Below are 55,897 nucleotides of genomic sequence, written 5' to 3'. Positions count from 1 at the left end.
CTTTCTCGACGGTGCGGTCGCTGCCGGCGGGGTGCCGGAGGCCGGAGTGCCGGACGCATGGCAGCGTCGTGACACCGCCGCTGGAGGGGGAGCGGACTCGGGGGCGGCTGTCGTAGGGCGGCTGCGGGCCGGCGGGGGCTGGTCGCGCAGTTCCCCGCGCCCCCAGACAGGTGGGTGCAGTCAGGGCCTGCTCAGCTGTGCCCACCCGTTTTCAGGGGCGCGGGGAACTGCGCGACCAGCCACGACGGACCCGCGGACAACGACGGACCCCAAGGCGAGGGAAACTGGACCCATGTCGATTCACGAAAACCTTCTCGGGGGTCCGCCCCCGACCCACCTTCCCGACGACCCGGAGCCCCGCGAGCTCCTGGCGAACGGCACCGCCCCCGCGGACGTCGCCGCGAAGTACCCCACCTCCTCCCTCGCCTGGGCCCAGCTCGCCGACGAGGCGTTCGAGCGGGGCAGTGTCGTGGAGTCGTACGCCTACGCCCGCACCGGCTACCACCGCGGCCTGGACTCGTTGCGCCGCAACGGCTGGAAGGGCCACGGCCCGGTCCCCTGGGAGCACGAGCCGAACCGCGGCTTCCTGCGCGCCCTGCATGCCCTGGCCCGCGCCGCGGGATCCATCGGCGAGCAGGAGGAGTACGAGCGCTGCTCGCAGTTCCTGAAGGACTCCTCGCCGACGGCGGCCCAGACGCTGGGCTGATCCGCCGTACGTTCTCCGGGCCCGCCTGTGTGATCAGGCGGGCCTTGCCTTTTGCGCGGACCATGGAAGAGGATGCCCGGCGGGGACCGGGGCCCCGTGTCGGTAACGGCAGGGCGGACCGCTACCCGGAGTAATAACAGGAGACAGCGATGTCGTCCCATGAGGCTCAGGAATCGCAGGAGCCCGAGACCCCGCATCTCGACTTCCAAGGCACGACGCCGTACGAGGACTACGTCAAGGCGGACGTGCTCACCCACCTCCAGCACACCCTCTCCGACGATCCCGGAGAGATGGTCTTCCTGGTCACGACCCAGGTCATGGAGCTGTGGTTCACCGTCATCGTGCACGAGTGGGAGACCGCGGCCGCCGCGCTGCGCTCCGACGACGTGCCCACGGCCGTCGCCGCGCTGAAGCGGTCCGTGCGTGAGCTGGAGGCGCTGACCGCCTCCTGGAAGCCGCTCGGCCAGCTGACCCCCGCGCAGTTCAACTCCTACCGCTCGGCCCTCGGCGAGGGCTCCGGCTTCCAGTCGGCGATGTACCGGCGCATGGAGTTCCTGCTCGGCGACAAGTCCGCGTCCATGCTGGTCCCGCACCGGGGCGCGCCCCGCGTCCACGCCGAGCTGGAGAAGGCGCTGCACGAGCCGAGCCTGTACGACGAGGTGCTGCGGCTGCTCGCGCGGCGCGGGCACGCGGTCCCGGCGGCGGTGCTCGACCGTGACGTCTCGCTCCGGTACGAGCCGTCGGACGAGGTGGAGGCCGTCTGGACGGCTCTCTACTCCGGCCCCGAGAACGACGAACTCGCGCGTCTCGGTGAGGCGTTGACCGATGTCGCCGAGCTGGTGTGGCGCTGGCGCAACGACCATCTCGTCGCCACCCGCCGCGCGATGGGCTCCAAGGCCGGCACGGGCGGCTCCGCCGGGGTGGCCTGGCTGGAGAAGCGTGCGCGCAAGAACGTCTTCCCCGAGCTGTGGACGGCGCGGTCCCATGTCTGAACTCGCTTTCAAGGCACAGGAGTTGGACGCCGGTGACGAACTGGCGGGCGTGCGCTCCCGGTTCGTCCTCGACGACGTGGTGTACCTGGACGGCAACTCGCTGGGCGCCCTCCCGGCGGCCGTCCCGGGACGCGTCGAGGACGTCGTGCGGCGTCAGTGGGGGTCCTTGCGGATCCGGTCCTGGGACGAGAGCGGCTGGTGGACCGCGCCCGAGCGGATCGGCGACCGGATCGCTCCCCTGGTCGGCGCCGAGGCCGGGCAGATCGTGGTCGGCGACTCGACAAGTGTCAACGTCTTCAAGGCACTTGTGGGCGCGGTACGGCTCTCGGGCGGTCCGGACTCCGGTCGGGACGAGGTCGTCGTGGATGCGACCACCTTTCCCACGGACGGGTACATAGCCGAGTCCGCGGCCCGGATGACCGGCTGCACGCTGCGCGCGGTGACCCCGGCGGAGGTGCCGGGCGTGCTGGGCGACCGTACGGCGGCCGTCCTGCTCAACCACGTCGACTACCGCAGCGGGCGTCTGCACGACCTGCCGGGGCTGACCGCCGCCGTGCACGGGGTGGGCGCGATCTCCGTCTGGGACCTGTGCCACAGCGCGGGCGCCCTGCCGGTCGGGCTCGACGCGCACGGGGTCGACCTCGCGGTCGGCTGCACCTACAAGTACCTGAACGGCGGCCCCGGTTCACCGGCGTACCTCTACGTCCGCCGCGAGCACCAGGACCGCTTCGACTCCCCGCTGCCGGGCTGGACCTCGCACGCCGAGCCCTTCGGCATGAGCCCGTCCTACGTCCCGGCCCAGGGCGCGGTGCGCGGCCGCGTCGGCACGCCCGACATCCTCTCCATGCTCGCCCTGGAGGCGGCCCTCGAGGTGTGGGACGGGGTGACGGTCGAGGCGGTGCGCGCCAAGTCCCTCGCCCTGACGGACTTCTTCCTGGAGTGCGTCACGTCGTACGTCGGTGAGGGGCGCGTCGAGTGCGTGACCCCCGTGGCCCACGCGGAGCGCGGCAGCCAGATCGCGTTGCGCTGCGACGACGCCGGTGCGGTGATGAAACGGCTGGTGGAGCGGGGTGTGGTGGGCGACTTCCGGCACCCTGACGTGCTGCGGTTCGGTTTCACGCCGCTGTACGTCGGGTTCGCGGACGTGGAGCGGGCGGCGGGCGTGCTGGCGGAGGTGCTGACGGAGGTACAGGCGGAGGTGTCGGCGGAGACCGCCGATCCTCACCCAGCGTGACATCCCCATGTCCGCGCACGTCACCGGCCTGATACCGTCCCGGCCAACGGCCGAATTTCCTTCCAGGAAGCTTCACGGTCCGTCAGAACCGTTCCGTTGCTGAGAGGTTGGAGCATGCCCGACGACGCCGTAGGCCGTGCCGCCGCGGAAGCCCGTGCCGCGGCCGAGGAGGAGTCGGCCTTCTCGCACCCGGTGGTCGACCCCGACGTCACCCTGGCGTACGGGGACGACCCCGACCAGGTGATCGACTTCTACGCCCCGCGCGAGCCCGCGGCGCCCGGGGGCGCTCTGGTGCCCCTGGTCGTCGTCCTGCACGGCGGGGCGTGGCGGGCGCCGTACGACCGGCGGCATGTGACGCCGTTCGCGGACTTCCTGGCCCGGCGGGGGTTCGCGGTGGCCAACGTGGAGTACCGGCGGGGCGGGGCCGCCCTGCCGGCACAGCGCGGCGCGGGGGAGGCCGGCCCCGTCGCCGGGCGGTGGCCCGAGACCTTCGACGACGTGGCCGCCGCGATGGACGCGCTTCCGGCGCTGGTACGGGAGGCGCTCCCGCAGGCGGACCCGCGCCGGATGGTCGTCACCGGGCACTCCGCGGGCGGTCACCTCGCGCTGTGGGCTGCGGCGAGGCACGTCCTGCCGGCCGACGCCGTCTGGCGCACCGACCGCCCGGCGCCGCTGCGCGGGGTCGTCGCGCTGGCCCCGATCGCCGACTTCACGATCGCCGACAAGCTGGACGTGTGCGGTGGGGCGTGTCGTCAACTCCTGGGCGGGCAGGAGGAGTTCACCGAGCGGGTGCCGTACGCCGACCCGGCACTCCTGCTGCCCACCGGCATCGCTACCACCCTCGTCCAGGGGCGGGCCGACCTGGTCGTCCCGCAGGCGGTCGCCGAGGCTTACGCGGACGCGGCGGCCAAGGCGGGCGAGGTGGTCGGGCTGACACTGCTGGAGGAGGCCGGCCACTTCCCCCTGATCGACCCGGCGGCGGACGCCTGCGCGGTGGTCGCGGAGGAGATCGCCCAGCTGGCGTGGTGACGGCGGCGCAGCGGGGCGCTGTGCGTCCTCCCGGTGATACCCGTCATACCTGAGAGCTACGGCTCGGAAGAGCTCCCTGGCGGGACGCGGACGACGACCCGCGCTCCGTAACTTCCCCTCCATACAAGCCCGATGGCCGGGCGGAGGGGAGACGACCATGGGGCGGATCCGGCGCGGTCTGCGCAGCGGGTACGGGCAGTCGCGTCGCACGGACGACGATCACGGAACCGGCGGTCAGGAGACCGACGCCGCCGGTACCCGCCGTACTCACAGATGGCGTCGAGCCTTCCTCGCCGCCCTCCTCGTCACCGCCGTGGTCGGCCCGCTCTCCGCCGCCGCCCGCCCGGAGATCCCCGCCCCGCCCCCGGCCGCGCTCCCGACGCTCACCGCGGCGACCCTCGACCGTGCCTACGCGGCCAACCGCGCCAACGCCGAGGCGGCCGCCCGCATGGCCGCGGCCCACGGCGACACCCATCGTGCCAAGGCCGACCGGGAGTTGGCCGACCCCGCCCGCCACCTGCTCGCCTTCGACGGCCGGGGCACCGGAGAGGCGACGGAAGTCCTCGGCGACCTCGCCCACGCCGACCATGTGGCGGTCCTGGTGCCCGGCTCCGACACCTCCCTCGACACCTACTCCCGCTTCCGGGCCACCGCCCGGGCTCTGCACCGGCAACTGACCAGGACCGCCCCCCGGGGCACCCGCACCGCGGTGGTCGCCTGGCTCGGCTACCGCACCCCGGACACGGTGAGCACCACGGTCCTGACCACGGACAGGGCGGACGAAGCGGCCCCCGGGCTCAGCGAGTTCATCCGGCAGCTGCACGGCATCGTCGGCACCGGAGCGACCGTCTCCCTCGTCTGCCATTCCTACGGCGCCGTCGTCTGCGCGAGAGCCGCCGCCCACCTGGACGTCGACGACCTGGCCCTGATCGGCAGCCCCGGCGCGGGCGCGGACACCGCGGCCGGTCTGCGCACCCCCGCGAGGATCTGGGCGGCCCGCGGCAAGGACGACTGGGTCGGCGAGGTCCCCCATGTGAGGACCGACCTCTTCGGCGTCACCGTCGGCTTCGGCACCGACCCGGTCTCCCCGGCCTTCGGCGCCCGTGTCTTCGCCGCGGGCGAGGGCGGTCACAGCGGCTACTTCACCCCGGGCTCGGTCTCCCTGGCCAACCTCGCCCGGATCGTCCTCGGGGACACCGCGGAGGTGACCCGTGGCTGACCGCACCCGCCACCCCCGCAACTGCACCGACCACCCCCGCAACCGCACCGACCACCCCCGCAGCGGCGTACGCGAGGGCATACGACAGGCCGCCGAGCGGATCGACGCGGCGACACCTCCCGAGCGGGACCGTGCCGTGGACGCCCTGCGCGCCCTCGCGATCCTCGGTGTGGTCCTCGGCCACTGGCTGGTGACGGCCCTCGTCGCCGACGGCGGCACCCTGCACACCGCGAGCCCGTTGCAGCACATGCCCTGGCTGGCCCCGATCTCCTGGGTCTTCCAGACGCTGGCCGTGTTCTTCCTGGTCGGCGGCCATGTGGCGACCCTCGGCTACACCTCGGCACGTGCCCGCGGGACGACGTACCCGCAGTGGCTGAGAAGCCGGCTGGCCCGGCTGTTCAAGCCGGTCGCCGCCGTCCTCGCGCTGTGGACGGTGGCGGCGACCGCCCTGCTGCTGACGGGTGCGCCGTTCGGCACGGTCCGCACCCTGGTCAAGCTCGCCCTGTCCCCGCTGTGGTTCCTCCTGGTCTTCGGTGTGCTCACGGCCGCGACCCCGCTGCTGCGGAGGCTCAACCCGCTGTGGCCGCTGGCCGTCGTCCTCCATGTGGATCTGGTGCGCTTCGGACTCGGCGGCCCGGACTGGCTCGGCTGGGTCAATCTGGCGGCCGGCTGGCTCGTGCCGTACACCCTCGGTGCTGCCTGGACACGGGGCGAGCTGGAGGGGCGGCGCGCGGGGTGGCTCCTGCTCGGCGGCGGTGCGGTGGTGACGGCGGTGCTGGTCGGGTGGGCGGGGTATCCGGCCTCGATGGTCGGCGTGCCGGGCGCCGCCGTCTCCAACCTGAACCCGCCGACGCTGGCAGCCGTCACCTTCGGCCTGGCCCAGTGCGGAGGCGCCCTCCTGCTGCGCGACCGACTGCGCCGCGGCATGCGCCGCCCTACGGCCTGGGCGGCGGTGGCGCTGGTCAACCTCTCCGCGATGACGATCTTCCTCTGGCACCAGACCGCGCTGATGGCCACCACGGCCACCAGCCTCGCCGCGGGCCGGCTCCCCGGTCTGCACACCGTCCCCGACGGCCTGGGCTGGGTGGCGGCCCGGCCGGTCTGGCTGCCGGTGTTCGCCCTCGTCCTGGCGGTCTGCCTGGTGGCCTTCCGGTCCCTGGAGCAGGGGCCGCGCAGGGCCGGGGACCAGGGCTCGCGGGTGATCCATGTCCACCGCCGTACGGAACCGGCGGCAACGAAGGAGGTGCGTCGTGCCTAGGGTGGTCGGCGTGACGGAGACGGGGATCCGGCGGAGAGTCGTGGGCCGACTGCTGCGCCGGCTGGGGGTGTTGAGGGATGACCTGTGGACGACGCGGCCCGATCCGCTGCCCCCGTCGGTCTGGTTGCGCTGGCTGCCGCACGGCGTGATGTGGCTTGTCGCCTTCGGGGTGACGGTCGGCGTCGTGGCGCCCCTGATGGACGGCGGCGGGGTGGGAGGCAGTGCCGCCTTCGCGATCGGTCTCGCGCAGGGTGCGGCCGTCGTGTTCGCGTTGTGGCGGCCCGTCCCCGCGTGGTGGCTGTCGACCGCGGCCATGGTGGTCGGCGCTCTCGAAGTGCGCCGGCAGCTGCTGGCCGGCGGCTCGCACGGCTTCACCTGGCCCTGGACGGCCGGTGGACTCATCGGGCACCTGGCCGTACTGCTGCTGCTCGCCCTCCGGGTGCCCACCCGGGTGGCTGTCGAGGCACTGGCGGTGACCCTGCTGCTCACCTACCTCGTCGAGGGCGTGCTGGGCGCACCCGACTTCCAGCCCACCGGGGTGCTCGCGGCGATCCTGTTCACCGTCGTGGTGGTGCTCGGCACCGCCCTGCGGGGCCGCCGTGAGGCCAGCAGGGCACTGGTCGAGCAGACCACGCTCACCGCCGAGGAACGCGCCCGCCGCACCGTGCTGGAGGAGCGCAGCCGTATCGCCCGCGAACTGCACGACGTGGTCGCCCACCACATGTCCGTCATCTCGATCCAGGCCCAGGTCGCCCCCCACCTCGTGGCGGACCCGTCCGAGGAGCTGAAGGAGAACCTCGCCGGCATCCGGCAGAACGCGCTGGAGGCCCTGACCGAGCTGCGTCGCGTCCTGGGCGTGCTGCGGTCCGAGCACCCGGAGCCACCGGAACCGTCCGCCGACCCCGCCACCGGCACTGCCCCGCACGCGCCGCAGCCCACCCTGGACCGGATCGAGGCGCTCGTGGAGAACACCCGGGCCGCGGGGCTGACGGTGGTGCTCCGGTGCAGCGGCGAGCGGTGGTCGTTGCCGTCGGGCGTGGAGCTGTCGGCGTACCGGATCGTGCAGGAGGCGCTCAGCAACGTCCTGCGGCACGCGCCGGGCGCGGAGGTCCACGTCCATGTCGAGTACCTGCCGATCGGCGTGGTCGTCGAGGTCGCCAACACCCGCCCGACGAAACATGCGGCGCCCTCCGAGGGCGCCGGACACGGGCTGCTCGGCATGCGGGAGCGGGCGGCGATGCTCAGCGGCGTCCTGCTGGCGGGCCCCCAGCAGGAGGGCGGCTACAAGGTGTACGCCTACCTCCCGGCGTCCCCGGCCGACAGTGACCCGCTCCCCGGGTCCCCGAGCACCACCGGCGGGACCCGCCCGGCCACGACTCCCACCGACCCCGACCCGGCCTCCGCCCGGCACCTGGCCGGCAACCCGAAGGAAGACACCGCATGACGAGCGGCACGACCGGCCCGACCGGCAGCATCCGCGTACTGATCGCCGACGACCAGCAGATGGTCCGGCAGGGCTTCAGCGTGCTGCTGGGCGCCCAGCCCGGTATCGAGGTGATCGGGCAGGCCGTCGACGGCCTGGACGCCGTCGCCAAGGTCGCCGAACTCGTCCCGGACGTGGTCCTGATGGACATCCGCATGCCCGAGCTGGGCGGTATCGAGGCCACCCGCCGCATCACGGACGAGCGGCCGGAGATCCGGGTTCTGGTGCTGACCACCTTCGACCTCGACGAGTACGTCTACGAGGCGCTGCGGGCCGGAGCCTCCGGGTTCCTGTTGAAGGACGCCTCCGCGGAGCAGCTCGCCGAGGCCGTGCGGGTGGTGGCGGCCGGGGACGCGCTGCTCGCCCCTGGCATCACCCGGCGGCTGATCGCCGAGTTCTCCCGCCTCGACAAGCGGCCCCGCGCCCCGCTCAGGCGCCGGGTCGGCGAGCTGACCGAGCGGGAGACGGAGGTCCTCGCGCTGATCGCGCAGGGCCTGTCGAACGCGGAGATCGCCGAACGGCTCGTGGTGGCCGAGCAGACCGTGAAGACGCATGTGGGCCGCATCCTGGTGAAGCTGGGGCTCAGGGACCGTACGCAGGCGGCGGTGTTCGCCTACGAGTCGGGGCTGGTGCGGCCCTCGGGGTACCGGTGACCGGCCCCTCCCAGACCCGTAGTACCTGAGAGGGACCCCCAAGGACCCGTCTCACTGGTGACGACGGTGACCCCCGCCCCCGCCTACCGTTTCGATCGTGACCCATACGACCGAGACGCACACGACCCTTCCGCAGGGCGGCAGCGGCGGATACGACGCGTACAAGCCCCGCAGTCCGGAGTTCAGGGCCGCCATGGACGCCCTGCGCGGCCTGCGGCACGACCTGATCAGCGACGCCCTCGCCTATCGCCCGCTGCCTCCCCGGAGTGCCGGCAAGGGGCTCTCCCGCCTTCTGAGCGGGCGGCTGCGGGAAAGCGCGGTCTGGACACCCCACGCGCTGATCACCGCGGCCGGCCTGATCGCGATGCTCATCGGCTCGGACAACAGCGGCCGCGGCGCTACCACCAACCTCTTCGTCGGCCTGCTCGCCCTGGTCCCGATCCTGCTGACCATGGTGCGGCCGATCATGGCCTTCTGGCTGTCGCTGGCCGCGACCGCGATCGCCTATCCGATGGCTTTCGTCAACTCCTGGCAGCAGGACTGGCCATGGCTGCCGGGCAGCTTCGCCTGCCATCTCGTCGTGCTCACCGTGGTGGCCCTGCGCACCCGGCCGCGCACCGCCGCGTGGATGTGGCTGCTCACCGGGGCCTACGGCCTGATATGGCAGGCAGCCCTCGGCGGCGGGCACTACTTCCGCTCCAACACCGTGGAGATGCTGTTCGTCTCCGCGCTGTCCCTGCTCGTCGTGAGCCTCTGGCACATACGCCGGAGCGCCGAGCAGACGGTGACCGCCCAGCAGACGGTGACCGAGCACGAACGCTCCCGCCGCACGCTGCTCGAGGAGCGCACGACCATCGCCCGCGAACTGCACGACGTGGTGGCCCACCACATGTCGGTCGTCGCCATCCAGGCGGAGGCGGCGCCCTACCGGGTGGAGAACCCGCCGCCCGAGCTGGAGAAGGCGTTCGCCACCATCCGGGAGAACGCGGTGGCGGCCCTCACCGAGCTGCGCCGGGTCCTGGGCGTGGTCCGCGCCGAGGACTACGAGGCGCCGGACGCCCCGCAGCCCACCCTCGCCGACCTCGACGCCCTCCTCGACAATGTGCGCGGAGCGGGCCTGAGCGTCGACAAGGCGGTCACCGGGGCGGTCCGCGAACTCCCGCAGGGCGTCGAGCTGTCGGCGTACCGGATCGTCCAGGAGGCACTGAGCAACACCCTGCGCCATGCTCCCGGGGCGAGCGCACGGGTCGAGATCGGATACGTCCTGGGCGGCCTGGGCCTGCGCATAGTCAACGGCCCGCGGCCCGAGCTGTCGCTGCTGAAGCCCTCGCCCGGCGCGGGCCACGGCATCACCGGCATGCGGGAGCGGGTCTCCATGCTGAACGGCGAGATGAAGGCGGGCGCCACGGACGAGGGCGGGTACGAGGTGGCGGTGTTCCTGCCGGTGCCGCTCAGGGACGAGGGTGAGGCATGACGATCCGTGTCCTGGTCGCGGACGACCAGATGATGGTCCGCGAGGGCTTCTCGGTGCTGCTGAACGCGATGCCGGACATCGAGGTGGTCGGCGAGGCCGTCAACGGCCGCGAGGCGGTGGACCGGGTCCGCGAACTCGCCCCCGACGTGGTCCTGATGGACATCCGCATGCCGGAGCTGAACGGCATCGAGGCGACCAGGGAGATCGTCGCGGCCGACGGCACGGCGAAGGTCCTGGTCCTGACGACCTTCGACCTCGACGAGTACGTGTACCAGGCGTTGCGCGCGGGAGCCTCCGGCTTCCTCCTCAAGGACGCCTCGGCCCGCCAACTCGCCGACGGGGTCAGGGTGGTGGCCGCCGGCGAGGCACTGCTAGCCCCCTCGGTCACCAGGCGCCTGATCACGGAGTTCTCCAAACTCTCCGAGTCCCCCCGCCTCATGGTCTCCGCCCACACGGCCTACGGCGACCTCACCGACCGGGAGACCGAGGTCCTGGTCCTCATCGCCCAGGGCCTGTCGAACCTGGAGATCGCCGGGCGGCTGGTGGTGGCCGAGTCGACGATCAAGACGCATGTGAGCCGGATCCTGGTGAAGCTGGGCCTCAGGGACCGTACGCAGGCGGCGGTGTTCGCGTACGAGGCACGACTGGTGACACCGGGGTAGGGGAGCGTCCCCCTGGTAGTCCCCCCTGGTCAGCGGCGGGGTTCCCGGGCTAGCGTCCCCGCATGGCAGCCTTCGATCCCTGGGACCCGGCGTTCCTCGCCGACCCCTACCCCGCCTACGCCGAGCTGCGTGCCAAGGGGCGTGTGCAGTACTTCGAGCCGACGAACCAGTGGCTCGTCCCGCACCACGCGGACGTCTCCGCGCTGCTGCGGGACCGCAGGCTCGGGCGGACCTACCAGCACCGGTTCACGCACGAGGAGTTCGGGCGCACGGCACCGCCGGCGGAGCACGAGCCGTTCCACACCCTCAACGACCACGGGATGCTGGATCTGGAGCCGCCGGACCACACCCGGATCCGGCGACTGGTGTCGAAGGCGTTCACCCCGCGTACGGTCGAGCGGCTGGTGCCGTACGTGACCGGGCTGGCCGGGCAGCTGGTGGACCGGCTCGTCGAGGCGGGGGGCGGGGATCTGCTCCGGGATGTCGCCGAGCCGCTCCCGGTCGCCGTGATCGCCGAGATGCTGGGGATCCCCGAGTCGGACCGGGCGCCGCTGCGGCCCTGGTCGGCGGACATCTGCGGGATGTACGAGCTGAACCCGTCCCAGGACACCGCGGCCCGTGCGGTGCGGGCCTCCGTGGAGTTCACGGAGTACCTGCGGGAGCTGATCGCCGAGCGGCGGGGCAGGCCCGGGGACGATCTGATCTCGGGGCTGATCGCCACGTACGACGAGGGCGACCGGCTCACCGAGCAGGAGATGATCTCCACCTGTGTGCTGCTGCTCAACGCGGGCCACGAGGCCACCGTGAACGCCACGGTCAACGGCTGGTATGCCCTCTTCCGCAACCCCGAGCAGCTGGCGGCCCTGCGCGCGGACCACTCGCTCGTGCCGAGGGCCGTCGAGGAGCTGATGCGCTACGACACCCCGCTCCAGCTGTTCGAGCGGTGGGTCCTGGACGAGATCGAGATCGACGGGACGACCGTCCCGAGGGGCGCCGAGATCGCCCTGCTCTTCGGCTCCGCCAACCACGACCCGGCCGTCTTCGACCACCCCGAACGCCTCGACCTCACCCGCGCCGACAACCCCCACATCTCCTTCAGCGCCGGCATCCACTACTGCATCGGCGCCCCCCTGGCCCGCATCGAACTGACCGCCTCCATGAGGGCCCTGCTGGAGAAGACCCCCGCCCTGACTCTGGCGAAGCCCCCGGAACGCAAGCCGAACTTCGTGATCCGGGGGCTGGAGGGACTGAGCGTCGAGGTGAGGTGATCGCTCGTTCGGCTGATCACCAGGCGAACAGGCGCGCGCTTCGCTCGGTGCTCGCCACACTGGCCACAGCCTGAGAGGGGGTGCACCATGACCGTTATGGCAGAGCGCGCAGTGCAGTCGTCCCAGATGTCGGTGGAGGAGTTCGAGAGGATCGCCGCCTTCGCGGCCAAGGAGACCGACGACGCCGTCAGGTTCGAGTTCATCAACGGACGGATCGGGGTCAAGAAGGTGGCCGACGGGGACCACGACACGATTGTCGTGTGGCTGAGCAAGCGCTGTATGCAGGTCCGACCCGATCTCGACCTGTATCAGGGTCGGGGGCTGCGAGTGGAGAAGTACCGGGACGGCAGAGCACGCCCCGACGCCGTCCTCGTGCCTGAGGAGCACTTCGCGGGGCATGGTGAGTGGGCCGATCCGACTGGTGTGCTCATGGTTGTCGAGGTCACCTCCTACGACTCCGACACCGACCTGCGAGATCGCCAGGAGAAGCCCGTCGCGTACGGGGCGGCGGGCATTCCCCTCTACCTGTTGATCGACCGCGACGCCTGCACGGTCGCTCTCTACGCCGATCCGGACCCTGGGGTCGGATACCGCAGCATCCGCAAGGAGCCCTTCGGGGCCACACTGCTGCTCCCCGACCCCCTCGGCATCGAACTCGACACCGAGAAACTCAAGCAGTACGTCGACTAGCTCCGGAAGACCCGGACGATCAGGGTGAGGATCAGTACGGGCAGGAAGGCTCCCGCCAGGATCACCAGGGGCAGCTCCGTCAGCAGGACCGTGAGGTTCATGCCCTCGTTCTCGAAGCCGCCGCCCAGGTGGCGTTCGGTGCGGGCCATCGACAGCCACAGCAGGGGGGCCGCCGTCGCCCCCGCCGCCGACAGCGCACAGCCCCCGCAGGTCACTCCGTCGACACGCCATTTCATGTCGGGAGGGACGTCCGGGGCGCTGTCCGCGGTTCAGGTCGTCAGGTCACGGCGGCGCAGGCCCGCGAGGCCTCCCGTGACCAGGGCCGCCGCCAGCGCGAGCAGGACTAGCACCGGGCCCCACTCCATCGCCCCGCCCGGCAGCTTCGGCAGGTGCCCGAAGGGGGACAGGTCGAGGACCGCGCGCGGGGCGTCCAGCGCGGGGCCGACCCAGCCGATCAGGAGGACCGCCCCGGCGACTCCCCAGGCCAGAGGAGCGACCCGGGGGGCCACCCCGTACAGCAGAACCGTCACACCGCCGATCACCCACACCCCCGCCACCTGCACCAGGCACGCGCCCAGGATCGGGCCGACCTGCTTGCCGTAGCCCACGGCGAAGCCGAGACCCGCGATCAGCATGATGAGCACCGCGCCGCCGAAGGCGATCACCAGATGGCCCGAGGCCCACCGCAGCCGGCCCACCGCGTTCGCCAGCAGCGGTTCCGCCCGCATCGAGGTCTCCTCGCCGTGCAGCCGCAGCACCGACGCGACCATGTACAGCGCGGCCACCAGTCCCAGCATCCCGGTCATCGAGGCGAGGAAGGCGTCCGTGATCCCGGACTGTCCGCCCATCCGCTCGAAGATCTCCCGGGCCTTCTCGTTGTCGCCGACCAGGTCGGCCGCGCCGTCGGTGAGACCGCCGTAGACCACCCCGGCCAGGAAGAAGCCGATCGACCAGCCGAGCACACCGCCCCGATGCAGCCGCCAGGCCAGCGCGCCCGCCGTGCCCAGGCGGCCGACGGCAGGTCCCGGACGGGTCGGCACGAAGCTCATGCCGACGTCCCTGCGGCCCGCCAGTACGTAGGCCAGCGCGCCCTGGCCCGCCACCGCCGCCGCGAAGAGCAGCAGCACCCACCAGCGTTCACCGGCGAAGGGGCGCAGCTGCGACAGCCAGCCCAGCGGCGACAGCCAGGTCAGCACCGAGGACGAGTCGGTCGACACCGAGTCCCCCGCCGCCCGCAGCGCGAAGGCCACGCCCAGCACCCCCGCCGTCAGACCTCGCGCCAGCCGCGCGCTCTCCGTCAGCTGGGCGACGATCGCGGCCATCGTGGCGAAGAGCATGCCCACGGCGGCGAGCCCCAGCCCGAACGCCAGCGCGCCCACCACTCCCTGGCCCGCCAGACCCGCCGTCACCAGCAGGGCCAGCACCCCGCTCGCCACGGCCGCCGCCAGCAGCGCCGCCGTCAGGGAGGCCCGTCGTCCCATCACGCCCGAGGCGAGCAGTTCCTGTCGTCCGCTCTCCTCTTCGTCCCGGGTGTGGCGTACGACGACCAGGAGGCCGGTGACGGCGGCGAGCGCCCCCGCGTAGACGCCGACGCGCCAGGCGGTGAGGGCGCCGAGGGAGTCGTCGAAGGCGGGCCCGATCAGCGCGCGGAAGGAGGAGTTGGCGGCGACCTGGTGCAGCAGGTCGGCGCGTTCGGCCTCGGTGCCGTACAGGCCCTTGAGGGTGTTCGGCATGGAGAGGACCATCAGGGCGTTCACCGCCACCCACACCGGGATCATCAGCCGGTCGCGGCGCAGGTTGAAGCGCAGCAGTACGCCGGTGCCGACGAGCGAGGTCATGACGTCGCCTCCTCGTCCTGGTAGTGGCGCAGGAACAGTTCCTCCAGCGTCGGCGGGGTCGACGTCAGCGAGCGCACCCCGGACTCGCTCAACTGCCGCAGCACCGCGTCGAGTTTGTCCGTGTCCACCTGAAGCCGGACCCGGTGGCCCTGGACGTCGAGGTCGTGGACGCCGGGCAGGTGCGCCAACCCGTTGGGCGTGCCCGCGAGTTCGGCCGTGACGCTGGTGCGGGTGAGGTGGCGCAGGTCGGCGAGCGAGCCCGTCTCGACGGTGCGGCCGCGCCGGATGATGCTCACCCGGTCGCACAACTCCTCGACCTCGCTGAGGATGTGGGACGACAGCAGCACCGTACGGCCGCGCTCGCGCTCCTCCTCGACACAGCGCTGGAAGACCTCCTCCATCAGCGGGTCCAGGCCCGACGTCGGTTCGTCCAGGATCAGCAGGTCCACGTCCGAGGCGAACGCGGCGACCAGGGCGACCTTCTGGCGGTTGCCCTTGGAATAGGTGCGGCCCTTCTTGGTGGGGTCCAGCTCGAAGCGGTCGATCAGTTCGGCGCGCCGCGTCGCCGAGAGGCCGCCGCGCAGCCGGCCGTAGAGGTCGATGACCTCGCCACCGGAGAGGTTGCGCCACAGGGTCACGTCGCCGGGGACGTAGGCGATCCGGCGGTGCACCTCGACCGCGTCCGTCCACGGGTCGCGGCCGAGAACCTGTGCGGCTCCGGAGTCGGCGCGCAGCAGGCCGAGCAGGACGCGGAGGGTGGTGGACTTCCCGGCGCCGTTGGGCCCGAGGAAGCCGTGCACCTCGCCGGTCTCGACGTCCAGGTCGAGTCCGTCGAGGGCCTGGGTCCGCCCGAACGACTTGCGCAGTCCGGAGACGGTGATGGCCTTCGTCATGCTTCAGAACGTACGCTTCTTTCAGAAATTTGTGAAGTTAAGGAAGCATGTGAAGCCCGGTTAGGGTGGTGACCATGACGGATGCGGTGCAGCGGGACCCGGAGGCGGTCTCCAAGTTCGTGGAGGGCTTCGCAGCCCAGCTCGTCGAGGCGGGGATGCAGCGCATGCCGGCCCGCGTCTTCGCCGCCCTCCTGTCCTGCGACAACGGCTCGATGACCTCGGTCGAACTGGGCGAGCAGCTGCGGATCAGCCCCGCCGCCGTCTCCGGCGCGGTGCGTTACCTCGCCCAGACGCACATGGTCTCGCGGGAGCGCGAGCCCGGTTCGCGCCGGGAGCGGTACCGCGTGCACGGCGACCAGTGGTACGAGGCCCTCACCAACCGCGAGGCCGTCCTCAAGCGCTGGGAGGTCGCCCTGCGCGAGGGTGTCGCCAGCCTCGGCGCCGACACCCCCGCGGGACGCCGCATGGCCGAGACGCTCGCCTTCTTCGAGTTCGTCGAAGTCGAGGTCGCGGCCATGATGGAACGCTGGCGGGTGCACCGCGAGAAGCTGTTCGGAACCCCCTAGAGCCTGTCCGGCGAGCAGGTGCTCACCCCTGGAGCCCGTCCGGCGAGCAGGTGCTCACCGCTCCTTCGTCTCCTCCAGCACCGTCCGCCCCAGCAGCAGATAGCGCTCCGGCGACCGCCGCTTCAGGTACTGCGCGTACCCGATGCCCAGTGCCGCGACCGCCGCCACCAGCCACGGTGTGGCCTTCAGGACCAGGGAACCCGACTCCGAGCCGGCCGCCGCGCCCATGTTGGAGATCAGCAGGGCGACCACCGCGAGCATCGCCACACCGCCGATCAGCGGGGCCGCGAGGGTCTTGAACCAGTGGCGGCTCTCGGGGTGGTGCGAGCGGAAGTACACCAGCACCGCGAACGAGCACACCGCCTGCACGACCAGGATCGCCATGGTGCCGAGGATGGCGAGCAGGACGTAGGTCCCCGTGTACGGGTCCTTCCCCGCCGCCCAGAACGCCAGCAGGAGTACGGCCGTCACCCCCGTCTGCACCAGGCCCGCGACGTGCGGCGAGCCGTGCCGGGGGTGGGTGCGGCCGACCGTGTGCTTCAGCGAGGGCAGCACGCCCTCGCGGCCCAGCGCGTACATGTAGCGGGCGGCGCAGTTGTGGAAGGCCATGCCGCAGGCCAGCGAGCCGGTGATCATCAGCCACTGCATGACGTCGACCGCCCAGTGGCCGACGTAGCGCTCGGTGGGTCCGAAGAAGAGCTCGAGGGGGTTGGCGGTGGCGACCTTGACGGCGCTGCCCTCGCCGGTGCCCGAGATCGCCATCCAGGAGACGAAGACGTAGAAGACGCCGACGCCGAGGACGGAGATCATCGTCGCCTTGGGGATGATCTTCTTCGGGTTGCGCGACTCCTCGCCGTACATCGCCGTCGACTCGAAGCCGACCCACGACCAGAAGGCGAAGAAGAGTCCGAGGCCGGCGGAGGTGCCCTGGAAGGCGTGCACCGGGTTCACCGGGGCGAGACTGAAGCCGTCCGGGCCGCCGCCGTGCAGGGCGACCGAGATGGCCATGGCGGCGAGGATCGTCACCTCGGTGCCGAGCAGCACGACCAGCAGCTTCTCGGCGACCGAGACACCGAACCAGGTGCCGGTCGCGTTGACCGCGAGCATCAGCGCCGCGAACGCCCACCAGGGGATGTGCACCCCGGTCTGGTCCTTGAGCGTCCCGGTCGCGAAGGTCGAGAAGATGCCGATCAGCGCCGGCTCGAAGACGACGTACGCGAAGGTGGCCAGCAGGCCCGACGCGAGGCCCGCGGTGCGGCCGAGGCCGTAGGAGATGAAGCCGTAGAAGGCGCCCGTGGAGGTGATGTGCTTCGCCATCGAGGTGAAGCCAACGGAAAAGATTGCCAGGACGACCATTGCGACGAGATAGCTCGCCGGGGCACCGATGCCGTTGCCCGCGGACACCATGAAGGGCACGTTGCCCGTCATCGCGGTGATCGGCGCGGCGGTCGCCACGGCCATGAACACCACGCCCAGCAGGCCGATGGCGTTGGGCTTGAGCCGGTGAACCGTGCCGCCCTCGTCCGTCCTCGCCGCTGGGGCGACTCCCTCGTCCACTGCCATCGGGCTGGCCCCTCTCCTTGCGTGTGCACTGTCTGCTGGACCGGAACTCTGGAGACCGAATGAGTCGAGCAAGGGTCTCGGCATGTTAAAAGTTTGTCAACCAGACCTTTAGAAATCTGGCGGCAACATGCGGCTCGTAGCGTCGCCGCATGAGCTATTCGTCCGTCCTGGGCGGCGAGCGGTACCGCTTCGAGACCCTCGCCCGTCTCCTCGCCGCCGCGAGCCCCGAACGCTCCGGAGACCGGCTGGCCGGGCTCGCGGCCGCCTCCGAACGCGAGCGGGTGGCGGCGCGCCGGGCCCTCGCGGAGGTGCCGCTCGCCCGGTTCCTGACCGAGCCGGTGATCCCGTACGACAGCGACGACGTGACCCGGCTGATCCTCGACACGCACGACACGGCCGCGTTCGCGCCGGTGGCAGGGCTCAGCGTCGGCGAGTTCCGGGAGTGGCTGCTGTCCGAGCGGGCGGACGCGGCGGCGCTGGCCGCGCTGGCGCCGGGAGTCACGCCCGAGATGGCCGCCGCGGTCTCCAAGCTCATGGGCAACGCGGACCTGGTGGCCGTGGCCCGCAAGGTCCGCGTGGTCACCGCGTTCCGCTCGACGATCGGGCTGCCGGGACGGCTGGCGACCCGGCTCCAGCCCAACCACCCCACCGACGACCCGGCGGGCGTGGCCGCGGCCCTCCTCGACGGACTGCTCCTCGGCTCCGGGGACGCGGTCATCGGCATCAACCCGGCGACCGACAGCCCGAAGGCCGTACGGGACCTGCTGGAACTGCTGGACGGGGTGATCCAGCGGTACGCCATCCCCACCCAGTCGTGCGTGCTGAGCCATGTGACGACGAGCGTGGACCTCATGGCCCGGGGCGCTCCGGTGGACCTGGTCTTCCAGTCCATCGCCGGGACACAGGCGGCCAACGCGTCCTTCGGCGTGACCCTGGGACTGCTCGACGAGGCGTACGGGGCGGCGCTCGCGCTGGAGCGGGGGACCGTCGGGCAGAACGTCATGTACTTCGAGACCGGGCAGGGCAGCGCCCTGTCGGCGGACGCGCATCACGGGGTGGACCAGCAGACGGTGGAGGCCCGGGCGTACGCGGTGGCGCGCAGGTACCGGCCCCTGCTGGTGAACACCGTCGTCGGCTTCATCGGCCCGGAGTACCTCTACGACGGCCGGCAGATCCTGCGCGCCGCCCTGGAGGACCACTTCTGCGGGAAGCTGCTGGGTCTGCCGATGGGCCTGGACATCTGCTACACCAACCACGCGGACGCAGACGACGACGACATCGCCACCATGCTGACCATGCTGGCGGTGGCCGGGGCGTCCTTCGTGATCTGCACGCCGGGCGGCGACGACATCATGCTCAACTACCAGTCCGCCTCGTACCACGACGCGTTGTACCTGCGCGAGGTCCTCGGGCTGCGCCCGGCACCGGAGTTCGAGGCGTGGCTCGACGCGATCGGGCTGCTGGACGAACGGGGCGGGATCCGCGAGGTCTCCGAGGACGGCCATCCGCTGACCGCGATCGGGAAGGAGCTGGCGGCATGAGCGACGTTGCCGTGCAGGAGGGCGGGTTGGTGGGCGAAGCCGCCGGGACGGAGGGCGAGTTCGTGGGCGAAGTCGCCGGGACGGAGGGCGAGTTCGTGGGCGAAGTCGCCGGGACGGAGGGCGAGTTCGTGGGCGAAGCCGCCGGGCAGAAGGGCGAGTTCGTGGGCCAAGCCGCCGGGCAGAAGGGCGAGTTCGTGGGCGAAGTCGCCGTAGAGCCGGGTGAGTTCGTGGGGGAGACGGCCGTACCGGTGGCCGCGTCCGATCTGTGGTCCGCGCTGCGGCGGCGCACCCAGGCCCGGATCGGCCTCGGCCGGGCCGGCTCCGCCCTGCCCACCCGGCACCGCCTCGAACTCCAGGCGGCGCACGCGGCGGCGCGGGACGCGGTGCACTCGCCGTTCGCCCCGGACGTGATCGCGGCGGCGCTGCCCGGGACGCCGACGGTACGGGTCCGCAGTACGGCCTCCGACCGGCTCACCTACCTCCAGCGTCCTGACCTGGGCCGCCGTCTCGACCCGGTGGACCGGGCCCATCTGCCCACGGGGGAGTGGGACGTGGTCTTCGTGGTCGCGGACGGGCTCTCCAGCCGGGCCGTGCACGAGCACGCGGCGGTGGTCGTCCGGGAGACCACGGCCCGCCTCGGGAACTGGAGCGTGGCCCCGGTCGTCCTCGCCGAACAGGCCCGGGTGGCCCTCGGTGACGACGTGGCGCACGCCATGGGAGCCGCGATGGCGGTGGTCCTCATCGGCGAACGCCCCGGCATGTCGGCGGCGGACTCCCTGGGCGCGTACCTGACCCACCGCCCGGTCCCCGGCACGACGACCGACGCCGACCGCAACTGCCTCTCCAACATCCGGCCCCCACGGGGCCTGTCGTACGAGAGGGCGGCGGCGAAGCTGACGGCGCTGATGGTCAGGGCACGGGAACTGGGGCTCACGGGGGTGGGCCTGAAGGACGACTCCGCCGACGAAGAGGTACGCGAGCGCCTGCTCTGAAGTAAGGCTGACGGCCGGGCAGACGGCCTCACCGCACCGGCAGCACCAGCCCCACCGCCCCCTCCCGCACCGTCCACGTCCGTCTCCGTACCGGCCCCGCCACCCCCGCGTCCGCCCGGTAGCGGAAGTCCGCGCCCGTGACGGTCACCGTCTTGCCGGAGGCCAGCAGCGGGGACGCCTCCGCGCCCACCGAGGCCGGGCGTACCTCCACCGAGGCGAGTCCGCCCTGGCCAGGGGTCACCGAGACCGCCTCCAGGGGGTGGTCCAGGTCGACCAGCGTCACCCCGTCGACCTCCACCCGCAGCCGCGCGGGACCGGGGGGCGGGACGACGGTCTCGCGCGCCGGCCTGGCCGGCACCAGGGTCCGTACCAGCGACTGACAGGTCCGCAGCCAGGGACGGGCCGAAGCGTCGACCGCCGGGGCGGCCGGCGGCGCCGGGATCCGCAGCGCGCCGAGCACCACCCCGTCGCTGTCGTCCACCAGCATGTCCAGGCGCCGCTCGGCCCCGTCCAGGACCGCCCGCGCGGCCGCCACCGCCCCCGTGGGCACCCCCAGGGCGTGCGCGACGCCGAGGGCCGGACCCACCGGCACCACCGACAGCACGCATTCGGCCAGCTCCCGCTGCCGGTGCAGCAGCACCACCGCGCGCATCAGCGCACGGTCGTCACCGACCACCACCGGCCGCCGGGAGCCCCGCCGGGTCAGCGCCCTGGCGAACTCCTCGGGCCCCTCCGGCAGACACACCTTCGTCGCCGCACCCGCGCTGAGCACGTCTTTCACGATCCGTACGGACTCGCCGTCCGTCTGCCTGGCGACCGGATCGATCACCACGAGCAGCTGATCGGAAGTCGCGGAAGTCGCCACCTCGGCCATGCCTCGCTTCCTCGGGTAGCATCTTTGTGCAAGAGCCCCTTGCGCTATTGCGCCAGGGGCTTCGTCTATTCCGGGGCATCCGGGTCCGACGGGCAGCGGCCGACGACGGCCGTTGGTGCACGCGACGGAGAACCGTACGCGTCCACCCCTGACCTTGGACATGCCCCGCCCGGAAGGGGTGTACGCGCGTGCCCGCACTTGTGCTGCTCGGTGCTCAGTGGGGTGACGAAGGCAAGGGAAAGGCGACGGACCTGCTAGGCGGATCCGTCGACTATGTGGTGCGCTACCAGGGCGGCAACAACGCCGGCCACACGGTAGTCGTGGGCGATCAGAAGTACGCCCTCCACCTGCTCCCTTCCGGAATCCTGTCGCCGGGGTGCACCCCGGTCATCGGCAACGGAGTCGTCATCGATCCGTCGGTCCTGTTCTCCGAGCTGAACGGACTGAACGACCGCGGTGTCGACACCTCCAAGCTCCTGATCAGCGGTAACGCCCACGTCATCACGCCGTACAACGTCACGGTCGACAAGGTGACGGAACGCTTCCTCGGAAAGCGCAAGATCGGCACCACCGGACGCGGCATCGGCCCGACCTACGCCGACAAGATCAACCGCGTGGGCATCCGCATCCAGGACCTGTACGACGAGTCGATCCTGACCCAGAAGGTCGAGGCGGCCCTCGACGGCAAGAACCAGCTCCTCACCAAGGTCTTCAACCGCCGGGCCATCGAGGTGGAGCAGGTCGTCGAGGAACTGCTCGGCTACGCGGACAAGCTCAAGCCGTACGTCGCCGACACGGTCCTGGTGCTCAACCAGGCGCTGGAGCAGGACAAGGTCGTCCTGTTCGAGGGCGGCCAGGGCACGCTTCTGGACATCGACCACGGCACGTATCCCTTCGTCACGTCGTCCAACCCGACCGCGGGCGGCGCGTGCACCGGCGCCGGCGTGGGCCCGACGAAGATCAGCCGGGTCATCGGCATCCTGAAGGCCTACACGACCCGCGTCGGCTCCGGCCCCTTCCCCACCGAACTCTTCGACGAGGACGGCGAGGCGCTGCGCCGCATCGGCGGCGAGCGGGGTGTCACCACCGGCCGGGACCGTCGCTGCGGCTGGTTCGACGCGGTGATCGCCCGCTACGCGACCCGCGTCAACGGCCTCACCGACTTCTTCCTCACCAAGCTCGACGTCCTCACCGGCTGGGAGCAGATCCCGGTCTGCGTGGCCTACGAGATCGACGGCAAGCGCGTCGAGGAACTCCCGTACTCCCAGACCGACTTCCACCACGCGAAGCCGATCTACGAGAACCTGCCCGGCTGGAGCGAGGACATCACGAAGGCCAAGACCTTCGCGGACCTCCCGAAGAACGCCCAGGCCTACGTGAAGGCGCTGGAGGAGATGTCCGGCGCCCCGATCTCCGCGATCGGCGTGGGCCCCGGCCGCGACGAGACGATCGAGATCAACTCGTTCCTGTAGGCCGCGAGAAGAACACCCCGTGGGCCGGTCATGGACTTCCTTGACCGGCCCATGGCCTTTTCCTGGTTCCGGCGGGAAGCGCGGGAACGCAACTATCTACGCGGGTAGTTCCGTCCCTTCTCCCTCACCAGCTCCAGGAGCTCCGCATGCCCGTCAGTCCCATGAACCGCCGTGCGTTCGTGAAGAAGTCGGCCGTCACCGGGGCGGCCGTCGCTGCCGCGGGCACCGGGGCCGCGACCCCCGCCCAGGCCGCCGCCGAGCACAAGCCCCCGCAGCACAACCGCACCTGGACGTTCTCCATCCTCGGGACCACCGACCTGCACAGCCACGTCTTCGACTGGGACTACTACAAGGACGCGGCCTACTCCGACAGCAAGGGCAACTCCGTCGGCGTCGCCCGGGTCGCCACCCTCATCAAGCAGCAGCGCGCCGCCAAGGGCGAGGAGCACGTGCTGCTCGTCGACGCCGGCGACATCATCCAGGGCACCTCCCTCGCCTACTACTTCGCCCGCGTGCAGCCCATCACCGGCAAGGGCGCCCCCAAGCACCCGATGGCCGTCGCCATGAACCACATGCGCTACGACGCCGCCGCCCTCGGCAACCACGAGTTCAACTACGGCATCGAGGTGCTCAGGAAGTTCGAGAGCCAGTGCCGCTTCCCGCTGCTGGGCGCCAACGCGCTGGACGCGAAGACGCTGAAGCCCGCCTTCCAGCCGTACACCGTCAAGCGGATCTGCGTGCCGGGCGCCCCGGACATCAAGGTCGGCATCCTCGGCCTCACCAACCCCGGCATCGCCCTGTGGGACAAGGACAACGTCAGCGGGAAGATGGTCTTCCCCGGCCTCGTCGAGCAGGCGAAGAAGTACGTGCCCCGGCTGCGCGCGCTCGGCTGTGACGTCGTCTTCCTCACCGACCACTCGGGCCTGGACGGCAGTTCGTCGTACGGCGACGAGCTCCCGTACATCGAGAACGCCTCCAACCTCGTCGCCCAGCAGGTCCCCGGCATCGACGCGATCCTGGTCGGCCACACCCACGTCGAGGTGCCGTCGTACACCGTGAAGAACGAGGAGACCGGCGAGGACGTGCTGCTGTCCGAGCCGTACTGCTGGGGCTACCGGCTCAGCGTCTTCGACTTCGAGCTGGAACTCGTGCGCGGCCAGTGGAAGGTCACCAAGAAGACCGCCCAGACCCTCAACCCCAACACGGTCGACGAGGACCCGGAGATCAAGAAGCTCCTGGAGGCCGACCACGAGCTGGTCGTGAAGTACGTCAACACCCCGGTCGGCACCTGTACCGAGGACCTCTCGGCCGCCGAGTCCTGCTGGAAGGACGTCCCCATCATGGACTTCATCCACCAGGTCCAGATGGACACGGTCAAGGCGGGCCTCTCCACCGCCGACGCGGCCCTCCCGCTGATCTCCGTCGCCGCGCCCTTCTCCCGTACCGCCGACATCCCGGCCGGCAGCGTCACCATCAAGGACATCGCCGGGCTCTACATCTACGACAACACCCTCTACGGCAAGAAGCTCACCGGCGCCCAGCTCAAGGACTACCTGGAGTACGCGGCGAAGTACTACTACAAGGTCCCGGCCGGGACGAAGGTCGACACCGCGACCCTCACCAACGCCAACAGCTTCTGGGACTACATGTACGACACCGCGGCCGGCGTCTCGTACGACATCGACATCGCGCAGGCCGAGGGCTCCCGCATCAAGAACCTGTCCTGGAACGGCACTCCGGTCGCGGACGACCAGGTCTTCGTCGTCGCCGTCAACAACTACCGGGCCAACGGCGGCTCCGGCTACCCGCACATCGCCGCCGCCGACATCGCCTACAGCTCCACCAACGAGATCCGCCAGCTGATGATCGACTACGTGACGGCCAAGGGCGCCCTCGACCCGAAGGACTTCGCGGTCACCAACTGGCGGCTGGCGCAGGACGGGACCCCGGTCTTCTGACCGGAGCCCCGTCGTCCGGGCGGCCGGCGTGTCAGCAGCCGGCCGCCCAGGTGTGGGAGTCGCCGCGGTCGTTGGCCACCCCGTTGTAGCCGACCTCCTGGCCGGGGGCGAGACAGATCGTCATGGGGCCGAGCTGGTTGGCGGAGGCGTACACCTTGACGTGGTCCTTGATGCCGGGGCCCGAGATGCCGTGGTTGGCCCAGGAGGAGTCCTGGTCGGCCATGTTGCTCTCCCACCAGCCGTCGTCGCCGGTCCACTCGATCTTCTGGCCCTGGAAGTTCGCGTCCGTCCAGGCGCAGAAGTTCCCGCTGCCGCAGGCCGCCGCCTGGGCCGAGGCCGAGGTGGCGAGGACGGCTCCGGTGGCGAGCAGTGCGGCGGACAGGACGGCGATGAAGCGCTTCACTGGTTTCCCTTCGGGTGGGTGGTGCTCGGTCGGGTGATGTCGCCGCCCTCCAGCAGGGCGGTCGCCTGGGTGAGGGCACGGGCGCGCAGCCGCCGCCACTCCGTGAGCTCCGCGCGGTGCGCCGCACGGACCTCGGAGAGCGGGCGGCCGGTCCTGGCGGCCTCGGGTTGCAGGTTGTTGACGACGACGGACGCGTGGAACCAGCGGTCCTGGTCGCCGTAGAGCCGCCGTTGTGCGGCCGCGAGGCAGCCGTCGGTGTGGGCGCGGACGGTGAAGCCGGTGGGCAGCCGCAGCGACAGTTCGGCCCGCCCGGTGCCGAACAGTGCGTCGGCGACGCGCTGCCGGTCCGACCCGGGGCTCAGCCCCCGCCGGGTCAGGCAGTCGTCGGTGAGCTTGCGGGTGGCGGCCTTGATGACGTCGTCGGCGCCGGGCGCCGGGTGGGCGGCACAGGCCGACGCGGTGAGCAGGGTGAGGACGGCCAGGGCCGTCGCCGTACGGGAACACATGGGCGGTCAGCCCGCTTCGCAGCCCATGGTGGTGTCGCTGACCCCGTCGAACTTCGTGGCCCAGCTCCAGTTGTCGGAGTAGTCGTCCGGGCGGATCGCCCGGTACAGACAGGTGCCGCCGCCCTGGAAGCCGATCGCGTACACCGTGCCCGGCGCGTGCGAGTCGAAGGAGTACGCGTGCCGCTTCACCCGGGGCGCCGCCTCCTTGTACCCCGGGGGCGCGTAGTCCCAGGCACCGCCCGGCCCCATCTGCCCCGGCTCGGCCCAGAAGTAGACGTGCCCCGGTGGTACGGCGGCGGCGTGCGCGGGCGGGGCGGTGAGGGGTGCGAGGGCGGCGAGCAGCACGGAAGTGATCAAGGCGGGGCGCATGCGCGCTGCATGCCCAGCCCTTTATGGGCGTATGCGGTGATTCACCTGTTCAGCGGATCGTCGGGGGCGGACGCCGACGCTGCCGAAGTGTCCGACATCCCGGCGCAGCACGGCAGTTGACCGCCGGGTCGTGCATCGCCGGAGCAGCCCCTGGTGCTGTCCACGATCCGGGTGCCCACCGCCGCGGAACGCCTCCCTGTGCGCCACCGCCCACTCGGTGAACGTCCGGGCCGGACGCCCCAGCAGCTTCTCCACCGTCGGCAGCACTTCCGAGCCCCGGTCGCCGTCCAGTGCCCGGCGCACGATCGCGTCGACGACGTCGGGAGGGAAGCCGTACCGGGCCATCCCGGCGCGGGCGGCCTCGCCGGAGACCGGGCGGGCGCGCAGGTCGCGGCCCAGGACCTCGCCGAGGATCGCCACCTCCTCGACGGGCGTGAGGGACTGCGGGCCGCTCACCTCATGGACGGCACCCGTGTGTTCGCCGGTGGTGAGGGCCAGTACCGCGAGATGTGCCAGGTCCGTCGGGTCGACGCTCGCCGCGGCGCGGTCCGCGAAGGGGATCGCCACCTCGTCGCCGGCCCGCAACTGCTCCGCCCACTGAAGGGCGTTGGACATGAAACGGCCCGGGCGCAGCAGGGTCCAGGCGAACCGTCGGGCCGGGTCGGTCACGGCCGCCTCCGCCGTCCGCTGCCAGCGGGCGATCGGGTCGTCGCCCCGCCCGCCGTCCAGGGTGGACAGCTTCACGACCCGGTGGACCCCCGCCCGGGCCGCCGCCCCGGCCAGCGCGAGGTCGTGGGTGGGCTCGGGGGCCGTGCCGATCGCCTGCGCCGACATCAGGAAGGCCCCGTGGGCGCCCGCGAAGGCCGTGTCCAGGCTCGCCGGGTCCGCCGCGTCCCCGTACACCGCCTCCACGCCCGCGGGAAGCCGTGCCTGCCCGGGCCGCCGGGTCATCGCGCGCACCGGCTCACCGGCCGCCGCGAGCAGCCGTACCAGCTCACCGCCCACATGGCCCGTAGCTCCGGTCACCAGGATCATCGCCGTCTCCCCTCATCGATGAACCCAGCGTGCGCGCGGGTGCGGCGGCAGGCGTCGCACCGGGGGAGGCCGTGCGGCTGCTTCCCCGGGAGCAGCCAGGGAGAAATAACGCATACAGGCATATTCTGAGAGCGTGCATCGGCGTGTGTCGATCCGGAGAAGGTGAGTGCGATGCGCGTACTGCTCAAAGTGTGCATGGACACGGAGAAGGCGAACGAGGCCATCAGTCACGGCACGTTGTCGAAGCTGATCGAGGCGTCGATGGAACAGATCAAGCCCGAGGCGGCCTACTTCACCTCCGAGGACGGGCAGCGCACCGCCTACATGGTCTTCGACATGCAGGACAGCTCGCTGATGCCGGTGATCAGCGAGCCGTTCTTCATGAACCTGGGCGCCAAGATCACGTACACCCCCGTGATGAACTACGAGGACGTCCAGAAGGGCCTGTCCCAGCTGGGGCGTTGACCTTCGCTCAGGTCAGCTGAAGATGATCATCGAGCCCTGGGCGAGGCTCCGGGTCGCCGCCGCGTGCAGCCCGAGCCAGACATGGCGTTCCCGGGCGAACGGGCTGGGGTCGTACGGCGCGGGGACGGCCGGCTCCTCCAGTTCGGTGGGCGCGCGAGGCGGCTCGGGCGGCGCCGGCGGGTTGGCCGGGTCGATCCCGATCACCGGGGCCACGAACTCCAGCTCCCGCAGCAGCGCCTGCGCGGAACCCAACGGGCCGCCGCCCGCGAGGAGTTCGTCGTTGGCGAGGGGGTGCGGGAAGTCGACCGGGACGTACGCGCCCGCGTGGTCGTAGTGCCAGACCAGATGGGACTGCTGGGCCGTCGTCTCGAACATCTCCAGCAACTGCTCGTAGTCACCGCCCAGTTCGTCGACCGGGGTGACCGGGAGACCGCACACCTGGAGCAGATAGGCGCGGCGCAGGAAGTGCAGGGCGTCGTAGTCGAACCCGGCCACCGGAGCGACCTCGCCGGACAGCCCCGGCATGTACTGGTAGACCGGTACCGGTGGCAGGCCGGCCTCGGCGAGCACCTTGTTGTATTGCGCGAGTTCATCGGCGAACGGGTTGTCCGGGGTGTGGCACAACACGTCGACGAGCGGCACCAGCCACAGGTCACAGGCCAAAAGACAGCTCCTCGGATACTCGCTGTGCGCGGATATCGTCACACGGTGGTCAGGGAAGGGTAGTCGCTGGAGTCCCTGCGCGGGGCCCCCTGTGCGGGTCGGGGTGGTCGTGGTGGTCCCTTACCCGTGCCGGGGGCGGTCAGTCGGCGGTGAGGTCCTCGATGAGGGCCAGATAGTGGCCGTTGTAGCCGGCGAGGAGTTCGCGGGCCGTCTTGGTGTCGTGCCCGTACAGGGCGTCGGTGATCTCGGTGTGGCCGGCCCACAGGCGGCCGCGCAGATCGGTGACGCGGCGCAGGTGCTGGACCGTGCACACCCAGGTCTGCACGCGCAGCCGGTGCAGGAAGTCGGCCAGATAGGGATTGCCGAACAGGACGCTCAGCTCGCGCCAGAAGCGCAGGTCGTAGCCGATCAGTATGGACAGGTCGCCCGCCACGGCGGCCCGCCGTGCTTCCTCGCCGCGCCGCCGGACACCCGCGACGGCGGCCGCGGTACGAGGCTCGTCGAGCTGCTGGTAGATGCGGTGGCCGGCCTCGAGGGTCTGGAACATACCGTCCGTGACCAGGCTGCGGGCCTCGATCATGCCGCGGAAGTCGTCGAGGGAGTACTCGTGGACCCGGAAGCCGCGGTGCTGGTCGGCCTCCAGGAGTCCCTGCGCGGACAGGTCGACGAGCGCCTCGCGCACCGGGGTCGCGGAGACGCCGTACTGCTCGGCGATCTCCTTCACGGTGAACTCCTGCCCCGGCTGGAGCCGCCCGGCCAGTACCTCGTCGCGCAGCGCGTCCGCGATCTGCTGCCGCAGCGTGCTGCGGGTGACGGCACCGTTGCCGCTGCTGCCGGGCATCGTCGGGGCGCCTCCCTCGCGCATGTGCAAATGGCGTGCTCGTACATATGTCTACGAGCACGCCACCTTACGCGTTCGAAGGCCCGGGGGGTTTACTCCGTGTGTTCGTCCGCCACGGAGAGCGCCACGTCCAGCGCGGCGAGCCCTTCCTTCAATTCCGCCTCGCTGACGTTGCACGGCGGCACGACATGCGTCCGGTTCATGTTGACGAACGGCCAGATGCCCTGCTTCTTCGCGGCGGCGGCGAACGCGGCCATCGGGGCGTTCGCCTCACCGGCCGCGTTGTACGGCACGAGCGGCTCGCGGGTCTCCTTGTTCTTCACGAGCTCCAGCGCCCAGAACATGCCGACGCCCCGCACCTCGCCGACGCTGGGGTGGCGGGCGGCGAGCTCCCGCAGCGCGGGCTCCAGGACGGCCGTCCCCAGGTGCCTGGCGTTGTCGACGACGCCCTCCTCCGCCATGACGTCGATCGTCGCGACGGCGGCGGCGCAGGCCAGCGGGTGTCCGGAGTAGGTGAGCCCGCCGGGGTAGGGCCGCTTTCCGAAGGTCTCCGCGATGGCCCCGGAGATGGCGACCCCGCCGAGCGGCACGTATCCGCTGTTGACTCCCTTGGCGAAGGTCATGAGGTCGGGGGTGACGTCGAACAGGTCGGCGGCGAACCACTCGCCGGTCCGGCCGAACCCGGCCATCACCTCGTCGAGGACGAAGACGATCCCGTACTTGTCGCAGATCTCGCGGACGCCGGCGAGGTAGCCGGGCGGGGGAACCATGATCCCCGCCGTCCCCGGGATGGTCTCCAGGATGATCGCGGCGACGGTGGCGGGCCCCTCGAAGGCGATGGTCGTCTCCAGGTGCTCCAGCGCCCGCGCGGTCTCCTGCTCCTCGGTCTCGGCGTAGAAGCGGGACCGGTACAGGAAGGGCGCCCAGAAGTGCACGACCCCCGCGGAAGCGCTGTCGGAGGCCCAGCGCCGGGGATCGCCCGTGATGTTGACGGCCTGCTGGGTGCCGCCGTGGTACGACCGGTAGGCGGAGAGCACCTTGGGCCGCCCGGTGTGCAGCCGGGCCATCCGCACGGCGTGCTCGACGGCGTCGGCCCCGCCGTTGGTGAAGAAGATCTTGTCCAGGTCCCCGGGCGTCCGCTCGGCGATCAGCCGGGCCGCCTCGGAGCGGGCCTCGATGGCGAAGGCGGGCGCGAAGGTGGTCAGCTTCGCAGCCTGCTCCTGTATCGCGGCGACGACCTTGGGGTGCTGGTAGCCGATGTTGGTGTAGACGAGCCCGCTGGTGAAGTCGAGATAGCGGTTGCCGTCGTAGTCCCAGAAGTACGACCCCTCCGCACCGGCGACGGCGAGCGGGTCGATGAGCTCCTGCGCGGACCAGGAGTGGAAGACGTGTGCACGGTCCGCGGCCTTCACGGCGGCGCCGACCTCGGGGTGTGGCTGAGGGGTCATGCGGTGAGCGTAAATGTCCGCGATGCGGAAGCGGTATCGGCGTCCTGTCTGCGGACGGCGGCTTTCCGCGACAGGTTGTCCAGGGTGCCCGAGGGTGGTCCGGGTCGCGGTATCGATTGACAGCATGCTGCCGAGATGACAGCATGCTGCCATGACTGGGAAACCCGTACATCTCGCCGTCTACGACACCTTCGCCGACTGGGAGACGGGGTACGCCACCGCCTACCTCGCCCGCGCCGGGTACGAGATCCGTACGGTCGGCCCGTCCGGTGAGCCGGTGACCTCCCTGGGCGGCCTGCGCGTCCAGCCGTCCCGCGCCCTGGACGCCGTACGGCCGTCCGACAGCTCCCTGCTGATCCTCCCGGGAGCGGACCTCTGGGACACCTCGGACGACCTCGCCCCCTTCGCCCGCAAGGCGCGGGAGTTCCTCGACGCCGGGGTTCCGGTCGCCGCGATCTGCGGGGCCACCGCCGGTCTCGCGCGCGAGGGGCTGCTCGACGACCGCCGCCACACCGGCGCCGTCTCCTTCTATCTGGCGGCCACGGGATACGGCGGCGGCGAGCGGTACGTCGACGCGGACGCCGTGACCGACGGCACCCTGATCACCGCCGGGCCCACCGAGCCCGTCGCGTTCGCCCGGGAGATCTTCCGGCTGCTCGGGGTCTACGAGGGGGAGGTGCTGGACGCCTGGTACCGGCTGTTCCACGACTCCGACCCGCAGGCGTACGCGGTGCTGGAGAAGGCGGCCGGGCGGTGAGCCGGGCCCGCCAGGACCTGCTCAGCCGCGGGGCGCTCGGGGTCTTCCGGCTCAACGGCCAGTTCCTCTCCGTGGCCGACGAGCTGGCGGCTCCCGCCGGTCTCACCGCCGCCTGGTGGCAGGTGCTCGGCGCGGTGCTGGGGCAGGCGCTGCCGGTGGCCGGGATCGCCCGGGAGATGGGCATCACCCGGCAGAGCGTGCAGCGGATCGCCGATCTGCTGGTGGAGCGGGGGCTGGCGGAGTACCGCCCCAACCCGGCTCACCGCCGTGCCAAGCTCCTCGCGCCGACCGAGGCGGGACGGGCTGCCGTGCATCGGATCAACCCGGGCCACGCGGCACTGGCCGACCGCCTCGCGGAGGCCTTCGGTGAGGCCGAACTCGTCGAGGCGGTAAGCGTGTTGGAGCGGCTGAGCAAGGTGCTGGACCAGCTCTCGACGGACAGCGGGCGGCCGTAGACACTGGACTGGGTCGTGCGGGTGTACGGCTGTGCGGGTGTGCGGTCTCGGGGGAGGGCCTGCGATGGAGGGTCTCGGAGGAAGGCCCGCGATGTCGGGTCCTGAGGGAAGGCCCGCGGGGGAGGACCCGGAGGAACACACCGCGGCCGAACCGGAACCCGACCACGGCCCCTCCCGCGAACACCTCCCGCCCGGCACCTACCTCCCGCCGTACACCCCGGACCAGGAGGGCGCCCCGGCCCACCGCAGCCGCCCCGTCACGGCGGCCCTGATAGCCGTCGCCGTGGTGGTCGCCCTGGGAGCGGGCAGCGCGCTCCACACAGCCCTGACCGGCGACAGCCCGGCCACGGCACCTTCGTCATCCGTGTCGGCCTCGCCCTGACACCGTCGTCAGCGGGGCTCCGGTGGCCGTTGCCGGGGCATGTTCGGTCTGGTCGGGGGGGTCGGGGGGAGGGGGAAGCGGCCCTGCGCGGTGCCGGGGTCCTGGCGGCCGGCGGAGGTGACCGCGCCCTGGATGCCCATCGGGGCCGAGCCGTTGCGGAACTCCACGATCCAGTCGGCGGTCTCCACCCGGATCAGCTCCGTCACGTCCTCGGAGAAGCGCCGCAGGACGCCCAGGCAGCGCTCGGTGGCCTCGGCGGCCGTGCCCTCCGTGGGGCCGAGGACCTCGCGGACGTTCTCCGAGGCCCAGTCGAACTGGAGCACCTGGAGCCGCCGCTGCACGGCCTGCGCGGTGGCCACGTTCCTTATCCAGCCGGACGTCACCCCGAAGTACCGGTCCACGGCGACACAGGCCACCGCCAGCAGCAGCCCGAGATAACCCCAGGCCGCGACCCCCGTCCCGGCCACCCCCGTCAGACCCAGCACCGGCAGCACCGCCCCGGTCGCCGCCCCCGCCGCGGCCCCGCCCCGCAGGGCCCGCGCGCTTCGCCGCTTCCACACCCGGTCCGCGAGATACCAGGACGCCGTCTCCAGCGCCCCGTGCTCCACCCACCGGTACAGCTCGTCCAGCCGCACGGCGGGCTCGCCCCAGTCGCCGAGCGGAAACGTCCGCCCGGCCAGATCCGCCCTCCCGTCCTGAGGCCGGCCCTCGGGCTGCATCTCCGGCTGAGCCACCCGGCGCTCCCTACTGATCGGTCACCCTGCGTGACGCCTGATGCTGATGTGCCGGTCCTTCCTACCGCCCAATGGGTGGCGAAGGGGGTGCTTTGGTCGCTTTTCCGCTCGGAAGAGGGCCTTGATCAGGTATAGGACTCCACGTCGACTCACTCGAAAGAGTGCTGGGGCGACGCCCGTCCCGACCACGTAGGCTCGTGCCAGGGAGGAAAACCTCGCCCACACAGCCGTACCGACACAGGAGCTGATCGTGATCCCCGGTGGTGGCCAGCCCAACATGCAGCAGCTGCTCCAGCAGGCCCAGAAGATGCAGCAGGACCTGGCGAACGCGCAGGAGGAGCTCGCGAGGACCGAGGTGGACGGACAGGCGGGCGGCGGACTGGTCAGGGCCACCGTCACCGGCGCCGGTGAGCTGCGCGCGCTGAAGATCGACCCCAAGGCGGTGGACCCGGACGACACCGAGACCCTCGCCGACCTGATCGTGGCGGCCGTCCAGGCGGCCAACGAGAACGCGCAGACGCTCCAGCAGCAGAAGCTCGGCCCGCTGGCCCAGGGCCTCGGCGGTGGCGGCAGCGGCATCCCCGGGCTGCCCTTCTAGGGAACCGGTCGTCGGCAGTGCCGGTCTTTCGGCGGTGCCCGTCTTTCACAGCCGGGTGTCGGCCAACTAGCGTACGTACTGCAAGGAACCAAGGAAGGACGGCAGTCCGTTGTACGAAGGCGTGGTCCAGGACCTCATCGACGAACTGGGGCGGCTGCCCGGCGTCGGTCCCAAGAGCGCGCAGCGGATCGCCTTCCACATCCTTCAGGCGGAACCGACGGACGTACGCCGGCTCGCGCAGTGCCTGATGGAGGTCAAGGCGAAGGTCCGCTTCTGCGCCACCTGCGGCAATGTCGCCCAGGAAGAGTTCTGCAACATCTGCCGCGACACCCGCCGCGACCCCTCCGTCATCTGTGTGGTGGAGGAGCCCAAGGACGTGGTCGCGATCGAGCGCACCCGGGAGTTCCGCGGCAAGTACCACGTGCTCGGCGGCGCGATCAGCCCGATCGAGGGTGTAGGACCCGATGATCTGCGCATACGAGAGCTGTTGGCCCGTCTGGCCGACGGTACGGTCACCGAGCTGATCCTGGCCACGGACCCGAACCTGGAGGGGGAGGCCACAGCCACGTACCTCGCCCGCATGATCAAGCCCATGGGCCTCAAGGTCACCCGCCTGGCCAGCGGCCTCCCGGTGGGTGGCGACCTGGAATACGCGGACGAGGTGACCCTCGGCCGCGCCTTCGAGGGGAGACGACTCCTAGATGTCTGACGCCACACTGCACGCGTCCGCGCAGGACCCGGACGACTTCGCGGTCCAGATCGCCGACCAGGTCGAGAGTTTCCTGGTGGCCGTCATCGAGGTGGCGAAGGGCGACGAGCCCGACTCGGCCGTCCCCTTCCTGCTCCTGGAGGTCTCCCAGCTCCTGCTGGCCGGCGGCCGCCTGGGCGCCCACGAGGACATCGTCCCCGACGAGCGCTACGAGCCCGACCTGGGCCCGGAGGCGGACGTGGACGAGCTCCGCGAGAACCTCGCCCGGCTGCTGGAGCCGATCGACGTCTACTCCGAGGTCTTCGACCCCTACGAGCCCCGCAAGGCCCCGGTGCCGGCCCGTATCTCGGACGACCTGACCGATGTCATCACCGACCTGCGCCACGGCATGGCCCACTACCGGGCGGGCCGCACCACGGAGGCGCTGTGGTGGTGGCAGTTCTCCTACTTCTCCAACTGGGGCTCCACGGCGTCCGCGACGCTGCGCGCCCTTCAGTCGGTCGTCGCGCACGTCCGCCTGAACCAGCCGCTGGCGGAGCTGGACGGCCTCGACACCGACCAGGCCATCGGCGACGAGACGCTGGAGTTCGAGGCGGGCAAGGTGATGGTGGAGGAGATCGCGGGTCCGCTGGGCCTGGGGCCGGCGAAGTAGCGCAGAGTCAGCGGGAGAAGGTGCTCGCCAAGTGCGGGCACCTCAACTGTCACGACTTCCCTGACGATTTCCGGTGCGGCGCGTCATCATGTGACCCATGAGCGGTGTGTTTGATCGGCGGCCCTCCGTAGCCGCTTCGGGGGACGAGTCGGTCGCTGCGGGTCGTGACATCGGCACGGTGGTGGGGGCGGGTGGGATCGGCTCCCAGCACATCGAGAACGCCACGTTTCTGCCACCGCATGCCTTTGAGGTCGCCCATCGGGCCGCTTCCGTGGACTCCCCGGCCGGGCTCACGAACCTTCCGGAGCGTCCTTTCCTGTTCATCGGCAGGCACCGGGAAATCGCTCTTCTGCAAGGGGGAACGGCGGCTCGCTCCAACACTGTCCTGCATGGGCTGGGCGGAGTGGGCAAGTCCACGCTTGCCGCGCACTGGGCCGCCGATCACGCGCGGCACACGCCGGTGTGGTGGATCAGCGCCGACAGCCAGGCTGCGGTCGACACCGGACTGGCCCTTCTGGCGGCCGCCCTGCACCCCGCGCTCGCGATGCACATGCACCAAGGGCAGCTCCGCGACTGGGCAGTGCAGTGGCTGGCGGCTCACCAGAACTGGCTCGTCGTCCTGGACAACGTCGCTGACCCCGCCGAAGTGAAACCGCTGCTGGCGGCTGCAACCGGCGGCCGTTTCCTCATCACCAGCAGGCGTGCCACCGGCTGGCACGGCATCGCGGAGACCATCCCCCTCGATGTGCTCGCACGGGACGAAGCCGTCGACCTGTTCACCCAGATCTGTCCTCGCGCAGGCGACGGCGTGGGCGAGGTCTGCGCCGAACTCGGCTTCCTGCCACTGGCCATCGAGCAGGCGGCGGCCTACTGCCAGGAGACGGACACGTCCGCGGCTGACTATCTGAGCCTGCTCGCCGAGTTCCCGGCCGACATGTATACGGCGATGGCAGAGGGGGGTGACACGGCACGTGCCGTCGCACGGGTGTGGCGCATGACCCTTGACCGCTTGGCCGACGACTCGCTCGCCGTCACCATCCTTCTCGCGCTCGCCTGGTACGCACCCGAAGACATCCCTCGCACGCTGTTGGACGCGCTTGGCCCCCCGCTCGCCGTCCGCAGTGCCATCGGCAAGCTCGCGGCACACAGCATGGTGACTCCGCGTGGCACGTTGTCGCTCTCCCTGCACCGGCTGGTCCAGGCCGTGGCCCGCACACCGGATCCGGAAGACCCGCACCGGACGCCCGCTGCCGTGACCCGCTCGGCCGAGATCGCTGTGGAATGCCTGACCCGCACGCTTCCGGCGGACGTGGACGACGTGTCCGGCTGGCCGGTGTGGCGGGTGCTGATGCCACACACCGAGGCTCTGGCGCAGCACACTTCGCCGGACACGGACTCGGCTGCGGCGGCGATGCTGTTCAGCAGGATGGGAGAGTTCGCGGGACACCAGGGGATCATCGGTCGAGCGAGACGGTTGCTCTCCCGTGGCGAGTCCGGGCTCGCGCGGCACCACGGCAAGGAGCATCCGTTGTCGCTTGCGGCCCGTAACCGCCTCATGAACCTCGGCTCCCCACCCCTCGACGAGGCGCTTGAGCATGTCGCCAGATGCGAGCGGGTGTTGGGGCCGCAGCACCCGGAGACGCTCACGGCGCGATACGAACTCGTGGGGTCACACCTCAAGGCCGGCGACTTTGAGAGCGCGGCCGCCCTGCTGGCGGACGTGGTGGCGGAACGCAGTCGGACGTTGGGGGCAGGGCACCCCGACACGTTGCGGACGCGCTGGTCCGCCGTGTTGGTCCAGCTGGGCCGCAGCCCCGTCGACGCCGACGACCAGGACCTCGTGCGATTGCACGAGGACTGCGCCCGGGAACTGGGAGAGAGGCATCCGTTGACACTGACCGTCCGGGGGTCGTTGCCCCGGATGAGCGGTGTGGCGCGCCGTTTCGCGAGCGCCGGGTTCGCGTTCGCCGACATGTTTCAGAGCGCCGGAGAAGACGGCGCCACAGAGATGACAGCGGTCGTCGAGCAACTGCGGGCAGAGATCGGGCCCGAGGAAGTCCAGGCATGGGCGAGGGAGTGGCTGCCGAAGGCCGAGTCGCACCTCACCGACTGCGAAACGGAACTCGGCAGGGAGCACGACGACACGATCAGGGCGAGACTGGAGCTTGCACAGGTGCACATGTATCTGGAGGACCTGGATCGTGCCATCCCTCTGGCCGAGCAGGCCGGACAGGACAGTGAGCGCTATCTGGGCCAGGACGACCCCACGACGTTCTACGCGCATGGGATTCTGTTGGGCTTGGCCGTAGCGAGTGAGGACGCGTCGAAATGCAGCGCGGCACTCGACTGGTTTGTCAGGGCCCTCACCCGCGGTGCCGACGGGGACCCAGAGACCTTCGACAAGCTGATGCAGGGCATGGCGTCCGTACGCGAACTCTTCGTCTCCCTCGACCTGCCGCCGGGCGTCATCCCGGGTGGGGTCGCACCCGACGCCGACGACTGATGTCTTCGTCGCCTGCCAACCTGGGCTGATTGTCCTCCCTCGCCACCCCGCATACGTCACAATGCCCGGCATGATGTCAAAGCCTTTGCTGTGGACGGGAGTCGGCCTCTGCGGCGTCGGCGCCGCCACTCTTGTCGCGGTCGCCTTCGTCGATCTGGGCAAGGCGGATCAGATGGCGAGCGTGACGGGCGGGATCGTGGCCCTCGTCGGCCTGGCGCTCGCGTTGATCGGACAGTTCGGAGGTTCGTCCGCATCATCGGCCTCGGTCAGCGCTTCCGGTGACGGTTCGATCGCGGCGGGCGGCAACATCGGTACGGCGGCCACGGGCGGAGCAACGCCGGTGCCGGTGCCGGTGCCGCCCGCGCCGCCGACTGCTCCTGCCTCGCCCACCGGGGGCGTCAACGCCTCGGGTAAGGGTTCGATCGCGGCGGGTGGTGACATCGGCTCCGCATCGACGGGCAACTGATCGCATGTGGCTTGGATCACTTTAAGTGGTCTCTGGAATGGCGTAATCGATGTGCCCCTCGGGTGCTCTCACTTCACAACGGCCGCTTTCGGCCCGTTGCCCCCGAACTCGGAGCCCGCCCATGTACGTCACCCTGGAGCAGCCGGTCGGCGCTCGTCTGGTCATCGCGACGGACCAGGAATCGGCGATTCCCGCCACCCTTCGCTACACCTCCGAAAGCCCCTTGGCCGTGCATATCGACTTCCCGGCGTACGTCACGTCCGACGGCGAGGGCACGGTCTGGACGTTTGCAAGGGCGCTGCTGGGAGAGGGGCTGCGGGCATCCGCGGGGATGGACTGCGTGCGGGTACGGCCGTGCGGGGCGTCCCACACGTACGTGGAGTTCCACGCGCCGCAGGGGGTTGCCCGGCTCCGGTTCGCCACCGCCGATCTGCTCCGTTTCCTGGCGCGTACGTACACCGTGATCGCACCGGGTGAGGAGACTGTGGGTGCGGAGCTGGACCACGGACTCCTGACGCTGTTCGGCGGCGGGATGTGATCAGCGTCGGCAATCGGGGCGTTGCGCTCTCGGTCCCGCGTCTTGATCGGTGCCCAGTCCCGTTTCCGCAGTTCAGCCCGGAGCTTGAGCCTCGGGCTTCGAGCTCTTCCCCTGGGTTCTGGGCGGGGTGAAATCCAACCCAACCAACCAAATCTGCACGTGAGTTGAGCCGTCGTCCCTCGAAAGGGTGACGTTCCGTGATCAGCTTGCGTCGGAAAGTGAAACCGCTCTAGGTTCGCGGCAAACAAGCAAATAGTTCGGCCCCGGTCGGTGCGCCAACACCGGCTCCGGGGCCTGACCTACGGATCGAAAGAGACTCGATCGTGGCTTACGCCCAGCCTAGTGCCGTCCTGCCGTCCCCGTCCCACCCGATGGCCAAAACGGGTTACGGCAAACGCCCCGCCGGTGACGAAGACCCGCACGCCGACCCGGACTTCGCACATCTGAGCCCCCGCGACCGCGAGATCGCCGTCTTCGTCGACCATCTCGAAGAGGGCCACGCAATGGGCTACAAGGCGATCGCCGCCGCGCACCCCGTCCATGGGCAGCAGTTCGCCCGTGGGTGTCTGAAGAGGCTGAGCAACGTCGGCCATCTGCGGCAGATCCGCGAGCACATCACGGTCGAGGACGACTCGATGCGCTGGGTGACGCGGACGTACTGGTCGCGTACGCGCAGGTCGGAGGAGTGGTGGGCGGACTTCGCGCGGCAGCGTGAGGGCCGGCTCGTCCCCGAGGACTACCAGGCGGGGCTGGCCCGGCCCGAGGAACCCGAGTCGCCGGCATCGGCTGATCAGGCGGTCGAAGAGGCTGCTCCCGTGGACGAGCCGCCCGCCGGGCAGCCGAGCGCGGCCTATCAGGCCCTCGCCGACCTCCGCGTCGCCGATTCCCGCATGCCGCTCTCTGAGTCCGACTGCCGATCTCTCGAATCCCTTGCCGCGGAGTGGCTGTCCCGTGGCTCGACGCCCCATGACATCACCAGGGCGCTCACCGACGGGCTGCCCTCCCCCGTGACCAACCCGGGCGGACTCGCCCGTAAGCGACTGGAGAACAAGATGCCTCCGAAGAAGGCGAAGGTACGGCAGAGGTCTGCGCTGAAGGCTCGTGTCGATCGTGTGATCACGGCCTGTCTGACCTGTGACGAGGACGAACGGACGGCCGAGGTCGTCGGCGGCCTGTGTCGCGAGTGCCGGGTCGAACTGGATCTGGAGACACCGGACGGCCAGGAGATCCCCGTCATCCCGGAGACGTTCCTGCCGGGACAGGGTCCCTCTCCGGAGGAGACGCTCCTGTGGGCGGCCGCCGTCCGCGAGGCAGGCGGCCTGCGCTCTCGGGGTGGACAGCAGTTGTGGAGGGGCGTGTGAGCGTGCAGGAGGCGCCGGTCGGGGCATCATGGAGCCGAGGAGGCGACGCCATGACCCCCAGGACCGAGCGGCAGCCCCAGATGTCCGTCGAGGAGTTCGAGCAGTTGGAACGCCACGCCCCGGAGACTGTGTGGCTGGAGTTCATCAATGGGAAGGTGCAGGTCAAGTCCGTGCCGGACGGCAACCACAGCGAGATCTACATGTGGCTTCTGGAACGGTGCATGCAGTTGCGCCCGGACCTGCGGCTTCATCCGGAGCGAGGGCTCAGGACCGAGGCTTACCGCAGGGGTCGTGCTCGCGCTGACGGAGTGCTGGTGCCAAAGGGCAGCCTCAAGGGACGCGGCGAGTGGGCGGAAGCCGATGGCGTGCTGATGGCTGTGGAGATCACCTCGCACGACTCCGACACCAACCGGCGTGACCGCGTCGAGAAGCCCGACGGCTACGCCGCCGCAGGCATCCCCGTCTACCTCCTCATCGACCGCGACGAGTGCGCTGTCGTCGTCTTCAACCAGCCTGAGGGCGGGCGGTACCGACATGAGGAGAAGCTGCCGTTCGGTGCCACCGTCAGACTCCCCGAGCCGGTGAACATCACCCTCGACACCGAGCCCCTCAAGGAGTTCGCGGACTGATCACAGCCCCCAGAGCCCCTTCCCGACGGCCGTGATCCCGCCCGTCAGGGCCAGCAGCAGTACCAGCACGCGGGCCCGTTTCTCCGGGATGCGGGAGGCGAGCCCCCTGCCGATCAACCCGCCCGCGCCCATCGCCGCGCACACCAGGACCCACTGCGTCCCGCTCAGTCCCGGCACCCCGTTCGACGCCACCGAGAACGCGTTCACGATCACGCCGTAGAACATCGCGTTCGGGACGAACTCCCGTACCGACCAGCCCGCGTTGAGGGCGTAGAGGGAGAACGGCGGGCCGCCCACCCCGGCCGCGGAGTTCATGAACCCGCCCGCCGCGCCCGCGGCCACCGCTCCCCGGGTGCCGCGCAGCGCGGGCACCGCGAAACCGCGCATCACCAGAAGAACAGCCACCGTGACCAGGCCGCCCATGATCAACAGCAGCCAGGGCTCCGGGAGTCGGTGGGTCAGCCAGGTCCCCGCCGGTACCGTGCAGGCCGCCGCCACGCAGAACGGGACCATCGCCGGCGGCCGGACCAGCCGCCACCCGCCCGCCAGCCCGACGCAACAGATCACCCCGGCCGCGCAGTTGGCGAGCACAACCCCTTCGGCCGGCCCCAGCAGCAGGACCAGCGCGGGTACGGCGGCCAGGGCGAAGCCCATGCCGGTGAGCCACTGCACGGCCGAGCCGAGCAGCACGATGCCCGTCAGAAGCACGTCCGCCATCACGGCCAAGGTGTACCGCACTGCCCCCCCGGCCTGGGCAGCACGCTTCCTCGTGACGGCCCGGTCACGTGGGGTGAATTGGGCGTCCACTGTCTTCGCCCTGTACCTCGGCTGCACGGGCCCTAACCGGTGCGAGGAGAGGCTGGAGTCAGTTCATGGCACCACCCCTCACCGCACGGGAGACAGCGATGTTCCGTCGTTCCATAACCAAGCGTGCAGCCGTCGTCACCGCCACCGCCCTGGTCGCGCTCGGCACCGTCGGCACCGTCGCCGCCACCGCCGGCCCCGAGCACGAGAAGAAGCCCACCAGGGCGGAGATCGCGGGCCTGTTCACCACCTGGAACGCGGCCTTGAAGACCGGTGACGCCGACAGGGTCGCCGACCTGTACGCGAAGGACGCGGTGCTGCTGCCGACCGTCTCCAACAAGGTGAGAAGCGACCGTGCCGGCATCGTCGACTACTTCGAGCACTTCCTGAAGAACAAGCCGGTCGGCAAGAAGGTCCACACGATCGTCAACGTCCTCGACGGCAACTCCGCGATCGACACCGGCGTCTACGAGTTCACCCTCACCGACCCGGAGACCGGCGCGAAGCGGGTCGTCGAGGCCCGCTACACCTACGAGTACGAGAAGCGGCACGGCCAGTGGAAGATCGTCAACCACCACTCCTCGGCGATGCCCGAAGGCTGATCTCCACCTTCAGCCCGCCCCCCGGCGCGTCCGCCAGCGTCACGGTGCCGCCGTCGTCGGTCACCAACTGCTTGACGACGGCGAGGCCGAGGCCGGAACCGGAGCGCCCGGTCAGGCCCTGGCCGCGCCAGAAGCGGTCGAAGGCACGGGACTTGTCGGCGTCGGACATGCCGGGCCCCTCGTCCAGCACCGACAGCACCACCGTGTCCGCCCGGGACTCCACCTCGACGGTGATCCGTCCGCCGTCCGGCGAGACCTCCAGGGCGTTCGAGAGCACGTTGTCCAGCACCTGGTCCAGATGACCGGGGCCGGCCAGCACAGACGGCCGGTCGTCGACCACACTCCCCCTGAGCGCGATGGTGACTCCGCGCTCGTCGGCGGCCGGCCTCCACACCGTCAGCCGTTCGTCCACGACGTCCCGCAGGGCGAGCGGCTCGGCGGCGGTCACCTTCGCCTCGGCCCGGGCCAGCACCAGCAGGCCGGTCACCAGCCGGCTCATCCGGACCACCTCCGCCGTCGCCTGCTCCACGTCCTCGCGTACGGACTCGTCGTCCACGCCGTCCGCGATGTTGTCCAGGGACAGCCGCAACGCCGTGAGCGGGGTGCGGAGTTGATGGGAGGCGTCGGCCACGAAGATGCGCTGCGAGGCGACCAGGGTGTCCAGCCGCTCCGCGCCCTGGTTCAGGGTGCGGGCGAGGGTCTGCGTCTCCGGCGGGCCCGTCACGGGGGAGCGGGCGGTGAGGTCGCCGTCGCCGAACCTGCTGGCCATGGCGTTGAGTGCGCGCAGGGGCGCGGTGATGCGGCGGGCGGCGAAGGCCCCGATCGCGGCGGCCGCGGCCAGGACCAGCACGGCGAGGGCGGCCCGGAAGCCCCAGATCTGCCACAGCCGCCTGGTCATGTCGGAGGTCGAGTAGACGATCCGTACGGCCGCGTCGCCCTTGGCGGGGACGGTGACCGTCAGGTTCTCGCCCCAGACGAAGTCCGAACCCCAGTCGGTCGTCGGCTCGTTCCGCTCCACCGCCCGGGTCAGCGCCGCGTCCGCGGTGGGCCGGTCGAGGCCCGGGTCGCAGGCCGTCGTGGGCGTCGCCTCCACATCCCCGTACGCCTTCGCCACCTTGGTCAGCGCCTCGCAGGAGGCCCTGTCACCGTTGCCCAGCAGCAGCGCCATGGTGTGGGCCTCGCGCAGCACCGACTGCCGGGTGTCGCCCCGCAGCTGGTCGGTGAGCGTGAACGCCACCGGCACCGTGAACAGGAAGATCGCCACCGCGACCAGCAGGATGTAGCTCCGGATGAGCTGACGGTTCATGAAGCCCCGTCGTCCTCGACGATCTCCAGCCGGAAGCCGACCCCGCGGACCGCCTCGATGCTGATCGCCCCGGCGAGCTTGCGCCGCAGCGCGGCCACGTGCACGTCCAGCGTCTTGGTCGGCCCGAACCAGTTGGCGTCCCAGACCGCCTCCATGATCTGCTCGCGCGACATCAGCGCGCCCGGCTCCTCCGTGAGGAAGGCCAGCAGGTCGTACTCCTTGGGCGCGAGCGGCACCTCCTCGCCGTCCAGACGCACCCGGGCGGCCTTGCGGTCGACGGTGAGGCGGGAGCCGTACCGGTCGGGGCCGCTGTCGGCATCCGAGGTACGGGGCCGCACGCGCCGCATCACGGCCCGTATCCGCGCGATGACCTCACGGACGCCGAACGGCTTGGACACGTAGTCGTCGGCGCCGAGCTCCAGGCCGACCACCCGGTCCGTCTCGTCGCTGCGCGCGCTGATCACGATGATCGGCACGTCACCGCGCAGGCGCAGCGCCTTGCACACGTCCAGGCCGTCGGTGTCCGGCAGGCCGAGATCCAGCAGGACGACGTCGTAGGGCCCGGCGTGGCCGAGGGCGGCGGCACCGGTGGAGACCCACTCCACCTCGAAGCCGTACCGGATCAGGCCGCGTCTGAGGGACTGGGCGACCGGCTCATCGTCTTCCACCAGGAGTACGCGCACAGCCGCACCCTAATGCTTGAAACTTAATTCACAGCTGCCACCTGGGCCTCACATCGGTGTGAAGCCGGGCGTGTGACGCGGTGCACTTTTCCCGGGGTGCCGAATTGGGCATGCGCTGACCTGGGCGTCCGAATCTCACGATGCGATACCGCAGAGGTGGAAACCGGACGCTCGTTAAACTGAGCCGACACAAACGGACTGAGCGAGGAGCGCACGTGGGCCTTGTCGTGCAGAAGTACGGAGGCTCCTCCGTAGCCGATGCCGAGGGCATCAAGCGCGTCGCCAAGCGAATCGTCGAAGCGAAGAAGAACGGCCACCAGGTGGTCGTCGTCGTTTCCGCGATGGGCGACACGACGGACGAGCTGATCGATCTCGCCGAGCAGGTATCTCCGATGCCCGCCGGGCGTGAGTTCGACATGCTGCTGACCGCCGGAGAGCGTATCTCCATGGCACTGCTGGCCATGGCGATCAAAAACCTGGGCCACGAGGCCCAGTCCTTCACCGGCAGCCAGGCCGGCGTCATCACCGACTCGGTCCACAACAAAGCCCGGATCATCGACGTCACGCCGGGCCGTATCCGGGAGTCGCTGGACAAGGGCAACATCGCCATCGTCGCCGGCTTCCAGGGCGTCAGCCAGGACAAGAAGGACATCACCACGCTCGGCCGCGGTGGCTCCGACACCACCGCCGTCGCCCTCGCGGCCGCCCTCGACGCCGAGGTCTGCGAGATCTACACCGACGTCGACGGCGTGTTCACCGCCGACCCGCGCGTGGTGAAGAAGGCGAAGAAGATCGACTGGATCTCCTTCGAGGACATGCTGGAGCTCGCCGCCTCCGGTTCGAAGGTGCTGCTCCACCGCTGTGTGGAGTACGCGCGCCGCTACAACATCCCGATCCACGTCCGGTCCAGCTTCAGCGGGCTTCAGGGCACCTGGGTCAGCAGTGAGCCGATCGAGCAAGGGGACAAGCAGGTGGAGCAGGCCATCATCTCCGGTGTCGCGCACGACACCTCCGAGGCCAAGATCACGGTCGTCGGCGTGCCGGACAAGCCGGGTGAGGCCGCGGTCATCTTCCGCACGATCGCGGACGCCGAGATCAACATCGACATGATCGTGCAGAACGTCTCCGCCGCCTCCACCGGGCTGACGGACATCTCGTTCACGCTTCCCAAGGCCGAGGGCCGCAAGGCCATCGACGCCCTGGAGAAGAACAAGTCCGGCATCGGCTTCGACTCGCTGCGCTACGACGACCAGATCGGCAAGATCTCCCTGGTCGGCGCGGGCATGAAGACCAACCCGGGCGTCACGGCGGACTTCTTCACCGCCCTGTCCGACGCGGGCGTGAACATCGAGCTGATCTCGACCTCCGAGATCCGCATCTCGGTCGTCACCCGCGCCGACGACGTCAACGAAGCCGTCCGCGCCGTCCACAGCGCCTTCGGCCTCGACTCCGACAGCGACGAGGCCGTGGTCTACGGAGGCACCGGCCGATGACCGTACGTCCGACGCTCGCGGTCGTAGGCGCGACCGGGGCCGTCGGCACGGTCATGCTCCAGATCCTGTCCCAGCACGCGGACATCTGGGGCGAGATCCGACTGATCGCCTCCCCGCGCTCGGCAGGCCGCAAGCTGGCCGTGCGCGGGGAGCAGGTCGAGGTGATCGCCCTGTCGGAGGAGGCCTTCGACGGGGTCGACGTCGCCATGTTCGACGTACCCGACGAGGTGGCCGCCCAGTGGGCGCCGGTGGCCGCCGCGCGCGGTGCCGTCGTCGTGGACAACTCCGGAGCCTTCCGGATGGACACCGACGTGCCCCTCGTCGTCCCCGAGGTCAATCCGCACGCAGCCCGGATGCGGCCGCGCGGGATCATCGCCAACCCCAACTGCACGACCCTCTCCATGATCGTGGCCCTGGGCGCGCTGCACGCCGAGTTCGGGCTGCGGGAGCTGGTGGTGTCCAGCTACCAGGCCGTGAGCGGGGCCGGGCGGGCCGGGGTGGAGACCCTGCGCCGGCAGCTGTCCCTGGTCGCCGGCACCGAGCTCGGCACGCACCCCGGCGATGTGCGGCGGGCCGTCGGCGACCACACCGGGCCGTTCCCGGAGCCGGTCGCGCTGAACGTCGTGCCGTGGGCCGGGTCGCTGCGCGAGGACGGCTGGTCCTCGGAGGAGATGAAGGTGCGGGACGAGACCCGCAAGATCCTCGGGCTGCCCGCGCTTCCGGTCGCCGTGACCTGTGTGCGGGTCCCGGTCGTCACCGTGCACTCCCTCACCGTGCACGCCCGCTTCGAGGGCGAGGTCACCGTCCGCAAGGCGCGCGAGATCCTCGCGACCGCCCCCGGGGTCGTCCTCTTCGACGATCCGGAGGCCGGTGAGTTCCCCACCCCCGCCGATGTCGTGGGCACCGATCCCACCTGGGTCGGGCGGGTCCGGCGGGCCCTCGACGACCCGACGGCGCTCGAACTCTTCGTGTGCGGAGACAACCTCCGCAAGGGTGCCGCGCTCAACACCGCGCAGATCGCGGAGCTGGTGGCGGCCGAGTTCGGGTGACCGTGGGCAGGTGTGCGCTCGGAAAAAGTCCTGGCCATGGCCGAAACGCTTTGTAGGATCTGTGGGCGACATGTGGTGCGACCAATAGTCCGTACCACTTGATCCCGGCGCCCGGGCGTCCGAAGATTTTCCTCCCCGCTCTCCGCAACCGCGCGAAGGGCGGGGAGCGTCTTTGCGAACGCCCTTTCAGGGGGTGCGGGATGCGCGACGAGGCGTGGGGACGCCTCGCTCCATCAGGACACAGGGGAAGAGCGGGTAGGCATGAGCGCGTTTGACGCACGGTCAGTTGTGCTGCCTGAGAGAAGACGGTCAGGCGCGTACAACCCTCACGGGGGTGAGCGTGTCCAACTGGCGTGGCTCAGGTACTCGACTTCCCTGCCGCGCCGAGGGGCGCGGCTGTCCTCCGGCCCCGCAGGCCCGGGGCGCCCGGTGGCATGCCGGTGATCGCGCCCATGCCCGCAGCGCGGCCCGCCCGCATACCCAGTCAGCGCGACGGCGCCGAGGAAGCGGCGGCAGCCGGGACCACCGTCGACCACCTGACCGAGACCTACCGGGCGCACTACCGCTCGCTGCTGGGTCTCGCCGCCCTCCTGCTCGACGACACCGCCTCCTGCGAGGACGTCGTCCAGGAGGCCTTCATCCGCGTCCACTCGGCGCGCAAACGCGTCCGCGACCCGGAGAAGACGCTCGCCTACCTGCGTCAGACGGTCGTCAACCTCTCCCGCTCGGCCCTGCGCCGGCGCATCCTCGGACTGAAGCTGCTGTCCAAGCCGATGCCCGACATGGCGAGCGCCGAGGAGGGGGCCTACGACCAGCTGGAGCGCGACTCGCTGATCAAGGCCATGAAGGGCCTCCAGCGCCGCCAGCGCGAGGTGCTGGTCCTGCGCTACTTCGCCGACATGACCGAGGCCCAGGTCGCCGACGCGCTCGGCATCTCGCTGGGCTCCGTCAAGGCGTACGGCTCCCGGGGCATCGCCGCGCTGCGCGTCGCCATGGAGACGCCGGCATGAGCGGCGACAGCGGATCCGAGGAACGGCGCCACGAACCCTACGAGTGGCACGAGCCGACGTGGGCGGCACAGCAAGAGCACACGCAATCGCACGCTGGGAACGGAACTGTGAATCACGGCCCCGACGATCTGAGCTCCACGGGGGAGTTCGACTCGGACGAGCTGGCACTGCGACGGATGCTTCAGCAGGCGGTCCAGGAGATGGAGCCGCGGGACGGCACGCTGGAGCATCTGCGCAAGGCGGTGCCCGCCCGCCGGGCACGCAAGCGACAGGCACTGGTCGGCATGGCGGCCGCGGCGCTCTTCTTCGGCACCGCGATCCCCGCCGTCGTCCACGTCTCCTCCGCCAATACCAGCGCCAACACCTCCAACGCCGGGCACACCTCCCAGATGCAGGGCGGCGCGGGCGACGGCAAGCACCAGGACGGCGGCGAGTCCACCTCCGGCGGCTCCGCCGGCAAGACGGAGGACAAGGGCAAGGACCAGACGAAGGGCGAGGACAAGGGCAAGTCGGCCGGTGCGAGCGCCGGTGCGAGCAGCGGCGCCGACCCGTCCGCCACGTCCGCGGCCAACACCCCTGCCTGTACGGCGGCGCAGCTGGGCACGCCGACGGCGAGCACCGTCGCGCCCGACGCCTCCGGGACGGTCTACGGCACCTTCCACATCACCAACGGCTCCACCGCGGCCTGTACGGTCAGCGGTCCCGGCACCGTGACCGCGAGCCCGCAGGGCGCCGCGGACGGGAGCAAGATCGGCGCCCTCCGGCATGCCTCCGGCGACCCGGCGACCGGACTGCCCGACCCCTCGGCGGAGGTGTCACAGCTGCTGCTCCAGCCCGGTTCCTCCTACGACGTGAAGTTCGCCTGGGTGCCGTCCGAGACCTGTCCCACCACGGACCCCTCGACCGACCCCACCCCCGATCCCACCTCCTCGCCGGACGCCTCCAGCAGCGCGGGCTCCTCCACCGGCGGCGACACCGGGACCTCCACCCAGCTGATGACCGCGGACGGCACGGTGGACGGCAGCGTCCTGGTGACGAACACGGGAGAGGCGGGCGGCCCGACGATGTCCACGACGGTGTCCAACGCGTGCGCGGGGACCGTGTACTGGACGGGCGTGCTCACATCGTCCTGACGGCGGGCGGAGAGCGACGGCGGTGACGGGGAAGGCGCTCCTCAGGCGGGCGTCTTCTCCTGGGGCTGGCCCCGCTCTCCCTCTTCCTGGCTCGCCTGTTCCCGCTGTGCGTCGTCCGGAACGATCCCCAGTTCCGCGTCCCGGAGGAACTCCACCTCGCGGCGCATCAGCCGGAACCACATGAAGACCACGAAGCCGGCGAAGACGAACCACTCCCCGGTGTAGCCGAGGTTCTGGAAGGCCTTCAGGTCCAGCCCGCTGTCGGCGGGCGCGGTAGCCGGCACCGCTTTCATCCCGGAGTCACCGGTGTTGAGGGTGACCCACGCGTCGTACACGTCGTACGGCACGAGGTTGATCAGCGAGGCCGCGCTGATCGCCGCGGTCTGCCCGGCCGGAAGGCCGCCCCGCGCGCTGACGCCGTTGTCCCCCGGGGTCTCGGAGGCCTGGAGCGCGCCGGTGACGGTGACCTCGCCCTTCGGCGGGGCCGGGACCTTCGCCGGATCGGGGGTGCCCGGCAGCCAGCCGCGGACCACGGGAAGGGCCTGGCCGCCGTCGGTGCGCAGCAGCGTCAGCACGTAGTAGCCCTGGCGGTCGCCCAGCTGCCGGTCGGGGACGAGCAGCTGCTTGTCGTACCGCCCGGTCGCGGTGACCTGCTTGCCGGAGGTCGCCTTGTCCACAGGGAGCAGCTCTGCCAGCGGCCGCGGGGTCTCCCGGACATCCGTGACGACCGCCTTCTCGGCCTCCCGGCTCTCCGTCATCCGGTCCTCGAACCGGCTCAGCTGCCACGACCCCATGAAGATGCAGAACGGGATGGCGAGCAGCACGAAGACGTTGATGCCGAACCAGCGGGGCGTCAGCAGAAACCGGTACACACTCCCACGGTACGGGGCCGCCCCGGGGCGAAGGGGCGCGGGGTCAGTACCGCTCGGTGAGATGGTCCCGGCCCGCCGGGGGTTCGTACGGCTCCGGCCAGAAGTCCGTGACCTCGGATATGCGGCCGCTCGCATCACCGGTGAAGAACGAGACGGCGTACATCTCCTCCAGGCCCACGGTGAAGTGGGTCCAGGTGACGACCTGGGCCGGTTCGGCGACGATCCGCTCGATCCGCACGTGCCAGTCGCCCGGGTACTCCCGGTTGAACTCGGTGTACCGCGCCCGCCCGCTGATGCGCTCGCGGGTCTGCGGCAGGGTGTAGACGACGTCCTCGGCGAGGGTGTCCGCGAACGCGCTCCAGTCCCGGGCCTCGGCGGAGGCCCAGAAAATCTCCACGGTCTTGCGCAGATCGGTCATGGGGACGAGTCTGCACCCCGCCACTGACAACCGACCCGGAGCGGGCTCGCGGGCCTGGTGGGAAGGGGTCCGGGTAAGCGGCCGGTAGAAGTTTTCCACAGGCTGGGGACCTCGTCTGCGGATTGTCTGTGAGGGCAGGCAGTATGGGGTCATGACTGAGAGCAACGGGTCCGCCGCGGCCGAGCGGAACAACGAGATGCCGGACTGGGAGAAGCGCTTCCGGGCGCCCCGGGTGTCCCTGCCCGACTGGGCGGAGGACGCCCCGGACCGCTCCTTGTTCGTGTCCAACGCCACCGGGACGTACGAGCTGTACGCCTGGGACAGAGCCACCGGCGAGCAGCGCCAGGTGACGGACCGGCCCAACGGCACCACGGACGGCGTGCTCTCCCCGGACGGCGCCTGGATCTGGTGGTTCGACGACAAGGACGGCGACGAGTTCGGCGTCTGGCGCCGCCAGCCCTTCGAGGGCGGCCCGGACGAGCCCGCCGCGCCCGGTCTGGACGCCTCCTACCCCGCGGGCCTGGCCCTGGGCCGGGACGGCCGTACGGCGCTCGTGGGCCGCTCGACCGACGACGAGGGCACCTCCATCCATCTCGTACGGGACGGCGAGGAGCCGGTGGAGATCTACCGGCACCGCGAGTCGGCGGGCGTCGGTGACCTCTCCCACGACGGCACGCTGATCGCGATCGAGCACACCGAGCACGGCGACGCGATGCACTCCGCGCTGCGCGTGGTCCGCCCCGACGGCACCGCGGTCGCCGAACTCGACGACACCAAGGGCGGCAGCGAGGAACTGGGCCTGGAGGTCCTCGGCTTCGCGCCGGTCGTCGGCGACAGCCGGCTGCTCATCGGCCACCAGCGGCGCGGTCGTTGGGAGCCGCTGGTGTGGGACGTCGCCACGTCCGAGGAGACCGACCTCGACCTGGACCTGCCCGGAGACGTGGGCGCGGAGTGGTACCCGGACGGCACCGGCCTGCTCATCGTGCACAGCTTCGAGGCGCGCAGCGAGCTCTTCCGGTACGACCTGGCGAGCGGCACCCTCGAGAAGGTCCCGACCCCGCCCGGCTCGGTGTCCGGGGCGACGGCCCGGCCCGACGGCAGCGTGGAGTACCTGTGGTCCTCGGCCGCCGAGCCGTCTGCGGTGCGCTCCACGACCGGGCAGGTGGTGCTCGACCCGCCGGGCCTGAAGTCCCCCGGCTCGGTGCCGGTGGAGGACGTGTGGGTGGAGGGCCCGGGCGGCCGTATCCACGCCCTCGTCCAGAAGCCCGCCGGGGCGAGCGGGCCGCTGCCGACGGTCTTCGACATCCACGGCGGCCCGACCTGGCACGACAGCGACGCGTTCGCGGCGGGCCCCGCGGCCTGGGTGGACCACGGGTACGCGGTCGTGCGGGTCAACTACCGCGGCTCCACGGGGTACGGGCGGGAGTGGACCGACGCGCTCAAGCACCGGGTCGGTCTCATCGAGCTGGAGGACATCGCGGCGGTGCGGGAATGGGCCGTGGCCTCCGGCCTCGCCGACCCCGCGCGGCTCGTCCTGACCGGCGGCTCCTGGGGCGGGTACCTCACCCTCCTCGGCCTCGGCACCCAGCCGGAGGCGTGGACCCTGGGCATCGCGGCGGTGCCCGTCGCCGACTACGTCACGGCGTACCACGACGAGATGGAGGCGCTGAAGGCGATGGACCGGACGCTCCTCGGCGGCACACCGGAGGAGGTGCCGGAGCGGTTCGAGGCGTCGTCGCCCCTGACCTACGTCGACCAGGTGAAGGCGCCGGTGTACATCTCGGCGGGGGTGAACGACCCCCGGTGCCCGATCCGCCAGGTCGACAACTACGTGAAGCGGCTGGAGTCCCGCGGCGCGGTGCACGAGGTGTACCGCTACGACGCGGGCCACGGCTCACTGGTGGTGGACGAGCGGATCAAGCAGGTGAAGCTGGAACTGGACTTCGCGGCGAGGCATTTGGGGTAGCGGGGAGGAGTTTCGTCCGCGGGTGCGTGGGGGCTGGTCGCGCCCACGCGGCGGAGCCGCTTATGTCACAGCCCCGCGCCCCTGAGTGGATGCAGTCGAAGTTGGCCGAGCGGTACCCCCCGAGGGGCGCGGGGCTGTGCCAAACAGCGGCTCCGCCGCGGGGCGCGACCAGCCCCCACCCGCCCGCAGTCGCACCACGACCCGACCCGACCCGACCCGGCACGACGCTCGCGCACACCTACGTTCCCGACCGCTCCCGCCCGCGCCGCCCCAGCAACTCCGCCAGCCCCCGCCGGGTCGCCGCCAGCACCACCCGGTCCGACGGCTGAAGCACATACGTGTCGGGCAGGTCCCACGTCAGCCCCGGTGCGTCCCCGGACTCCTCCCGGGCCAGCACCCGCCAGGACCCGGCCCGGAACGCCTCCCCGACCGTCTTCCCCTCCAGCTGCGGATGCCCGCCGACCTCCACCGCCGCGAACAGCAGCACCCGCCGTTCGACGGGGAAGGCCCCCAGGATCTGCCGCCCCATCATCGCTCCGGCGAACGCGGGCGCCGCGAGGTGCGACACGCTCCGGCTCCGCGTCGAGGCACCGGGGTGCGCGGCCCGCAGGGTCCGGTACACCGCTGTCGCGAAGTCGTCGTCGTACAGGCGGAGCACCACCCGCAGGTCGGGTCGAACGGCCCGCGCGTACAGCACGGCCTCCAGATTCGTGGTGTCCGCGCTGGTCACCGCGAGGAGCGCGTGCGCGCGGTGGATCTTGGCGGCCTCCAGGACCCCCTCCTGGGTGACGTCCCCGAGGACCACCGGCACCCGCAGCCGGCGGGCCGTGGCGAGTCCGCGGGCCTCGGGGTCGGACTCGACGCAGACCACCGGGATGTTCAGTTCCCGCAGCCGGGTCAGCACACGGGTGCCGATCTTGCCGAGCCCGAGGAGCACCACATGTCCACCGAGGCCGCGGGGCGGTTTGCGCAGGGAGGAGACCGTGCGGAAGGTGCCGAGCGCCTCCAGGACCGCCGCGAGCAGCACCGGGAGGAGGAGCAGTCCGGCTAATCCGGACAGGAGTTGGAGGACCTGCCTCCCGACGGACTGTCCGATCGCGGGGTCGTCGATCGCGAACAGATCGAGCAGGGTCAGATAGAAGGCGCGCAGCGGATGGATCCCGGTCACCAGCCACAGCGCGACGGCGAGCGCGACCACACACCCCACCATGCCGGCCAGCGACCACCGCAGCCGCCGCGAGAACAGGGAGGCGAACCAGGGCATCACACCCCGGCCGTCGGGCAGCGCGGGTCCCGCGTAGGAGACCTGCTCCAGCACGACGGTCGTGCGCTCGCCACCGTCCCGTACCGCAGCCGCGTCCGGCAGCAGCGTCGGTCCCTGGTCACCGCCGGGTCCGCCGGGTCCGCCGGGTCCGGTGGTGTCGGTGGGGTCGGCCGGCGAGAGCAGGGCGAGCGTGGCGAGACCCGGTGCGGCGCTCACCCCGGCCCCGGCGGGCGGCCGTTCGACCGCGCGCAGCAGCAGTCCGCCGGTCTGGAGCACCTTGCTGGTGCCGGTGAGGGCGGTGGCGGCCAGCGCCGGCGCGGCGGTGTCGGCGTCGGAGAGCACGGTGGTGGAGGCGTCGAAGCCGGAGCCGTCGGCCGAGTCGCCGTCCGTGCTCCCGGCGGCCAACGCGGCGGCCTGGTCGAGGAGTGCCTCGATGTGCTGGCCGAGGCGGCGGTTGTAGAGCCGCAGGACCAGCCGCAGCCGGGGGTTGAGCCGGCGGGCGGTGAGGGCGGCGCGGATGTTGGTCTCGTCGTCGTCGTACACGAGGGCGAGCGCGTCCGCCCGCTCCACCCCCGCCTCGGCCAGCGCGGCCTCGCTGGGCTCGGCGGCCTCCATCAGCCGTACGCCACCCCGGGGGTCACCACCACCGGCGCCGCTCGAGTGCGCGGGGCTGCCGTGGCCCCCGCTGCCCCCGGCGCCCCCGTTGCCCCCTGCGGTCCCGTTGCCGGTCAGGCCGACCGCCGCGGTCACCACTCGGTCGAGCAGCGCGGACGCGGCCCTGGTCCGCACCACCACCGGTGGCCGGACGGACCGTTCGGAGGCCGGTACGACCAGCGTGACCTGCTCGCCGTAGACCCCTCTGAGTTCGGCCGCCAACCGGTGCGCGAGCCCGTCGTCCCCGCACACCACCATGTGCGCGGCCGTGTCGCCCGGCACCCCGGGACCCTGGTTCGGAACGCTCCCCACGAGGGAGAAGACTGCCTCACCGGGGCGAGTGGTGCCACGACCGGGTCCTGACGCTCCTGTGAACTCCCAAGAAATCCCCAAAACGCCGCGCACACTGAGCAATCGGACCCGTTGCCCCGTACGCACCGGTGGGGAAGCCAGCATTTCACCACCGGAGGGATCCCGGCCGTGGCCGTCACCAAAGCACCCCCGCAGCCGCGGGACACCGGCGAGGAGCTCCGGCCGGAGTCGCCCCCGGCACCCTCCCCGGCGCCGTCCCGTGCGCCGGACGCGGAGACCCGGCGGCTCAACTCCCCCCTCGCGCTGACCCTGTTGATGCTCCTGGTGGTGCTCTGCCAGGGCCCGATCCGCGCTGCGCTCGGCGCGCCGGTGATGCAGAGCTGGATGACGGTGTTCGTCGCCGTGCTCGTCCAGGCGCTGCCCTTCCTGGTGCTCGGGGTGCTGCTGTCGGCGGCGATCGCGGTGTTCGTGCCGCCGTCGTTCTTCGCCCGCGCGCTGCCGAGCAACCCCGTTCTCGCGGTGCCGGTGGCCGGGGTGGCGGGCGCGGTGCTGCCGGGCTGCGAGTGCGCGTCCGTGCCGGTGGCCGGCGCGCTGGTGCGGCGCGGTGTCACCCCGGCGGCGGCCCTCGCCTTCCTGCTCTCCGCCCCGGCGGTCAACCCGATCGTGCTGACGGCGACCGCGGTGGCCTTCCCGCGCAATCCCGAGATGGTGGTGGCTCGCCTGGTCGGGAGCCTGCTGGTGGCCTGCGCGATGGGCTGGCTGTGGCTGCGCCTGGGCCGCGCCGACCTGATCAAGGCGCCGGCCCGGCACGCCTACGAGGGCCAGGGCAAGGGTGCCGCCTTCTGGGGCTCGGTGCGGCACGACGTGGTGCACGCGGGCGGCTTCCTGGTCGTGGGCGCGATGGCGGCGGCCACGCTGAAGGCGGTGGTCCCGCAGACGTGGTTGCGTACGGCGGCGGAGAACCCGGTGATCGCCGTGCTGGCCCTCGCCGGGCTGGCCGTGGTGCTGTCGATCTGCTCGGAGGCGGACGCGTTCGTGGCCGCCTCGCTCACCCAGTTCTCGCTGACCGCGCGGCTGACCTTCCTGGTCGTCGGCCCGATGATCGACCTCAAGCTGTTCGCGATGCAGACCGGCACCTTCGGCCGCGCCTTCGCCCTGCGCTTCGCCCCCGCCACCCTCGCGCTGGCGATCGTGGGCTCGGTCCTGACCGGGTGGGTGCTGCTGTGAACCGGCAGGCACAGTCCGCGATCCTGTTCGTCCTCGGCGCGGCCCTCCTGCACGCGGGCCTCACCGACCTCTACCTGCGGTACGTCAAGGCGGGGTTGCGTCCGCTGGTCCTGGCGGCGGGGGTCGTGCTGATCGTGACGGCGGTGGCGACGGCCTGGTACGAGTGGCGGGCCGACGCGAAGCGGAAGGAGCACCACGGGGAGGAGCCGCATGAGGAGGGGGCCCGTCACGATGGGGCTCATGAGGAGGGGGCCAATAAGGAGGGGGCGCACGTCCATCGTGAACCGCGCGTCTCCTGGCTGCTGGTCCTTCCCCTGTTCGCCCTCATCCTCGTCGCCCCGCCGGCCCTCGGCTCCTACAGCGCGATGCGCACGGGTACGGCACTTCAGCAGGCGTACGGCTATCAGAAGCTCCCCGCGTCCGGCCCGCTGCGTCTGGGGCTGGCCGACTACGCGGGGCGGGCGGTCTACGAGCACGGCAAGGGGCTTGCCGGGCGGCCGATCACCATCACCGGGTTCGTCGCCCTGGACCACTCCGGTGCGCCCTACCTGGTCCGCATGGCCCTCAACTGCTGTGCAGCGGACGCGCAGCCGGTCAAGATCGGCCTGACGGGGCAGGTCCCGCCCGTCCTCAAGCCGGACGGCTGGTTGCAGGTCACCGGCACCTACACCGCCAAGCGCACCAAGGACGCGGTCAACGGCCGCCCCATCCCCTACCTCCAGGTCACCGCGGCCAAGCCGGTACCGACCCCGTCCGACCCGTACGACGAGACCTGGAACAACTGATCGCCGATTGCCTTGAGCGGCCGGTCACGCCCGTCCAGGTGAGACGGCAGCCGGCCCGGCTCGCTGCGACTGTGCGGCCGCGGTGACGTTCGGGCCGTGCCGACTTCGTTCGCGGTGCCCGCCTCGCCCGGCCGCCCCCGCTTGCGGTGATCGTGCGACTGCTGTGGCCGCGTCGATTTCGTTCGCGAGGACGGTTCGTTCGCGATGCCCGTCCCGCCTGCCCGTCCCGCCTGGCCGACCCCGTTGGCTGTGTCCGCCCGGTCGCGCCGGCGTCGCGCGCGGTGACCGGTCCTGCCGCGCCGGCTTCGTCCGCGGGAACGGCTTGCACACGGTGTCCGTCCGTCCCACCCCAGCTTGCCGTGACCGTCAGGCCCCGCCGACCTCGCCCGCCGTCCCGCCCCGCCCCTTGCGTTCCACCCCACCCCGTCTCACCCCACCGC

Annotated in this window: 57 protein-coding genes (1 of these 57 cut by a window edge); 38 read left to right on the top strand and 19 right to left on the bottom strand. The window is 71.2% G+C overall.

From position 1 onward, the window contains the following. From IF54_RS0118000 to IF54_RS0117940, 13 genes are all read left to right on the top strand, one after another. A protein-coding gene (locus IF54_RS0118000) for an MFS transporter (RefSeq protein ID WP_030319765.1) crosses the window boundary here: on the top strand, window positions 1-116 show its 3' portion. Its footprint begins 1,354 nt before the window's first position; only the last 116 of its 1,470 coding nucleotides appear in the window; its start codon lies off the left edge, out of view; the stop codon is at window positions 114-116. Between the two features lie 176 nt (window positions 117-292). Then, a complete protein-coding gene (locus IF54_RS0117995; protein WP_030319763.1) occupies window positions 293-706 on the top strand; it encodes a DUF3151 domain-containing protein in 414 nt (137 codons plus the stop codon). Window positions 707-855: 149 nt separating this feature from the next. Further along, complete coding sequence (locus IF54_RS0117990) at window positions 856-1,698, top strand: tryptophan 2,3-dioxygenase family protein (protein ID WP_020134444.1); 843 nt, start codon at window positions 856-858, stop codon at window positions 1,696-1,698. Further along, on the top strand, window positions 1,691-2,932 hold the full coding sequence (gene kynU, locus IF54_RS0117985) for a kynureninase (protein ID WP_051735468.1): 1,242 nt from the start codon (window positions 1,691-1,693) through the stop codon (window positions 2,930-2,932). Before IF54_RS0117990 ends, kynU begins: the two co-directional genes overlap by 8 nt. A 114-nt stretch (window positions 2,933-3,046) precedes the next feature. Further along, complete coding sequence (locus IF54_RS0117980) at window positions 3,047-3,961, top strand: alpha/beta hydrolase (RefSeq protein ID WP_030319759.1); 915 nt, start codon at window positions 3,047-3,049, stop codon at window positions 3,959-3,961. Between the two features lie 157 nt (window positions 3,962-4,118). After that, window positions 4,119-5,180, top strand: a complete 1,062-nt coding sequence (locus IF54_RS0117975; protein WP_078852022.1) for an alpha/beta hydrolase — start codon at window positions 4,119-4,121, stop codon at window positions 5,178-5,180. A gap of 79 nt (window positions 5,181-5,259) precedes the next feature. After that, the gene (locus IF54_RS0117970; protein WP_037820213.1) at window positions 5,260-6,438 is read left to right on the top strand and encodes an acyltransferase family protein; all 1,179 of its coding nucleotides are present in this window, start codon (window positions 5,260-5,262) and stop codon (window positions 6,436-6,438) included. After that, window positions 6,431-7,882 (top strand): sensor histidine kinase, encoded by a 1,452-nt coding sequence (locus IF54_RS0117965; protein WP_234439000.1) that lies wholly within the window; start codon window positions 6,431-6,433, stop codon window positions 7,880-7,882. Before IF54_RS0117970 ends, IF54_RS0117965 begins: the two co-directional genes overlap by 8 nt. Further along, window positions 7,879-8,574, top strand: coding sequence for a response regulator (locus IF54_RS0117960; RefSeq protein WP_030319747.1), 696 nt, complete (start codon window positions 7,879-7,881; stop codon window positions 8,572-8,574). Before IF54_RS0117965 ends, IF54_RS0117960 begins: the two co-directional genes overlap by 4 nt. 97 nt (window positions 8,575-8,671) lie before the next feature. Next, complete coding sequence (locus IF54_RS0117955) at window positions 8,672-10,048, top strand: sensor histidine kinase (RefSeq protein ID WP_030319745.1); 1,377 nt, start codon at window positions 8,672-8,674, stop codon at window positions 10,046-10,048. Next, complete coding sequence (locus IF54_RS0117950) at window positions 10,045-10,710, top strand: response regulator (RefSeq protein ID WP_030319742.1); 666 nt, start codon at window positions 10,045-10,047, stop codon at window positions 10,708-10,710. The genes IF54_RS0117955 and IF54_RS0117950 overlap by 4 nt, the downstream gene beginning before the upstream one ends. Before the next feature lie 62 nt (window positions 10,711-10,772). After that, window positions 10,773-11,978 (top strand): cytochrome P450, encoded by a 1,206-nt coding sequence (locus IF54_RS0117945; protein ID WP_030319741.1) that lies wholly within the window; start codon window positions 10,773-10,775, stop codon window positions 11,976-11,978. 87 nt (window positions 11,979-12,065) lie between these two features. Further along, on the top strand, window positions 12,066-12,668 hold the full coding sequence (locus IF54_RS0117940) for a Uma2 family endonuclease (RefSeq protein WP_030319740.1): 603 nt from the start codon (window positions 12,066-12,068) through the stop codon (window positions 12,666-12,668). Here IF54_RS0117940 and IF54_RS0117935 read toward each other — a convergent pair. Genes IF54_RS0117935 through IF54_RS0117925 form a run of 3 tightly spaced genes read right to left on the bottom strand, consistent with a single transcriptional unit; the run spans window position 12,665 to window position 15,399 of the window. Further along, entirely contained in the window at window positions 12,665-12,904 is a 240-nt protein-coding gene (locus IF54_RS0117935; RefSeq protein ID WP_030319739.1) for a hypothetical protein, read from the bottom strand. The two genes, IF54_RS0117940 and IF54_RS0117935, sit on opposite strands and share 4 nt — an antisense overlap. A 33-nt stretch (window positions 12,905-12,937) precedes the next feature. Then, window positions 12,938-14,506 carry an ABC transporter permease gene (locus tag IF54_RS0117930; protein ID WP_030319737.1) on the bottom strand — a complete coding sequence of 523 codons (1,569 nt, stop codon included), beginning with the start codon at window positions 14,504-14,506 and terminating at the stop codon, window positions 12,938-12,940. Beyond that, window positions 14,503-15,399, bottom strand: coding sequence for an ABC transporter ATP-binding protein (locus IF54_RS0117925; RefSeq protein ID WP_030319735.1), 897 nt, complete (start codon window positions 15,397-15,399; stop codon window positions 14,503-14,505). Before IF54_RS0117925 ends, IF54_RS0117930 begins: the two co-directional genes overlap by 4 nt. A 74-nt stretch (window positions 15,400-15,473) precedes the next feature. On the opposite strand from IF54_RS0117925, the gene IF54_RS0117920 reads away from it, so the two are divergent. Further along, window positions 15,474-15,965, top strand: coding sequence for a GbsR/MarR family transcriptional regulator (locus tag IF54_RS0117920; protein WP_030319733.1), 492 nt, complete (start codon window positions 15,474-15,476; stop codon window positions 15,963-15,965). A gap of 54 nt (window positions 15,966-16,019) precedes the next feature. On the opposite strand, the gene IF54_RS0117915 is transcribed toward IF54_RS0117920, so the two are convergent. After that, window positions 16,020-17,528 carry an APC family permease gene (locus tag IF54_RS0117915; protein ID WP_030319731.1) on the bottom strand — a complete coding sequence of 503 codons (1,509 nt, stop codon included), beginning with the start codon at window positions 17,526-17,528 and terminating at the stop codon, window positions 16,020-16,022. A gap of 149 nt (window positions 17,529-17,677) precedes the next feature. Between IF54_RS0117915 and IF54_RS0117910 the strand changes: the two genes are divergently transcribed. Both IF54_RS0117910 and eutC read left to right on the top strand, forming a co-directional pair. Then, complete coding sequence (locus IF54_RS0117910) at window positions 17,678-19,069, top strand: ethanolamine ammonia-lyase subunit EutB (RefSeq protein ID WP_030319729.1); 1,392 nt, start codon at window positions 17,678-17,680, stop codon at window positions 19,067-19,069. Window positions 19,070-19,296: 227 nt separating this feature from the next. After that, on the top strand, window positions 19,297-20,061 hold the full coding sequence (gene eutC / locus IF54_RS0117905; RefSeq protein WP_037820209.1) for an ethanolamine ammonia-lyase subunit EutC: 765 nt from the start codon (window positions 19,297-19,299) through the stop codon (window positions 20,059-20,061). Between the two features lie 28 nt (window positions 20,062-20,089). On the opposite strand, the gene IF54_RS0117900 is transcribed toward eutC, so the two are convergent. Further along, window positions 20,090-20,935: a hypothetical protein gene (locus IF54_RS0117900; protein ID WP_030319725.1), complete on the bottom strand. Its 846-nt coding sequence runs from the start codon at window positions 20,933-20,935 to the stop codon at window positions 20,090-20,092. Window positions 20,936-21,123: 188 nt separating this feature from the next. On the opposite strand from IF54_RS0117900, the gene IF54_RS0117895 reads away from it, so the two are divergent. Both IF54_RS0117895 and IF54_RS0117890 read left to right on the top strand, forming a co-directional pair. Continuing rightward, window positions 21,124-22,407, top strand: coding sequence for an adenylosuccinate synthase (locus IF54_RS0117895; protein ID WP_030319724.1), 1,284 nt, complete (start codon window positions 21,124-21,126; stop codon window positions 22,405-22,407). A gap of 146 nt (window positions 22,408-22,553) precedes the next feature. After that, window positions 22,554-24,365: a bifunctional metallophosphatase/5'-nucleotidase gene (locus IF54_RS0117890; RefSeq protein WP_030319723.1), complete on the top strand. Its 1,812-nt coding sequence runs from the start codon at window positions 22,554-22,556 to the stop codon at window positions 24,363-24,365. A gap of 31 nt (window positions 24,366-24,396) precedes the next feature. Here the strand turns inward: IF54_RS0117890 and IF54_RS0117885 are convergent, their stop codons facing one another. From IF54_RS0117885 to IF54_RS0117870, 4 genes are read right to left on the bottom strand one after another with little or no spacing between them, the layout of a single operon-like run. Further along, a complete protein-coding gene (locus tag IF54_RS0117885; protein ID WP_030319722.1) occupies window positions 24,397-24,768 on the bottom strand; it encodes a peptidase inhibitor family I36 protein in 372 nt (123 codons plus the stop codon). After that, entirely contained in the window at window positions 24,765-25,274 is a 510-nt protein-coding gene (locus tag IF54_RS0117880) for a lipoprotein (protein ID WP_030319719.1), read from the bottom strand. The genes IF54_RS0117885 and IF54_RS0117880 overlap by 4 nt, the downstream gene beginning before the upstream one ends. A gap of 6 nt (window positions 25,275-25,280) precedes the next feature. Next, window positions 25,281-25,643, bottom strand: coding sequence for a hypothetical protein (locus IF54_RS0117875; RefSeq protein WP_030319717.1), 363 nt, complete (start codon window positions 25,641-25,643; stop codon window positions 25,281-25,283). A 21-nt stretch (window positions 25,644-25,664) separates the two neighbouring features. Then, window positions 25,665-26,678 (bottom strand): NAD(P)H-binding protein, encoded by a 1,014-nt coding sequence (locus IF54_RS0117870; protein ID WP_078852020.1) that lies wholly within the window; start codon window positions 26,676-26,678, stop codon window positions 25,665-25,667. 171 nt (window positions 26,679-26,849) lie between these two features. Here IF54_RS0117870 and IF54_RS0117865 point away from each other — a divergent pair, with 171 nt between their 5' ends. Beyond that, complete coding sequence (locus IF54_RS0117865) at window positions 26,850-27,143, top strand: hypothetical protein (RefSeq protein ID WP_030319713.1); 294 nt, start codon at window positions 26,850-26,852, stop codon at window positions 27,141-27,143. A 12-nt stretch (window positions 27,144-27,155) separates the two neighbouring features. Here the strand turns inward: IF54_RS0117865 and IF54_RS0117860 are convergent, their stop codons facing one another. The 3 genes from IF54_RS0117860 to IF54_RS0117850 form a co-directional block, all read right to left on the bottom strand. Continuing rightward, entirely contained in the window at window positions 27,156-27,806 is a 651-nt protein-coding gene (locus IF54_RS0117860; RefSeq protein WP_030319710.1) for a hypothetical protein, read from the bottom strand. 139 nt (window positions 27,807-27,945) lie between these two features. Continuing rightward, window positions 27,946-28,647, bottom strand: a complete 702-nt coding sequence (locus IF54_RS0117855; protein WP_030319708.1) for a GntR family transcriptional regulator — start codon at window positions 28,645-28,647, stop codon at window positions 27,946-27,948. Window positions 28,648-28,739: 92 nt separating this feature from the next. Beyond that, on the bottom strand, window positions 28,740-30,095 hold the full coding sequence (locus IF54_RS0117850; RefSeq protein ID WP_030319706.1) for an aspartate aminotransferase family protein: 1,356 nt from the start codon (window positions 30,093-30,095) through the stop codon (window positions 28,740-28,742). Between the two features lie 151 nt (window positions 30,096-30,246). On the opposite strand from IF54_RS0117850, the gene IF54_RS0117845 reads away from it, so the two are divergent. The 3 genes from IF54_RS0117845 (at window position 30,247) to IF54_RS0117835 (ending at window position 31,689) form a co-directional block, all read left to right on the top strand. Continuing rightward, a complete protein-coding gene (locus IF54_RS0117845; RefSeq protein ID WP_030319701.1) occupies window positions 30,247-30,852 on the top strand; it encodes a type 1 glutamine amidotransferase family protein in 606 nt (201 codons plus the stop codon). Beyond that, on the top strand, window positions 30,849-31,307 hold the full coding sequence (locus tag IF54_RS0117840; protein WP_030319699.1) for a MarR family winged helix-turn-helix transcriptional regulator: 459 nt from the start codon (window positions 30,849-30,851) through the stop codon (window positions 31,305-31,307). Before IF54_RS0117845 ends, IF54_RS0117840 begins: the two co-directional genes overlap by 4 nt. 91 nt (window positions 31,308-31,398) lie before the next feature. Continuing rightward, on the top strand, window positions 31,399-31,689 hold the full coding sequence (locus IF54_RS0117835; protein ID WP_051735467.1) for a hypothetical protein: 291 nt from the start codon (window positions 31,399-31,401) through the stop codon (window positions 31,687-31,689). 8 nt (window positions 31,690-31,697) lie between these two features. On the opposite strand, the gene IF54_RS0117830 is transcribed toward IF54_RS0117835, so the two are convergent. After that, entirely contained in the window at window positions 31,698-32,423 is a 726-nt protein-coding gene (locus tag IF54_RS0117830) for an SLATT domain-containing protein (RefSeq protein ID WP_030319694.1), read from the bottom strand. A gap of 250 nt (window positions 32,424-32,673) precedes the next feature. Here IF54_RS0117830 and IF54_RS0117825 point away from each other — a divergent pair, with 250 nt between their 5' ends. From IF54_RS0117825 to IF54_RS0117790, 8 genes are all read left to right on the top strand, one after another. Further along, window positions 32,674-33,021 carry a YbaB/EbfC family nucleoid-associated protein gene (locus tag IF54_RS0117825; protein WP_078852019.1) on the top strand — a complete coding sequence of 116 codons (348 nt, stop codon included), beginning with the start codon at window positions 32,674-32,676 and terminating at the stop codon, window positions 33,019-33,021. Window positions 33,022-33,130: 109 nt separating this feature from the next. Beyond that, on the top strand, window positions 33,131-33,730 hold the full coding sequence (gene recR / locus IF54_RS0117820; protein ID WP_028809103.1) for a recombination mediator RecR: 600 nt from the start codon (window positions 33,131-33,133) through the stop codon (window positions 33,728-33,730). Next, the gene (locus IF54_RS0117815; RefSeq protein ID WP_030319689.1) at window positions 33,723-34,382 is read left to right on the top strand and encodes a DUF5063 domain-containing protein; all 660 of its coding nucleotides are present in this window, start codon (window positions 33,723-33,725) and stop codon (window positions 34,380-34,382) included. The genes recR and IF54_RS0117815 overlap by 8 nt, the downstream gene beginning before the upstream one ends. Window positions 34,383-34,479: 97 nt before the next feature. Further along, complete coding sequence (locus IF54_RS0117810; RefSeq protein WP_107047847.1) at window positions 34,480-36,885, top strand: tetratricopeptide repeat protein; 2,406 nt, start codon at window positions 34,480-34,482, stop codon at window positions 36,883-36,885. 70 nt (window positions 36,886-36,955) lie between these two features. Then, on the top strand, window positions 36,956-37,351 hold the full coding sequence (locus IF54_RS0117805) for a hypothetical protein (protein WP_234438999.1): 396 nt from the start codon (window positions 36,956-36,958) through the stop codon (window positions 37,349-37,351). Window positions 37,352-37,472: 121 nt separating this feature from the next. Then, window positions 37,473-37,889, top strand: a complete 417-nt coding sequence (locus IF54_RS0117800; protein WP_030319682.1) for an SsgA family sporulation/cell division regulator — start codon at window positions 37,473-37,475, stop codon at window positions 37,887-37,889. 371 nt (window positions 37,890-38,260) lie between these two features. After that, window positions 38,261-39,250 carry a hypothetical protein gene (locus IF54_RS0117795; RefSeq protein ID WP_420790383.1) on the top strand — a complete coding sequence of 330 codons (990 nt, stop codon included), beginning with the start codon at window positions 38,261-38,263 and terminating at the stop codon, window positions 39,248-39,250. A gap of 50 nt (window positions 39,251-39,300) precedes the next feature. Continuing rightward, entirely contained in the window at window positions 39,301-39,879 is a 579-nt protein-coding gene (locus tag IF54_RS0117790; RefSeq protein ID WP_030319678.1) for a Uma2 family endonuclease, read from the top strand. Here IF54_RS0117790 and IF54_RS0117785 read toward each other — a convergent pair whose 3' ends face one another. Beyond that, a complete protein-coding gene (locus tag IF54_RS0117785) occupies window positions 39,880-40,596 on the bottom strand; it encodes a sulfite exporter TauE/SafE family protein (protein ID WP_030319675.1) in 717 nt (238 codons plus the stop codon). Between the two features lie 188 nt (window positions 40,597-40,784). Here IF54_RS0117785 and IF54_RS0117780 point away from each other — a divergent pair, with 188 nt between their 5' ends. Continuing rightward, complete coding sequence (locus IF54_RS0117780) at window positions 40,785-41,285, top strand: SgcJ/EcaC family oxidoreductase (RefSeq protein WP_030319672.1); 501 nt, start codon at window positions 40,785-40,787, stop codon at window positions 41,283-41,285. On the opposite strand, the gene IF54_RS0117775 is transcribed toward IF54_RS0117780, so the two are convergent. Continuing rightward, window positions 41,251-42,591 carry a sensor histidine kinase gene (locus tag IF54_RS0117775; protein ID WP_030319670.1) on the bottom strand — a complete coding sequence of 447 codons (1,341 nt, stop codon included), beginning with the start codon at window positions 42,589-42,591 and terminating at the stop codon, window positions 41,251-41,253. The genes IF54_RS0117780 and IF54_RS0117775 overlap by 35 nt on opposite strands. Next, window positions 42,588-43,274, bottom strand: a complete 687-nt coding sequence (locus IF54_RS0117770; RefSeq protein ID WP_030319668.1) for a response regulator transcription factor — start codon at window positions 43,272-43,274, stop codon at window positions 42,588-42,590. The genes IF54_RS0117775 and IF54_RS0117770 overlap by 4 nt, the downstream gene beginning before the upstream one ends. 215 nt (window positions 43,275-43,489) lie before the next feature. On the opposite strand from IF54_RS0117770, the gene IF54_RS0117765 reads away from it, so the two are divergent. From IF54_RS0117765 to IF54_RS0117750, 4 genes are all read left to right on the top strand, one after another. Further along, complete coding sequence (locus IF54_RS0117765; RefSeq protein WP_020134475.1) at window positions 43,490-44,767, top strand: aspartate kinase; 1,278 nt, start codon at window positions 43,490-43,492, stop codon at window positions 44,765-44,767. Next, the gene (locus IF54_RS0117760) at window positions 44,764-45,816 is read left to right on the top strand and encodes an aspartate-semialdehyde dehydrogenase (protein ID WP_030319665.1); all 1,053 of its coding nucleotides are present in this window, start codon (window positions 44,764-44,766) and stop codon (window positions 45,814-45,816) included. The genes IF54_RS0117765 and IF54_RS0117760 overlap by 4 nt, the downstream gene beginning before the upstream one ends. A gap of 353 nt (window positions 45,817-46,169) precedes the next feature. After that, window positions 46,170-46,826 carry a SigE family RNA polymerase sigma factor gene (locus tag IF54_RS0117755; protein ID WP_078852018.1) on the top strand — a complete coding sequence of 219 codons (657 nt, stop codon included), beginning with the start codon at window positions 46,170-46,172 and terminating at the stop codon, window positions 46,824-46,826. Window positions 46,827-46,933: 107 nt separating this feature from the next. Next, window positions 46,934-47,959 carry a hypothetical protein gene (locus IF54_RS0117750; RefSeq protein ID WP_030319661.1) on the top strand — a complete coding sequence of 342 codons (1,026 nt, stop codon included), beginning with the start codon at window positions 46,934-46,936 and terminating at the stop codon, window positions 47,957-47,959. 41 nt (window positions 47,960-48,000) lie between these two features. Here IF54_RS0117750 and IF54_RS0117745 read toward each other — a convergent pair whose 3' ends face one another. Both IF54_RS0117745 and IF54_RS0117740 read right to left on the bottom strand, forming a co-directional pair. Further along, window positions 48,001-48,831, bottom strand: coding sequence for an SURF1 family protein (locus IF54_RS0117745; protein WP_030319659.1), 831 nt, complete (start codon window positions 48,829-48,831; stop codon window positions 48,001-48,003). A gap of 43 nt (window positions 48,832-48,874) precedes the next feature. After that, window positions 48,875-49,249 carry a nuclear transport factor 2 family protein gene (locus IF54_RS0117740; protein ID WP_030319656.1) on the bottom strand — a complete coding sequence of 125 codons (375 nt, stop codon included), beginning with the start codon at window positions 49,247-49,249 and terminating at the stop codon, window positions 48,875-48,877. 151 nt (window positions 49,250-49,400) lie between these two features. On the opposite strand from IF54_RS0117740, the gene IF54_RS0117735 reads away from it, so the two are divergent. Then, window positions 49,401-51,215, top strand: coding sequence for a prolyl oligopeptidase family serine peptidase (locus tag IF54_RS0117735; protein WP_030319654.1), 1,815 nt, complete (start codon window positions 49,401-49,403; stop codon window positions 51,213-51,215). A 238-nt stretch (window positions 51,216-51,453) separates the two neighbouring features. On the opposite strand, the gene IF54_RS0117730 is transcribed toward IF54_RS0117735, so the two are convergent. Next, window positions 51,454-53,391 (bottom strand): NAD-binding protein, encoded by a 1,938-nt coding sequence (locus IF54_RS0117730; protein WP_030319651.1) that lies wholly within the window; start codon window positions 53,389-53,391, stop codon window positions 51,454-51,456. Between the two features lie 222 nt (window positions 53,392-53,613). Here IF54_RS0117730 and IF54_RS0117725 point away from each other — a divergent pair, with 222 nt between their 5' ends. Both IF54_RS0117725 and IF54_RS0117720 read left to right on the top strand, forming a co-directional pair. Next, window positions 53,614-54,672 carry a permease gene (locus IF54_RS0117725; RefSeq protein WP_030319646.1) on the top strand — a complete coding sequence of 353 codons (1,059 nt, stop codon included), beginning with the start codon at window positions 53,614-53,616 and terminating at the stop codon, window positions 54,670-54,672. Then, entirely contained in the window at window positions 54,669-55,457 is a 789-nt protein-coding gene (locus tag IF54_RS0117720) for a TIGR03943 family putative permease subunit (RefSeq protein ID WP_030319644.1), read from the top strand. Before IF54_RS0117725 ends, IF54_RS0117720 begins: the two co-directional genes overlap by 4 nt. Window positions 55,458-55,897 lie beyond the last annotated feature (440 nt).

This window comes from Streptomyces sp. NRRL B-3229 (assembly GCF_000719505.1).
GTDB classification, from domain to species: Bacteria; Actinomycetota; Actinomycetes; order Streptomycetales; family Streptomycetaceae; genus Streptomyces; species Streptomyces griseorubiginosus.
This window is presented reverse-complemented; position numbering and strand designations above follow the sequence as displayed.

Coding starts and splice junctions, on each gene's coding strand:
- IF54_RS0117780 (WP_030319672.1), top strand. CDS start 40,785: ATGTTCCGTCGTTCCATAACCAAGCGTGCAGCCGTCGTCACCGCCACC.
- IF54_RS0117915 (WP_030319731.1), bottom strand. CDS start 17,528: ATGGCAGTGGACGAGGGAGTCGCCCCAGCGGCGAGGACGGACGAGGGC.
- IF54_RS0117775 (WP_030319670.1), bottom strand. CDS start 42,591: ATGAACCGTCAGCTCATCCGGAGCTACATCCTGCTGGTCGCGGTGGCG.
- IF54_RS0117950 (WP_030319742.1), top strand. CDS start 10,045: ATGACGATCCGTGTCCTGGTCGCGGACGACCAGATGATGGTCCGCGAG.
- IF54_RS0117925 (WP_030319735.1), bottom strand. CDS start 15,399: ATGACGAAGGCCATCACCGTCTCCGGACTGCGCAAGTCGTTCGGGCGG.
- IF54_RS0117900 (WP_030319725.1), bottom strand. CDS start 20,935: ATGGCCGAGGTGGCGACTTCCGCGACTTCCGATCAGCTGCTCGTGGTG.
- IF54_RS0117760 (WP_030319665.1), top strand. CDS start 44,764: ATGACCGTACGTCCGACGCTCGCGGTCGTAGGCGCGACCGGGGCCGTC.
- IF54_RS0117795 (WP_420790383.1), top strand. CDS start 38,261: ATGGCCAAAACGGGTTACGGCAAACGCCCCGCCGGTGACGAAGACCCG.
- kynU (WP_051735468.1), top strand. CDS start 1,691: ATGTCTGAACTCGCTTTCAAGGCACAGGAGTTGGACGCCGGTGACGAA.
- IF54_RS0117945 (WP_030319741.1), top strand. CDS start 10,773: ATGGCAGCCTTCGATCCCTGGGACCCGGCGTTCCTCGCCGACCCCTAC.
- IF54_RS0117810 (WP_107047847.1), top strand. CDS start 34,480: ATGAGCGGTGTGTTTGATCGGCGGCCCTCCGTAGCCGCTTCGGGGGAC.
- IF54_RS0117875 (WP_030319717.1), bottom strand. CDS start 25,643: ATGCGCCCCGCCTTGATCACTTCCGTGCTGCTCGCCGCCCTCGCACCC.
- IF54_RS0117890 (WP_030319723.1), top strand. CDS start 22,554: ATGCCCGTCAGTCCCATGAACCGCCGTGCGTTCGTGAAGAAGTCGGCC.
- IF54_RS0117935 (WP_030319739.1), bottom strand. CDS start 12,904: ATGAAATGGCGTGTCGACGGAGTGACCTGCGGGGGCTGTGCGCTGTCG.
- IF54_RS0117855 (WP_030319708.1), bottom strand. CDS start 28,647: ATGCCCGGCAGCAGCGGCAACGGTGCCGTCACCCGCAGCACGCTGCGG.
- IF54_RS0117805 (WP_234438999.1), top strand. CDS start 36,956: ATGATGTCAAAGCCTTTGCTGTGGACGGGAGTCGGCCTCTGCGGCGTC.
- IF54_RS0117980 (WP_030319759.1), top strand. CDS start 3,047: ATGCCCGACGACGCCGTAGGCCGTGCCGCCGCGGAAGCCCGTGCCGCG.
- IF54_RS0117735 (WP_030319654.1), top strand. CDS start 49,401: ATGACTGAGAGCAACGGGTCCGCCGCGGCCGAGCGGAACAACGAGATG.
- IF54_RS0117800 (WP_030319682.1), top strand. CDS start 37,473: ATGTACGTCACCCTGGAGCAGCCGGTCGGCGCTCGTCTGGTCATCGCG.
- IF54_RS0117920 (WP_030319733.1), top strand. CDS start 15,474: ATGACGGATGCGGTGCAGCGGGACCCGGAGGCGGTCTCCAAGTTCGTG.
- IF54_RS0117870 (WP_078852020.1), bottom strand. CDS start 26,678: ATGATCCTGGTGACCGGAGCTACGGGCCATGTGGGCGGTGAGCTGGTA.
- IF54_RS0117790 (WP_030319678.1), top strand. CDS start 39,301: ATGACCCCCAGGACCGAGCGGCAGCCCCAGATGTCCGTCGAGGAGTTC.
- IF54_RS0117815 (WP_030319689.1), top strand. CDS start 33,723: ATGTCTGACGCCACACTGCACGCGTCCGCGCAGGACCCGGACGACTTC.
- IF54_RS0117785 (WP_030319675.1), bottom strand. CDS start 40,596: ATGGCGGACGTGCTTCTGACGGGCATCGTGCTGCTCGGCTCGGCCGTG.
- IF54_RS0117995 (WP_030319763.1), top strand. CDS start 293: ATGTCGATTCACGAAAACCTTCTCGGGGGTCCGCCCCCGACCCACCTT.
- IF54_RS0117835 (WP_051735467.1), top strand. CDS start 31,399: ATGTCGGGTCCTGAGGGAAGGCCCGCGGGGGAGGACCCGGAGGAACAC.
- IF54_RS0117845 (WP_030319701.1), top strand. CDS start 30,247: ATGACTGGGAAACCCGTACATCTCGCCGTCTACGACACCTTCGCCGAC.
- IF54_RS0117975 (WP_078852022.1), top strand. CDS start 4,119: ATGGGGCGGATCCGGCGCGGTCTGCGCAGCGGGTACGGGCAGTCGCGT.
- IF54_RS0117730 (WP_030319651.1), bottom strand. CDS start 53,391: ATGGTGGTGTGCGGGGACGACGGGCTCGCGCACCGGTTGGCGGCCGAA.
- IF54_RS0117850 (WP_030319706.1), bottom strand. CDS start 30,095: ATGACCCCTCAGCCACACCCCGAGGTCGGCGCCGCCGTGAAGGCCGCG.
- IF54_RS0117930 (WP_030319737.1), bottom strand. CDS start 14,506: ATGACCTCGCTCGTCGGCACCGGCGTACTGCTGCGCTTCAACCTGCGC.
- IF54_RS0117880 (WP_030319719.1), bottom strand. CDS start 25,274: ATGTGTTCCCGTACGGCGACGGCCCTGGCCGTCCTCACCCTGCTCACC.
- IF54_RS0117940 (WP_030319740.1), top strand. CDS start 12,066: ATGACCGTTATGGCAGAGCGCGCAGTGCAGTCGTCCCAGATGTCGGTG.
- IF54_RS0117910 (WP_030319729.1), top strand. CDS start 17,678: ATGAGCTATTCGTCCGTCCTGGGCGGCGAGCGGTACCGCTTCGAGACC.
- IF54_RS0117960 (WP_030319747.1), top strand. CDS start 7,879: ATGACGAGCGGCACGACCGGCCCGACCGGCAGCATCCGCGTACTGATC.
- IF54_RS0117990 (WP_020134444.1), top strand. CDS start 856: ATGTCGTCCCATGAGGCTCAGGAATCGCAGGAGCCCGAGACCCCGCAT.
- IF54_RS0117740 (WP_030319656.1), bottom strand. CDS start 49,249: ATGACCGATCTGCGCAAGACCGTGGAGATTTTCTGGGCCTCCGCCGAG.
- IF54_RS0117865 (WP_030319713.1), top strand. CDS start 26,850: ATGCGCGTACTGCTCAAAGTGTGCATGGACACGGAGAAGGCGAACGAG.